Raw genomic sequence first — 57,671 nt, forward strand, 5'->3', positions numbered from 1 at the left:
CGATAACGCCCAAATCGTGGGTGATCAGCATCAGCGCCATCTGCTGCGCCCGTGCCTGGTCGCGCAGTAAGCGCAGGATTTGCGCCTGCACGGTCACATCCAGCGCCGTAGTGGGCTCGTCGGCAATCAGCAGTTTCGGCTGGCAGCTTAGCGCCATGGCAATCATGATGCGCTGCAACATGCCGCCGGAAAGCTGATGCGGATAGCAGTTCATCAGGCTCTCCGCTCGCGCCAGCCCGACATCGGCAATCCTTTGCGTCGCGTGCTCCCAGGCCGCTTTGGGGGTTTCGCCACGATGGCGAATCAGCGGTTCGCAAAGCTGCTCGCCGATGGTCAGCACCGGATTGAGCGCGGTCATCGGCTCCTGAAAGATCATCGCTAACTGGTTACCGCGCAGATCGGCCATTTTCGACGGCTTCAGGCGCAGCAGATCGGTGCCCTGAAAGCGGATTTCTCCGCCGTCGATCCGCGCAACCTGCGGCGGTAACAGCCCCATCAGCGACATGGCGGTAACGCTTTTGCCGCAGCCAGATTCCCCCACCACGCCGATGGTTTGCCCAGCCTGAATGGCAAAGGAGACATCCTGTACCGCGCGCACACGCCCCTGCTCGCTGGCGAAGGAGATGGATACGTTGTTAAAGGTCATTAGCGGTTCGCTCATTTCAGACTCCGTTTCATCTTTGGATCCAACGCATCGCGCAGGCCATCACCTAGCACGTTAATGGCGATGACGGTCAGAAAAATGGCGATACCCGGCGGCATCCATAGCTACGGACGACGCTGAAAGTCAATCAGGCTATTGGCCGCGTCCATCATGTTGCCCCATGAGGGCGTTGGCGGTACGACGCCAAGGCCGAGGTAGCTGAGCGCAGACTCCATCAGAATGGCGTTGGCCACCGCCATCGTCGCCATCACCACCAGAATGGGAATGGTGTTCGGCAACAGATGACCGAACAGGCGTCGGCGCGAAGAGAGGCCCAACACCTGCGTCGCCAGCATAAAATCGCGTTCGCGCAGCGAGAGAATTTGCCCGCGCACCAGCCGCGCCAACTTCGGCCACTCCAGCAGACTGAGCATGACCACCACCATGTAGATGCGTGAATCGGACGAGAAATCGAGCTCTGACAACATCGCTCCGGCGACAATCAGCAGCGGCAGGCTGGGAATCGTCATCACCAGATCCGCGAGGCGCATAATCAGTTTGTCCGTCCAGCCGCCGACATAACCGGATACCGCGCCCAACAGGTAGCCCAGCGCCACCGAAAGCAGCATGGTCAGAAGACCAATAATCAGCGAGATACGCCCGGCCAGCAGCAAGCGGGTATAAATATCGCGGCCAAGAAAATCGGTACCCAGCCAGTGCGCTGCGCCCGGCGGTTTGTTGATCATCAGTGCATCCGTGACATCATCTTTCCACGGCGACCACAGCGGCCCGAGTACGCACCAGAGGGTCATGACCCCCAGCAGAACCAGGCACAGCATCGTCAGATGATTGTGGCGCAGCGCTTTCCACGCCTGGCGCCAAGGAGACGGCGTGGCCTGCGCCAGCGCCGGGATTTCCGCCTTGCGCAGACGGCGATTCGTTGAGAAAAGGGAGCCTAACATCACGACCTCACGCGAATGCGCGGGTCGGCCCACGCGTACAGCACATCGGCAATCAGGTTGCCAATAATGGTTAATACCGCCAGAAACAGGGTAAACCCCATCAGCACCGGATAATCTCGGGCGGCCAGCGAATCAATATGAATATGCCCCGCGCCCGGCCAGTTAAACACCTTTTCAGTGATGAGCGCGCCGGAAAATAGCCCAGGCAGCTCAAAACCGAGCAAGGTGATGATCGGCAGCAGCGCATTACGCAGCGCGTGTTTGAAGATCACGGTGCGTTCGCGCAGCCCTTTAGCGCGCGCGGTGCGGATAAAATCCATCTTCACCACGTCCAGCATACTGGCGCGGATGTAGCGAGTCAGGCTACCCGCCTGCAACATCACCAGCGCCATGACCGGCAACACCAGGTGCGCCGCAACCTGCATAACCCACGCCCAGCCGCTATCATCGCTGCCGGTGTTGGTCATGCCGCCTACTGGCAACCAGTGCAGATCGACCGCGAACCACTTAATCAGCAACAGGCAGAGGAAGAAAGTCGGGAAAGACATGGCGGCGAACACCGCCACGCTCACCAGATGATCGAACAGCGAATTGGGTTTCAGCGCCGAAGCAATGCCCACCGCCAGACCAATGCCCCAGTAAAACACCAGCGCAACGCTTGCCAGCAGGAACGAGTTCCAGATGTACTGGTTAAGTAGCTGGCTCACCGGGATTTGGTATTGCAGCGAGAACCCCAAATCGCCGCGCAGCAGCTGGCCGAGCCAGTGCAGATAGCGGGTGAAGAGCGGTTGATCGAGTCCATAGATAGCTTTCAGTTCGGCGGCGCGGGCGACGGTGAGGGTAATGTTACCGTCAATAAAATCGCCCGGCGTTTTCGCGAACAGCATAAAAATAATCAGTGATGCGAGCAGCAGCATTGGCAGAGTTTGCAGCAGTCGCCTGAGGATAAAATTTCGCATAGCTTTCTCATGACAACTGCCGTGGCTTCCCGGCAGTTGTGGGTGTTACTTGACGACTTTCACATCCGGCAGACTACCGGTCAGGCCGTTGTAGATATCTGGCTTAAAGCCGGTGACGCGCGCGCTGCTGGCCGACAAAATCGCTCGGTTACCCAGCAGAATCGCCGGTGGATCGTCCGCCAGCACTTTATACAGCTGGTGATAAATCGGTTTGCGTTTTTCCACATCCAGCACCGCATTGCCTTCGTTGATCAGCTTATCAACCTGCGGATTGTTATAGCCGGACTCTTTCGCTTCCGTGCTGTAGTAGTCCCATACGCCATCATGCGGATCGTTGAGCGTGCTGGTGCTGAAAGAGGCCAGATCATAGTTGCCTGCTTTACGCTGAGCCATCAGGGCGTTGAAATCCACCACCTGCGGTTTCAGCAGCACGCCAATCTGCTGCCAGTTCTCTTTGGCGATAGGGATCAGCGCATCGTTCAGCACTTTCTTGCTCACCAGCAGCGTCAGCTCCAGACGTTTACCCTCCTTCACCCGGATGCCATCCGGCCCCGGTTTCCAGCCTGCCTCATCAAGCAGTTTCTTCGCCTGCGCCGGGTCGAATTTGTATGGATTCACGCCGTCGGTGTTATACGCCCATGAAATCGGGGCAATCGGTTCAATCGCCACTTTGCCGTAACCCTGATAAACCACATCAATCAGCTTCTGGCGGTCAAGGCCATAAATCAGCGCCTGGCGGACTTTCACGTCCTGCAACGCCGGGCGATGCACGTTGAATTCTACTTTGCTGTAGTCGCTGGAGCCGTACAGGTTGATATTGGCAAAGCCCAGCAGTTTCAGTTGTTCAATATCATCCGGGCGCGAAGTAAACGCGTCATAATCGGTTTCGCCGGTCTGGAACAACTGGAAGTTGGTGGATGGGTTGGTTACGCGGTAGATAAAGCGCGGCGTCGGCGGCGTACCCCGGTAGAAATGAGTGTTGGCGTGGAAACGAATCTCCTGGCCAGGAATGTATTTTTCATAGACATACGGCCCGTTACCCAGCGGTTTGCCGTGCAATGTGCGCAGATAATCGAGGTTGCCGCGCTGATACTCTTTCCCGTAATACGCTTTCGACAGTATCGGGCCGCCGATTTTCGCCAGGGTTGTCGCGCCAGGCTGCGTGGTGGTGACCTGCACGGTCAGCGGGTCGATCGCTTTCAGGCCGCTGACGCTGTCGGCTGTCCCGGCTTTATATTCCGCGCCGCCCACAATGTTGGCGAGGGTGATGTCGGTATCACCATCATATTTCGGGTCATACAGCACGGTCAGGGTAAACACCACGTCTTCGGCGGTCAGCGGCGAGCCGTCGCTGAAGGTCAGATTCGGGCGTAGCTTAATGGTATAGACCTTGTTGTCCGGGCTGACCTTCCAGCTTTCCGCCAGGCCGGGCACCAGATTGCCGTGGCTGTCCCAGTCGATCAGGCGTGAGAAAATCACGTTGGTGACGTTTTCATCCCAACCGTTCACGAAGAAATAGGGGTTAAAAATCCCCTGCGGTTCAGAGATACCCGCCACTACCGTGTCTTTACGCAGCTTTGCCGCCGCCGGGATCTGGCTGGCGTCTGTCGCTGGCGTAATCCCTTCTTTTAAGACTGCCTCGGCAAACGAGGCAGAAGAGAAAGCCACCATGCTGCTAAGAAGGGCAATTTTGAGGGCAAGGGTAAAGCGTGTGGGTTTTGTTTTTAGGCGGGTCAGTACGCTGGACAAAATCGCTACCTCATCAAATGATTGCGTGAAATTTACAAATCATGACGAACGATAAGAGCCGCACCTCGCCCTGTCTAACAATGAAAATGCATGGCTTATAACGAATCATCCTTAGCTAATTTATGGTAAATCAATGCGTAATTTCAGCTAAGGAAGATGAGGCATCACACGGGGGTCAGGGTCAACAAATCGACATGGCTCACTGGGCGTTGTGTCGAATACTGAGGGCCGGGCAATAAGTTTAGTTAAGGCACGCTAAGTGAGCTGAAGGTCCGCTGTGAGCGAGAAGCGGACATTGCAGACTGCCCAGTAGAAAAAGTGCTATCAGAATTATCTAAAGGAAGATCGTATTTACCATGTCTCATTCTAACTGTTTAATAAATTACAAAAATTAAAATTTCCATTTAATATCATCGCGTTAAGCAAGAGAATTAAACCTCTCATTTAATTTATGATTCTTATTTAATTCATGAGTTGGTGTAAAAATAGGTTGCCGCACTATAGAAAGACACATATTTAAACCCAGCAGGAAATCATATTTGAAAGTAATGTGTTTAAGGGGCTGCGTAACAAGAACAGCAAGTAAACACATAGTAATAACAGTTACCATTCCCATTTCGCAAGTGGCCATATCAGAGGTGAACTAATGCCTGCTGCAATTTTAAGAATTAAGGTTATCCTAATAATTCTTTTGTATGATTAAGATCATCGATAAATTTACTAAGGACTCATTAATGAAATTGCGACTCTGGAATCTATTACCCCATGATTACGCTCCTTTTTTTCGTATTCTTCACATCATTGTGGCATTTCTAATATTATCACAAATTATTAACTCTAATCTGACAGAGACCGAAGCAATTGGTGAACATAGTCTTGAAGGAGTTATAACCTGGATGCACATTATTTCAGGGTTAGGACTGATTATTTGTGGTTTTATTATGTTAAGTTGGATGCTTACTCAAAGAGGTTTTACTTATTATTTTTCATGGGTAGGGCTTGACTTTAGTGGTATTAAGCAAGATATAAAAACGTTGACTAGTTTCCGACTGCCCGATGCACATTCGGGAGGTATTGCCAGTACAATCCAAGGATTTGGAGTTCTAGCATTGCTAATTGTAGCACTTTCAGGTGGCCTATGGTTCTTGTTGAATACCATGCAGTCAAATCTGGCTGAAACAGTAATCCACTGGCATAAGTTCTTTACTACTTTCATTGAGGTCTATTTTTATGCACATGGTGCAATGGGAGTTTTGCATATTTTAATTGAAAAATATAAAAGCCGCTCAGTTAACCTAAGTGACTAATCTGTTGTGAGATAATATTACTTCAAGTTGAAGAAAACCCTAAAAATAAAATTTAGTTTACTAGAAGATGAAACAGCACTTGCAGAGACTTTTTAATTAAATTTAATAAAAACGAAAAAATATTCATGGCGAAATGATTGTTTAATTATCTATCATGGATAGAAATGTGAGTTAGTCGTCCTATTTTAGGAAGTTAATAATGACTAAAACAAAAGGGTTACCTCGTCCGCTGACGCACTACGCTTGGCTTTCCATTGCCACGGCTATTGCCACTATCGGACTCAAAGGTGTGGCGTGGAAAATGACCGGTTCGGTCGGTCTGCTATCTGATGCCATCGAATCCGTAGTTAACCTCGCAGGAGCCCTAATGGCGCTCTGGATGCTGACCTTGGCTGCGCTTCCGGCCGATGAGAACCATGCATATGGGCACGGCAAAGCCGAATATTTCTCGAGTGCTTTCGAAGGATTTCTGATCCTATTGGCGGCAGCCAGTATCGCCTATACCGCAGTTGAGCGGATGTTAACTCCACAGCCGCTTGAGGAGATTGGTCTCGGATTACTGGTTTCAACAGTCGCATCAATCCTTAATTTTGTGACGGCTCGCATTTTGTTAAGGGCTGGCAGGCAGCACAACTCTATCACTCTTGAGGCAGATGCTCATCACCTGCTGACCGATGTCTGGACGTCGGTCGGTGTCATTTTTGGTGTCGGACTGGTTTATCTGACCGGCTGGTTTTGGGTCGATCCGATCGTTGCATTGCTGGTCGCAGCCAACATCGTTTGGACTGGTTATCAGCTTATGAGTCGTTCAGCTGCAGGTCTGATGGACGTATCGCTACCCACGGAAGAACTCAAAAAAATCGAGTCACTGCTGGCAGGATATCGTGAACAGGGGCTTGATTTCCATGCACTACGTACACGCCAGGCTGGCGGGCGGGCGTTTATGACAATGCACATCCTAGTTCCTGGGCGATGGACTGTTCAATATGGGCACGACTGGGCCGAGCGTATAGAGAATGATATCCGCACCGCACTGCCTTTTATCCATATCACCACTCATGTGGAACCGTTGGAAGATCCCGCGTCAATGAACGACCAAACGCTCGACATTTCTGATCACTAAACTAACCACATGTCGCTGGTCGGGCAGGGTAACAAACCTCGCTCTACAAAAATTTCAGGTATTCTCTATAATTCTGAGGGTACTTGATGTGACCTGCGCCCAATTGTTGGGCACGCAATATTTTTAAAAAGTCCGCTTCTGGCACAGGGCTGCTGTTGCAGCCCTGATAACCTTAGACTTCAATCGATTCAGAAATCTCTAACGCATCATCGACTTCAATGCCCAGATAACGGACTGTGCTTTCCAGTTTCTTATGACCCAACAGAAGTTGGATCACCCGGAGATTCTTGGTTTTCTTGTAGATCAGGTAAGGTTTTGTTCTTCTCATGGAATGTGTGCTGTAAAGCGTCTCTTCGAGACCAAGCTTTTCTACCCACCCATGAAAGATTCGGTTGTATTGCCGGGTTGAAATATGCTGGTTAGTTCCGATCCGAGACCGAAACAAGAAGTCTTTACTGTGCAAATTGCCAAGCTTTATCAATGCAGCAACAGCTTCTCTTGTCCCTTTGGTTATCTCAAATTGCACAGGGCTACCGGTTTTCTGTTGCAATACCGTTGCTCTGCTCGAAACAGAGCTACCATATGCAACATCAGATACTTTGAGTTTGACCAGATCACAGCCTCGAAGCTTACTGTCCAGTGCCATATTGAACAGAGCTAAATCGCGCGTTTTACCTTCCAGTTCAAGTCGGATTCGGATACCCCAGATATGAGATATCTGAAGTGGCCTTTTTTGGCCTATGATACGGTCTTTGTTCCACGGTGACGTGTTCATACTCAAATCTCCTGCAATGTGGGAGATTTGAGTATGGTTGTCCCTTATGAGCGAAGAGCGGACATTGCTAACAGCATCCTATGTGAATCATTACGATCAAATCAATGACTAAATAGCTGCGCGGAATAGTAGATCACTGAAAGGGAACTCAGCCCGGATTGTGCGATCTGATCAATCGCCAAACCAACCAAAATCACCAACCGGACTGAGCGATGCCGATCATAGTACCAATACCCCGTGGCGAACGACGCCTGATGCAGAAAGCTATTCATAAAACGCGTGATAAAAATCATGCCCGCAGACTCACGGCCATGCTGATGCTTCATCGGGGTGAACGGGTCAGCGATGTTGCCAGAACTCTCTGTTGTGCCCGTTCATCCGTTGGTCGCTGGATTAACTGGTTTACGCACTCAGGTATTGAAGGCCTGAAATCCTTACCCGCAGGGCGCTCCCGACGCTGGCCTTTTGAACATATCTGCACCCTGTTACGTGAGCTGATAAAGCATTCTCCCGGCGATTTTGGTTATCAACGTTCACGCTGGAGCACCGAATTACTGGCAATAAAAATCAATGAGATAACCGGTTGCCAGTTACATGCAGGAACCGTTCGCCGCTGGTTGCCATCTGCGGGGCTTGTATGGCGCAGGGCCGCGCCAACTCTGCGTATCCGTGACCCACATAAAGATGAAAAGATGGCGGTAATCCACAAAGCGCTGGATGAATGCAGCGCAGAGCATCCGGTATTTTATGAAGATGAAGTGGATATCCACCTTAATCCTAAAATCGGTGCGGACTGGCAGTTGCGCGGACAGCAGAAACGGGTAGTGACGCCGGGGCAGAACGAAAAATACTATCTGGCCGGCGCACTGCACAGTGGCACGGGTAAAGTCAGCTACGTGGGCGGCAACAGCAAAAGTTCAGCGCTGTTTATCGCTCTGCTGAAGCACCTGAAAGCCACTTACCGGCGGGCGAAAACAATCACGCTGATCGTTGATAACTACATTATCCATAAAAGCCGCGAAACACAGCGCTGGTTGAAAGCAAATCCCAAGTTCAGGGTAATTTACCAGCCGGTTTACTCGCCGTGGGTGAATCATGTGGAACGGCTATGGCAGGCACTTCATGACACGATAACCCGTAATCATCAGTGCCGCTCAATGTGGCAGTTACTGAAAAAGGTCCGCCATTTTATGGAAACCGCCAGCCCATTCCCCGGAGGAAAACATGGTCAGGCAAAAGTGTAGCGGTATTAGGCGCAGCTATTTAGATAAGCACAAACCTGAAAAGAGGCCTACTGACGAAGTAGGCCTGAGTTCCTTATATATTTCACAAAATTCAGAGAGTTTCTAAGATGGATAAAAGTGTTGGAAGTTGACTCTCTCTCACACGGAATCTACCCGTCCTAGATAATTCCGTTTCAATTCCGTTAACGAAGAAATGTACGGAATCAAAAACGGCCGAGCTATTCATATATTTATTCTGATAAATTTCTTGGAGATTCTTTGAGCTTACTATTTTTGTCTTTGCTAAAGTAAAAGGATCAACAGAGATATTAGATAGAGACATGGATTTTATCTTGAGGTCAAAGCCCTCAGAAAGACCATTTACAACTTTCCTCAGATCAAATTCTACTGGTCTCAATCCACTATCTTCACCAAATAGTTTTTGCACCATAGTATAAGGCATTTTCATACTTAATGGAGGGTTAGTGGCATATAGTATAATTTTTTTCCCTTGTCTGACGCCAAAGTCCACATTTAAGTAAGTTGCTATTTCAACCTCTGAATGCTCGCCATTAGCATATTCTAAGCTTTGCTTACTAATGCTTCTCATGGTAAATCTTAGTTCAAGCACTTCAGAGTTATTAATGATTTGAAAACCATATCCTTTATCTTCATCATAGAGGTTGTCATTTACTTTGTGTAATAACTCACTTTTAGTTATATCTTTTTCTGCTTTATAAATTTTTACCTTTATCATCATCCAGCCTCCTGATTCAAAGTCTCGCAAGACATAGGGAAGGTGCGAACAAGTTCCTGATATGAGATCATCATATTCATCCGGAGCGCATCCCAGAGGGACATCATGAGCCATCAACTCACCTTCGCCGATAGTGAATTCAGCACTAAGCGCCGTCAGACCCGAAAAGAGATTTTCCTCTCCCGCATGGAGCAGATTCTGCCATGGCAGAATATGACCGCTGTCATCGAGCCGTTTTATCCCAAGGCGGGCAATGGCCGACGGCCCTATCCGCTGGAGACCATGCTGCGTATTCACTGCATGCAGCATTGGTACAACCTGAGCGACGGTGCCATGGAAGATGCCCTGTACGAAATCGCCTCCATGCGCCTGTTTGCCCGATTATCCCTGGATAGCGCCCTGCCGGATCGCACCACCATCATGAATTTCCGCCACCTGCTCGAGCAGCATCAACTGGCCCGTCAATTGTTCAAGACCATCAATCGCTGGCTGGCCGAAGCAGGCGTCATGATGACCCAAGGCACTTTGGTGGATGCCACCATCATTGAGGCACCCAGCTCTACCAAGAACAAAGAGCAGCAACGCGATCCGGAGATGCATCAGACCAAGAAAGGCAATCAGTGGCACTTTGGCATGAAGGCCCACATTGGTGTCGATGCCAAGAGTGGCCTGACCCACAGCCTAGTCACCACCGCGGCCAACGAGCATGACCTCAATCAGCTGGGTAATCTGCTTCATGGAGAGGAGCAATTTGTCTCAGCCGATGCCGGCTACCAAGGAGCGCCACAGCGCGAGGAGCTGGCCGAGGTGGATGTGGACTGGCTGATCGCCGAGCGTCCCGGCAAGGTAAAAACCTTGAAGCAGCATCCGCGCAAGAACAAAACGGCCATCAACATCGAATACATGAAAGCCAGCATCCGTGCCAGGGTGGAGCACCCGTTTCGCATCATCAAGCGGCAGTTCGGCTTCGTGAAAGCCAGATACAAGGGGCTGCTGAAAAACGATAACCAACTGGCGATGTTATTCACCCTGGCCAACCTGTTTCGGGTGGACCAAATGATACGTCAGTGGGAGAGATCTCAGTAAAAACCGGAAATAACGCCAGAAATGGTGGAAAAAATAGCCTAAATAGGCTGATTCGATGTGTTTGCGGGAAAAAAATCGGCCCAGATCCGCGAAATTTTAATCAGCGAGTCAGCTTGGGAAGAAATGACCTGCTTATTCGCACCTTCCTTAACATTTCCGGGGTGACATTCCTGTCCTGATTAGTGAATAAATCAAGGTATCTCTCGCAGAGAATGACGGGGGTAATATTTTTATATTGCCACTCTCTGGTTGTGTAGTACATATTCTTTTTAAGCGCTAGCTTCAACCTATTCCTTGCTCTATCGAAGTCAAAGCTTGCCTTATCCTTACATATAATTACACTGCCGCTATCATGATTGCATTTTAAGACAAATTTAGCAGGGAGTTTATCAAAATTTATATCTTCTACGCGCGGGTAAACACCAATTAATGGGATGACATTAACTAGGTTCGTGCATCTTTCTACGTATTCCCTGACGGCAAACTTGTCCGCAAGCATGGTATAGAATGGGTTGTGTTCGAATACCATTCGATGACAAATCTTCTCATTAAGTGTTAATGGGTTATAGAGATCGGCGTCACCGCCTGATATTTTATTAAGTCTGGATGTATGAAAAGAAACGTCTGTAGATAAATACCCCCTGCACTTCCTGAAAAAATACTCAATATACTTAATGTGATAATTTATTTTATTCATCAATCCTCCAGCTCAGAATCGTTATTCTTACAGAGGATTATTGATTTATATTGCACAAATGATGGAGCGTATATGGAGAGGCGAATCTGTCGTCATCTCCATATTGATGGTCTCGTGTCTTAATTTATCCTAATCGCCGATCGCGGTAAGCCCATTCAAGGTTTCACCCCTCCGCCCGGCCCCCACTCTCTCCAGCTCCAGCCCCCGCCAACGCGTCGCGCAAATACTGCATCAACACGGTCACCCGCACGGGGGTAAACTGACGCGAAGGCCGCACGATTGACAGCGGCAGCGGCGGCGGCGCGTAGCGTTCAAGCACCGGGACGAGCGCGCCGCCGCGCAGCGCGTCTTCGACGATATACCACGGTAACATCGCAATCCCCATGCCCTGAATGGCGGCTTCGCGCAGCACATCGCCATTATTCGCGGCCAAAGGCACCCGGGCATCCAGCTCTTGTTCGCCGCTGGACAGCGCCCACTCGTTGCGGGTGGAGAGCAAGGAATAATGCAAACACTGGTGGTGCTTTAATTCCGCCGGTGACGCCGGCCTGCCGTGGGTTTTCAGGTACTCTGGCGAAGCGCAATACAGGCGCGGCATCATGGCGATGGGCAAACTGACCAACGACGAATCCTGTAATTCACCGATGCGTAAAGACAGATCGATACCTTCATTGAGCAGATCGCTGACGCGGTCTTCGAGCTGTAATGTCACCGTAATCTGCGGGTATGTTTTCAGAAACGCCGGCAGCAGCGGGGCGAGCTTCTGGGTGCCAAAACTTACCGGCGCACCGAGCCGAATAATGCCGCTGTAGGTTTCCTGCGCACAGTTAAGCCGCTCTTCTGCCTGCTCGAGCGCGCCTAAAATCCCTAAAACGTCCTGATAGAATTGTTGCCCGCTGGGCGTTAAATCAAGCTGGCGAGTGGTGCGATTGATAAGCTTCACGCTTAACGCCGCTTCCAGAGCGGAAACCCGGCGGCTGATGGCCGCGCTGCTGGTATCAAGCTGGATGGCAGCATTATTAAAGCTGCCGCTTTCAACCACGGCGACAAAGCTGCGAAGTGAGATGAGGTCGTATTCTTTCATTTTGCGTAATGGTGTCTTACCTGAGCCCTGATTTATCTGCATCCATCCCCTGCCTATGATACGTGCATCAGAACAACATTGAGGATCATCTGTTATGGCTAGTCATTATCGTAAAAAAGGCGCGGAACTGCTGCATTATCTGCCAGCCAGTGAATATCATCCAGCGAACACCTATTTTCATTTTTCATTCGCGAACTATTACGACCCTGAAAACATGCATTACGGCGTGCTGCGGGTGGTAAACGATGATGATGTTAAACCACACAGCGGCTTCGATCGCCATCCGCATAAGGATATGGAAATCGTCAGCTATCTGGTGAAAGGCAACCTGACCCACTGGGACAGCGCAACGCAGGTCGAAGACGTGCTAAGCCGTGGGCATGTGCAAACGGTCACCGCAGGCAACGGCGTGTGGCACTCGGAGCTGAACAACCATGATGACTGGTGTCGCTTCCTGCAAATCTGGATTCTGCCGCCCAAACAAGGTCTGGAAGTGCGTTATGAAAATCATAAATTCACCGTTCAGGATCGCGAGAACAAGCTGCTGCATATCGTCGGCAGCCTGCAAAATGAAGACGATGCCCCGCTGCATCTGAATCAGGATGTGAATATGTTTGTCAGCGAACTGACCGAGAGCGGTGCAGAAGTCACCTATGAGCTTAAAGCCGGTCGCCAGGCCTACATCAACAGCATTGAAGACAGCGTCAATGTCGGCGGTATTGTGACCCTGGATGAACGTGATTCACTGGAAGTCGTCGGGCCAATGACCCTGACCTTCAAGGCGAAAGACAAACACGCGCACTTTATTATTATTGAAATGGGCGAATGGGCTGACGAACAATAGGCCGTTCAACGGCATAGCCGAAACGCGCCACCTTTTTAAGGCGGCGCGTTTTTTTCTGCCCGCGGCCAGCGGTAGGGAATGGCCCTTAATTTACCGTCAGCCGTAGCGCCAGATCCTGCGGATAGGGGTCGAAGTAATTCTGCGTCAGCAGGTAGCCGTCCGGGTATTCCGCAAGATAGTGCTTCAGCAGGGTCATCGGGGCGAGAATCGGCAGCAGCCCCGCCCGATAGTTCAGAATAACCTCACGCAGCTCTCCCCGCTGACGCATCGTTAGCTGATGGCGAAAATATCCCTGAATATGCATCAAGACATTGGTGTGGTTTTTACGCGAAGCAGGCTTCTTAAGGATCGCCATCAGCTTGTCACGATAGGTCACAAAGAAGGCCTCCAGATCCTCCCACTGGTGCAGCGTCGCGACAAACGGGCCAATTTCGCGATAGCCCGCCTGATGATGCGCCAGCAGCTGCAGTTTATAGCGGCTATGAAAATCCAGCAGACCCCGGCGGGTCAGGCCGTTTTTACGCAGCGTATTGAGTTCATGCAGCGCAAACACCCGTTCGACGAAATTTTCGCGCAGCAGCGGATCGTGCAGTCGTCCGTCTTCTTCCACCGGCAGCCAGGGATATTTCGCCAGCAGCGCGGCGGTAAACAGACCAACGCCTTCTTTACGTCCCCGGTTTCCCTTTTCGTCATACAACCGCACCCGCTCCATACCGCAGCTGGGGGATTTGGCGCAGACGATAAATCCCGACAGTTCGCCCAGCCCGGACAGGTACTCGTCGCAAAAAGCGTGCATTTTTTCGCTGACATCATCATCAGGCGCGTGGCTGAAGCGCATACGGATATCGCCTGCCGTCGTTTGTACCAGCCGCAGCGCCGGTCGCGGGACCGGCAGGCCGATGGCCATCTCCGGGCAAATGGGCCGGAAGGCCACCCAGTGCGCCAGCTTGTCCATCACAAAGTCCGTCCGTTTATGCCCGCCGTCGAAGCGGACGGCCGCGCCGGTTAAGCAGCCGCTGATGCCTATAACAGGTTGCGTGTTCATGGGCGCCTCCTCGCTACTGCGCTTTACGGGAGAAGAACAGCGTCACCGTCCCCACGGTGAGGCCAAATTTCTTCATCTCAGTTTTATTGAATAAATGTTTGCCGTCCTGGAGGTACATCCAGTCGTCAAAATGCAATAGCCAGGTTCTGCCGCTGGCTTTCACATTCATGCTGTGATGCCAGTTGAAGGCATTGCCTGCCGATTTACCCGTTGCCACGCCGTCAATATCACCCGCAGTGCCCTCATAGCGGTCAGCGCTAAGACGACGGATATGCCACACCCGCTGCTGCTTTTCGCCATCGTCATACACAAACCGTTCGTTGAGGGTCAGGGTCTCGCCAACCACATCGCCGTTGATTTCAACGTGGAAGCGGCGTAGCTGCTTACCGCTGCGATCCTGCACCATCCCCCAGGCCTCCGTTTCCCCCTGGAAGTAATGAAAAATATCCAGCATCGGCTGCTGCTGGCGGTAATCGGCAACGTCGCTGCTACAGCCGGTGAGTTGCATCATCAGCGGCAGGCATAGGGTCAATAAACGTTTCATTTTTTACCTCCGGTGAGCTGCTGACGCAGCTCGGGATATTGCGTGCGGGGTCCCAGCCAGATGGCGAGGAAATTTTCGCTAAAATCAGCCGACTGCGGTTTCCCGAGCGGTATAAAGCGCGGCGCGCTCGCGGATGCACGATACCAGAACTGCCCCTGCTTTGCGGTCAATACAAAGGCCAACTGCGCCCCTGGCGCGACGTCCGGCCATAAATCCGCAAGCATGCGTAGCCAGGCCCCGCTCTGCGCTTCGCGTGTAAGAATCCCCTGCGCCTGCCACTGCTCACGCGTGGCGTCGACAAGCGCCTCCCGGTCGATATTGCGTTGATACGTGATAATCAGCGCCTGATTTTGCCATTGCCCGCGGTAGTGCCCGTCGGGCGTGAGCAACTGGGAGGTGTAGACCGTAAACGGTCCCCACGTCAGCGTCGCCTCCCCTGCTTTGCGCCAGCTTAACCAGTCAGCGGCAACGGCAGGCGTTGCAACGAGTAGCCACAGCAGTAACAGCACGACAGATTTCATTGCCGTTTCCCCATCAGGATGTGAAACGCCAGCATGAGCGCCAGCCACCCGGCCGCCATTGCGCCCATAACAACCGGCACAGGCTGTACAAAGGTCATCGCACCCAGCTGCGCGCCCGCCAGGTAGGCGACCGGGCCACCGCAGGTTGCTATCAGCGCCAGCACCCATCCCGGCAGGGTGGTGGAATAGGTCAAACGCGTCCAGACGGCAGCGAACATCAGCCACAGCGCCATCAGCCACAGCGGCAACGGCGCGGCACCCTGAAAGTGAATCAGCCCCGACAGCCCCCACAATACATCTAACCCGCCGCCCGCCACGGCCAGCAGCAGGGCATACAAACGGTAGGCCGACGGCAGCAGAATGCAGGCCAGGATGGCCAGCGCCAGCCATAATAGCTGGCCGCGCTCGCGAAACATCACCACCAGCAGCCAGTAAAGGTCGAAGCCAATGGCCAGCAAAAAGAGCGAAAAATGACGTTTCATACCCGCTCTGCCGTTAGCTGCACCACGCTGATGGTGCGGGCCTTAAATCCGGCCTCACAGTAGCCAAAGTAGTAAAGCCACATCCGGCGGAAGCGCTCGTCAAACCCCAGTTTTTCAATCTCCTGCCAGGCGTGGATAAACCGCTGCCGCCAGTGGGCCAGCGTCCGGGCGTAATCGGGTCCCATATCAAACAGGTTGCGTACCACGAAATCGGTGTGGCGCGTCATCAGTTCGCTCATTGCCGTAATGCTGGGTAAAAATCCGCCGGGGAAGATATAGCGCTGAATAAAGTCAACGCTTTTGCTGTAGTCGCGATAGCGCTGATCCTGAATAGTGATGGCCTGAATCACCATTTTGCCGCCGGGGCGTAAACGCGCCTGGCAGGTGCGAAAGAAGGCAGGCAGGTAGCGTTGCCCCACCGCTTCAATCATCTCTACCGACACCAGTTTGTCGTACTGACCGGTGAGATCACGGTAATCACACAGCAGAACCTCAACCTGCCCCTGTAGCCCCGCGCGGTGAATACGCGTGCGGGCCCACGCAAACTGTTCTTGCGACAGCGTGGTGGTGGTGACGCGGCAGCCGTAGTGACGCGCGGCGTACTCCGCCAGCGCCCCCCAACCGGTGCCAATCTCCAGCAAATGATCGCCCGGCGTTAGCGCCAGCTGTTCACACAGCCGCGCCATTTTAGCCTGCTGCGCGACGCTCAAATCCTGATCGTCGGCGCTAAACAGCGCGCTGGAATAGAGTAAATCCTCATCAAGGAAATGCGCGTAAAAGGTATTGCCCAGGTCGTAATGCGCGGCAATATTGTCCCGCGCCTGCTGGCGATGGTTGCGCCGGGTCCAGTGGCGCAGGCGTTCAACGGGCCGCCCCAGCAGACGAAAACCACGCTCCAGCCGCTCAAGCAGCTGGCTATTGGCGGCAAAGAGCTCGAGCAATACGGTGAGGTTATGGGTTTCCCACTCACCGTCCATCCAGCTTTCAGCCACGGCCAGGCTACCGCCGGTCAACGCACGCCAGTAAACCTTCGGCGAGAGGATCTCCACCTCGGCGCGTAATGCCGCAGCCGCCTCGCCAAAATGAAAAGTCTGTGCCCCTTCCCGCACCGTCAGCGAGCCGCCGCTGAGGCCGCTCAACAGGCGAAACAGCAGCCATCGCGCAGCTCGCACGTTGCGCGGAATGTCGGGTTCAAGCGCAAAGACGGGTTCGGTCATGATCGTTTACTCCTGCTGGCGGGATGGGCGTGAAGCGGCACACGCTTTAGCCAAAGCTTCAGCGCCTGCCAGTAAATAGCGAGTACGGTTTTCAGCGTCATCAACGGGATGCGCCACTGCAGCGTGCGCAGATTGGGTGGCGTCAGCGGTTCGCGTTTGAGCATCAGCGTGGCATCAAAGATCTTCGCGGCCTGATGATTTTCAATATGCATATGCAGCGTGCTGCCCGGCGGGTTGAATCGCCAGTGGTACACCATATCCATCGGGTTAAACGGCGACACGTGGAAGGTTTTTGCCAACGGCTGCGGCGTTACGGCATTAACGGCATAGTAGTGACGCTCATTCCACGGGGTGTTGCGTACCTCCGCCAGCACCCAGCGCAGAGTCCCGGCACGGTCGTAGCAGTAGTAGAAGTTGACCGGGTTAAAATGAAAGCCGAAATAGCGCAGTTGGGTCAGCAGCATCACCCGGCCATCGGGGCGCTCGCCGGTCAGGCAGGCGAGCCTATCCAGCGCCGCCGCTTTGAGCGGCGTGCCCAGCGGGTAATCGACATCATAGAAAGCCGCAGCGGCGAAGCGATTGCGGCGCACGCCGGCATCGGCAATCCGCGTCAGCTCATCCAGGTCGAGCCAGGCCATAAACACCTGATAGCTAAACTGGTGCGCCGTCGGCTGAAGCCGGCGATGGCGTAACACGCCCTGATACAGGCAGCTGTTCATCAGGTGCCCTCCTGCGCGGCGATGCCGTGCACCACATCCAGCGCGCTGCGTACCCCATCTTCATGGAACCCGTTGTACCAGTAGGCGCCGCAGAACCAGCTGCGATGCTGGCCGTTTATCTCATCACGTCGGGCCTGCGCCTGCCAGCTCTGCGGGTTAAACAACGGGTGTTCATACACGAAGCGCTGCCAGACGTAGCGCGCGTCAATCGGGGCATCCGGGTTGAGCGTAACGCAGAACAGCGGACTGCCTTCAGGCAGCCCCTGCAAAATATTCATGTTATAGGTTACGCAGGCGCTGGCCTGCTCTTGCCCACTCAGGCGATAGTTCCAGCTTGCCCAGGCGCGTTCGCGTACCGGTAGCCAGCGACGGTCGCTGTGCAGCACCACCTCGTTGCGCTGCCAGCCAATAGCGCCCAGCACGTCATGCTCGGCGGGGGTGGCATCGCCCAGCATCGCCAACGCCTGCCCGGAATGACAGGCGAAGATCGCCTGGTCAAAATCCTGCGCCGCGTCGGCGGCGTAAACCGTCACGCGGTTTTCGTCGCGCATCACGCGCTGTACCGGCGTATTCAGGCGCAGCGTCAGACGCTCGCCAAGCTGAGCCAGCATCGCGCGGATATACTCCCGCGAGCCGCCGGGGACCACGTACCACTGCGGGCGGTGGGTGATATCCAGCAGGCCATGGTGCTCAAAGAAACGTAAGAACAGCGGCAGCGGAAAACGGCGCATTTCCTGTAAGGATGACGACCAGATCGCCGCGCCCATCGGCAGAATATAATGGCGAGCAAAAAAGGCGCTGAAGCCATGCCGATCGAGAAACGTTTGCAGCGTGGCCTGTGCATCAACGTTGTGCAATGCCTGCTTCGCCAGGCGATTAAAGCGGACTATTTCTTTTAGCAGCCCCCAGAATACCGGGTTCACCAGGTTACGACGCTGGGCAAACAGCGAAGTGAGCGTATGGCCGTTGTACTCCATGCCGCTGTGCGGGTTATGCACCGAGAAACTCATCGGCGTTTTTTGCCCCTGGATACCCAGCTCGCTCAGCAGCCCCATAAACCGTGGGTAGGTTCGGTCGTTGTAAACGATAAAGCCGGTATCAATGGCGTATTGCCCCTGCGGCGTGGCGACATCTACCGTGGCGGTATGCCCACCGACGGTCGCCGCCGACTCAAACAACGTCACCTGATGATGCCCGGCCAGACGCCAGGCGCAGGTCAGCCCGGCAATGCCGCTGCCGATAATCGCGATCTTCATGAGCGCACCATCCTGCGCAGCAGGCTGCGCTGTAAACAAGAAGGCATGGCAGCCAGCACGCGCAGGGCTGCGCCAAACCCCGCCGGGAAGACAATGTGATTTTTGCCTTTAGTCAGGCCGCGGCGAATGGCTTTGACCGCCTGTTCAACGCTGACCTGCCCCGGCATCGGGAAATCATTTTTGCGGGTTAAGGGGGTGTCCACAAACCCCGGAGAGACCAGCGTGACGGCAATACCTTTTGGCGCCCAATCCAAACGCAGGCTGTTGGCAAACCACGTCAGGGCCGCTTTGGATGCGCCATACGCCTCCGCGCGCGGGAACGGCAGCCAGTGCGCCATCGAACTCACCAGCACCACGCGGCTGCCGGAAATCAGCTGCGGCTGTAGCACGTCAAGGCAGTTTACCGGCCCCTGAAAGTTGGTGGTCATGACCCGTTCAACCCGTTCGGCGTCGACCTGACCGTGGTCGAGATATTCGCAGGTCCCGGCACACAGGATCGCCATATCGGGGTAGCACTCCGCGAGCGCCTGGCGACAGGCGTCCCTGTCTGTCATGTCAAACGCACGTACGCTGATATTGGCGCTGTACTGACGCAGCATGTCCAGCCGCCCCGCGTCGCGGCCGCAGGCGATAACGTAATAACCGTCATCGGCCCAGGATTTGGCGAGCCCGGCACCAATACCGGAGCTGGCACCGGTGATGAGGACAGTCATCATGCTCGCACCCTCCTTTTCACGCCACGAACCGCCCAGCCTAACAGCGGCAGATGTTCATAAAGCATTTCACCGGCGTCATAGTAGTCACGCTGGCGAAGCACCTTTTCCCCGTGAATATCAACAATCGAGCACCCCGGCAGTATGAGCGTCTCACCGCCGGCGATACGCGGGTGCGACCAGTGCATGGTCCACGACACTGCAAAGCGCAGGCCGTGATGCAACGGGGCATCAATGGAAAAGCGACAGGATCCAACGTTAGCCAGCAGATGGGTGAAGTAGCGGTGGATGGCGAGCATCCCCTTATGCTCGCCAAACGGATCGACAAGCGTGGCATTCGCGTCGTACAGCGCGCTTAGCGCCGAAGGCGGCTGGGTGTCCAGACGGGCGTAGTAGTCAACAAACCGGTCAATGACGGATGGTATTGTGCTCATGAATTCTACCCCGAGTCGTCAGCACGTCGCGTTGTCGCATACTTAAAACTTACACAAATACTTTTATTTGTCCAAGTTTTGGATTAAATATTTTTAATAACCAAATATAATCAATAAATTACAAAAACCACGCCGATGCATTAATTTGGCGTGAATATGAAAAAAAACCACCGCGAGGGTGGTTTTCAAAGGAAGCGTGCAACAAGGGCGTTAGAGCGAGATAACCTCGAGAGAATTAACCTGCTGCTGCCAGAGGTCTATTTGTTTCTGGCGGGCAGCGGTGAGCTTGCCGCTGGTAACCAGCAGCCATTTGCGTTCCGGGAAGATTTCCGGTGCCAGCGTAGTCGGAGGCTGGGGAAGAACATCGATACGATGCCCCTGGCCGGTGCGGCGCAGCGCCTCAAGCCAGATCTCGCAGGGGTCGGTAAGATGCCAGCCGGTAATCAGGTAGTTATCGCCCGGCGCGCGTTTATCCCCTTCCAGGCAAAACGAGGTGTAAGAGAGGATGATCCCATCAAGAATTTCACGCAGCGTCATCATCGTCGGTACGTTAGCCGAGACCTTGCTGCGCAGCGGGCGCAATACTTCAGTCACCAGTTCCGGGCGAGGATACTCGCGGCCAGCGTCGTAAATCTGCTGACGTAGCGACTCAATTTTGCCGTCTTTCAGGCGCTGCAGCATACTTTCCTGTAGGGTAAGCCAGTTATTGGTCCGCCGCGCGCCGGGGCGCGCCAGCAGCGGTTTGACCTGGCTGACGGGGACGCCCTTTTTGACCCAGTCGAGAATTTTCAGCGCCTGCTGGATGTCGTCGTCGCTGTACAGACGATGCCCGCCGTCGGTGCGTTCAGGCTTGAGAAGGCCGTAACGACGCTGCCAGGCGCGAAGCGTTGTCGCGTTAATCCCGCAAAGCCGCGCAAATTCACCAATGGAGTAAGACATACCGAACACCCGATCGCCAACGATACTCTCAATATACTACGAATCGCGCCGGGCGAAAAAACAGATACCCCTATCGTCATTCATAGGGATATCCGCGGTGCATCAAATATCAAACGTCTCCACGACGCTGACATGGAGGCGAACAGCAATATTGCCGCGCGTCGCATTGGAATAAGGACAGACCTCGTGGCCCTTCTTGACCAGCTCAATGGCCGCATTTTTGTCCAGGCCGCGGACTTCCACGTCCAAATCAATATCCAGGGCAAAGCCGCCCTGCGCATTTTGCCCAATCCCCACGGCACAGGACGTTCGGGTCGCGACGCCGGTCAGCTTCTGTTGCTGGGCAATGTGGATCAGTGCGTTATCGAAGCAGGCCGCATAGCCCATCGCAAACAGCTGCTCAGGGTTAGCGCCCTCTTTTCCACTCTCATTGGTGAAGCTTACCAAATCCAGCGCGAAGGAGCCGTCGTCCAGCGCCACATGACCATCACGACCGCCGACTGAAGTTGCACGGGTTTTATAAAAGATTTTCATAGCAGTAGCCCTTTTCCAATGAGTTATATCGAATGCGATTTAATCTGATGATAAGGATATCGTGAAACGGTTCCGTGTCAATCCATCTGGCAAAAAAAATCGCATGCGATATAATTTCAGGGAATTTTCAGGGGTCACTTATGAACGACAACAACGCGGTCCACCCGTTTGAGCACGGCGATTTTCCAAAACTGGAGGATTTTCTCTGTTTTGCTACCTACACGACCAATCTCGCCTTCGGTAAGGCTTATCAGCCTTATCTGGCCGAACTGGGGTTAACCTACTCGCAGTGGATTACGCTGCTGGCACTGGCGGAAGAAGACGGTCAGACGGTGAATCAGCTCGGTGAGAAGCTCTTTTTAGCGTCCAGCACCCTCACGCCGCTGCTAAAAAATCTCGAAAAAAAGGGCATCGTGATTCGTCAGCGCTCAAAAGAAGACGAACGCAAGGTGCATATTTTGCTGACCGAGGAAGGCCGGGCGCTGCATAAAGCCAGCCGCCGCTGCATGGATGTTTTTTATTCACTGGGGCTGACGCTGGAAGAAGTTCAGGTGCTGCAAAAAGCGATCGTTAAGGTGCGCGATAATTTGCTGCAGGCGGGGAACAGCGATAATCATTAAAGCATGACGTCGGGACCGTTCGCCCGACGTCTTGCTCCTTAATTAACGGAACGACACGCCCAGATTCACCAGACCGTAGTAGCCACCCGCTTCGCTACCGTGCAGTGATTCAGACCAACCGCCCTGCACGCCCAGCGTCACGTTCTGACGAATGCGCGCATTCACGCCACCGTTCAGCCCTACGCTGGTGCCAGACAGGTTACTGCGGAACGATGCGTCAGACGCTGACACGCCTGGCGCCGACGCCGTGAATCCGCTGTGCCCGCCAAACGACTGCGTCACCGATGGTGTCACCCACCATGCCAGTTTTGCCTTCGCGTCCTGCTGTGTGCCCACCTTCAGACCCGCCCGCACCGACTGCTGACGGCTGTCGCGCCAGCTAAGCGCGGCGACCTCGTCCTGACCGTCGTTCAGGTTGACCCCCTGCACCGTATACTGGAGCTGCGGTTCCAGCGCCAGAGCCGGGCTGACGGAGAACGACTGCCCTATTTCCGCAGAGGCCAGCCAGCCCGTACCGTGAGTAGAGAGACGAGTGTTGTCATTAGAGGACGCGCTCAGGCTATGACGGCTGGCCTGCAATACGCCTTCCACGTGCAGACCGTCATGGCTACGGCCCGAGAGGTACGCACCGCCCGTGTACACCGTATCCCGATCCGTACCCGCATGGGCGCTACCGATATCGCGCCATACGTCACTGCGCAGCAGACCGGTGGCACCGTAAACACCCGCGCGCCAGTCGGCGTTCGCGCCGTCAAGTTGCCACAGATCGCCGCCTAACTGGAGGAAACTGTAGGTGCCGCTGCTTTCCGGCACGCTTGCGCCCGTGAGGCTACCGCTGTCAGGGTGGCTCAGCTTACCGGCCGCCACGCGTCCCCAAATGCGACTGTCCGGCGCATAGCGGAAGCGGGTATCTGACGAGCCCGCCACCAGGCGGTCATAGTCCATTGACAGCACCGGCATCGCCGCGTAGCTCCACATCGCCGCGCGGTAGTTTACCGGCCCCGTTGACGCGGAGGCTTGCCCCGGCTGAACCTGCTGCGAAGTCAGGTACCAGCTCTGGTCGCCATTTCGATACAGACTGTAAGCGTAAGCGCCCGCCACCAGCGGCTGTTTAAGGCTGAATGCCCCCGCGCCAGTGGTGGCACCGTTGATGGCCTGAACGACGGCAATGCCGTTGCCGGTGGTCTGTGCGCCCAGCCCGCCGCGGTTAAGCACGCGCAAACCGGTGCTGCCGGTGGCACTGCCGCCGTCGATCACCACTTTATCTATCGGTGAACTGCTGTCGCCCGCCACGGTATTGAGCGTGATGGTGCCGCCGTTACCAATAAGGTTGGTTGCGGTAAGCGTGTGCGGCGTGAAGGTGCCCTGGGACGGCACAAACACAATGTTACCGGCGTTGGTCAGGTTGTCCACCAGCGAGTCGCCGGTGATGTTCCAGGTACTGCTGCTGTCAATCGTCACGTCCGTCGGGTCAATAATCCCCGTCAGGGTGGCGCTGTTAATCAGCGAGAGTGAGGTACCGGCCAGAGCAATAATATCCGTAGTGGCCAACAGCCCGTCCATCACCAGCGAACCGGCATTGAGGTTGACCTGCGACTGGCTCAGCGAGCCGCCCAGCGTCAGCGTACCGGTGCCGTTTTTGGTCAACTGACCGCTGCCGGTGAGGTTGGTGTTCAATGAGGCGCTGGTGCTGGTGTCGTAGGTGGTGATGCCTTCGTTCACAAAGCTGTTATTGGCCAGCGTCAGGATAGCGCCTTCGGCGATATTCAGCAGCCCCCCCGCCGCCACGGTGGTATCCGATGCCACCCCGCCACGGCTGACCGACAGCGAACCACCGCTGTTGATTGTCGCCTGCAACGCCGTGCCGCCGCTGAATACGGATAATGCCCCGTTCGCATTCACGATGGTACCCTGCGCGACGCCGTAGACGTTTTCGCTACCGCCGGCATTCACTACCGTGCCGTGAGAGATATCGCCTGATTTTACGGTCAGCGCGCCGCCGTTCTCCAGCAGCACATTATTCGCCTGACCGCCGCTGACAGAAAATGCACCGAGCGCATTGGTACCGGCGATCGCAGCACGGGTACTGGCCTGTAAAGCCGCGCCTGCGGCCTGGAACACGCCCGAAGCGTTGCCACCATCAGCAACAGCAATCACGCCGCCAGCGTTGACCGTCGGCCCGGTTGCTACGCCGCCGGAAAAGACGCTGAGCGTACCGCCCGAATTCACGCTCGCGCTATTGAGTGCCCCGCCGCTGCTGACCACCGCCCATCCGTTGTCACTCACGCTTGTCGCCGTGGCCACCGCGCCATTGTTAATATATTGCACCCCGCCGGAAACCACGGTGGAGGTCACGGTGCTGCCAGAAAGGACGTACATGGCGCCGCCGGAATTGACGGCAGTACGCAGTGCCGTACCGCCGCTGGCAACGTTCACTACACCGAGGTTAACCGTGGTGTCAGAGGCGGTCCCGCCGCTGTAAATGTACTGCCCACCGCCCGAGGTCACGACCGTTGAAGTGGCATTGCCATAGACGGTCTGAATGCCTCCGGACAACGTAGTCGATGACGCAGACCCGCCCACGGCAACATACTGTGAAGCCCCCGCGCTGACCGTGGTCGATGACGTGACGCCGCCATAATTGACGTATTCCGATCCGCCAGCCTTCACGACTGAAGATGTTGTGCGCCCCCCATTCTGGACATATAACGTACCGCTGTTAATCACCGACGAGATCGCCGAACCGTAGTTGTTCAGGGTTCCATAGCCGTTAACGGTGGTCCCGGAAGCGATGCCGCCGCCCATGATGTACTGCGTGCCGCCCGAAACGAGCGTGGCGCTGGTTGAGCCCCCCGAATACACCTGTTCATAGCCGCCGGCCTGAACCGTGGTGCTGACCGCAGACCCGCCGTTAAGGACGTCTTGTATACCGCCATAGCCAAGTACGCTACCCGTGGCATCCCCACCGGCTTCCACAAACAACCGGCCGCCATTTTCCAGCAGCACATTGCTTGCATGCCCGCCGCTGACGGAGAATCCCCCGAGGGCGTTCGTTCCGCTTACGGTTGCGCCCGTATAGGTTTGCAGCGCGCCACCGGAGGATTGCGCGACCGTCGACGCGGAACCATTGTCATAGACCACCAGCATACCGCCCGCTTCAATGGCGGTGCCCATCGCCGAACCGCCGTTGCTGACGTACTGCGCGCCGCCTTGTCTGATGACGGTATCGGAGGCGCTGTGGCCGGTTTCGACAAACATCGCGCCGCCATTTTCCAGCAGCACGTTGTGAGCATGGCCGCTGCTAACAGAAAACGCGCCCAGCACGTTAGTCCCGCTCACGGTGGCGCCGGTATTAATTTGCAGCGCACCGCCTGACAGCTGCGAAATACTGTCTGCAAAGCCGCCATTATAAACTCTGAGTGCGCCACCGGAATTGACGGTAGTGCTGACGGCGGATCCACCGCTGTTAACATAAGCGGTACCGCCCCAGTTAACGATCGTGTCGGATGCCTGATTCCCGGACATAACCTGTACGAAGCCGCCGTTTTCAAGCAGCAGATTTTCAGCCAGCCCGTTACTGACCGAAAAAGCACCGAGCGCATGGGTTCCACTGACGGTCGCCCCGGTATAGACCTGCAGCGCGCCGCCTGAAGACTGGCTCACGCTGCTTGCCGTGCCGCCATTAGTCACGGTCAGCGTGCCGCCAGCCCGGAGTGTGGTACTGACCGCCGAGTGGGTATTTTCCACATACAGGAAACCACCGTTTTCCAGCAGGACGTTGCTTGCCGTCCCCCCGCTGACGGAAAATCCGCCCAGGGTGTTTGTGCCGCTTACCGTTGCACCGGTATAAGTCTGCAGTGCGCCGCCGGCGGACTGCACAACCTGTGTTGCCGTCCCGCCATCATCGACCCGCAGCGCCCCGCCTGACCGCAATGTGGTGTTAACGGCTGATTGTGCGTTCGCCACATACAGAATCCCGCCATTTTCCAACAGCAAATGACTGGCTACCCCATTGCTGACGGTAAATCCACCGAGCGCATTGGTGCCACTGAGGGTGGCATTGGCATAAGTCTGCAGGGCGCCGCCCGAAGCCTGGCTGATACCGGACGCATTCCCGCCAGCGGCAACGTTAAGAAAACCGCCGGAATTCAACGTGGTGCTGGTTGCCGTGCCGCCATTGTTGACGTTCAGATGGCCGCCAGAATTCACGACGGTGTTCGCGGCCGCGCCGCCGTTATTGACGTTAATCACCGGCGGATAATAACCGTAAAATAACTCGCCGCCGACGTTGCTACTGCTCGCCAGGCCGCCGCTGTTGACATTGAGCGTTCCCCCGCTTGACACGGAGGCGCTGGTCGCCGTATCCCCGACGTTAAGCGTCAGAGGGGTGTAATAGGTCACCTCTGAACCACTGTACGTCTCCGCTGCGGCGGTGCCGGCTAAGCCCAATAGTATCAGCGCCCCGGCGACGTTTTTCACCGCCAGCGGCGGACGCCCGCCGCTTCCCGCCTTCTCTGATGTCACTATCCACGCCTGGCGTGCTGCACTCCAGACGATCCTGTACGCTCTGTTCATACCCTGCCTCTTCGTTTTTTTTATTGTTTTCCGGTGCAGGTGCTGCTCCGGATGTCACTTCTGCTGTGTGGCGCTATTTACTCACCGCGCAGCTGCGCGTGGAGCCGGTCAGCCACGCCGCTGACCTGTTTTCCGGTGATCAGACGGGTGCACTCGTACTGACGTTCCGTGCCTTTATGGCGCGGGCACCAGAAAAAGTCTTTATGATCAAAGGTCTCATGCAGGCTGTCCCAGCAGCCGTTGCAGCCGTGGCTGCTGAACACGCGCCAGGGGGTGTAAAACTCGGCGTTCGGCAGGCTGAAGCCGCTAATCAGCACCACCGGTATTTTTGCCGCCCAGGCAAGCCACGACAGCCCGCTGGCCAGGCCGATAAAGAAGCTGGCGTGGCGAAGCAGATCAACCCGCGCCTGCAGCGGCAGGGCCCCGGTGAAGTCTTCTGCGCCGTAGGGGATGTGGTTCCAGACGAAGCCGTGCCCGGTGGTGGGCTCACGGTCAATACACAGCACCCGATAGCCAAGCGATTTCAGGTGGGCCACCACCTCCGTCCAGCCGTGGCCGTTGTTCCAGAACTTGGCCTGGCAGGTCGACTGCACGGCGATGCAAACGTAGGGCTGCTCAATGGTGCGCGGCGCGCTGAGATTAAGACGAGGCGGTGCTTCCGTGGGGTCAACCCCAAGGATGTACCCCGCGATGCGGTGAAAGCCGACCTGACGAAAATCGATGGGCTGATGCGTATCATTACCGCCAAAAAACAGCCCCAAGCGGTAGGTCGCATAAGGCGCCCTCTGCCGGACGGCATCCGGCGGCGAAAAGTGAATATCCGGATACTGGGCTTCCAGCAGCGCAATGATGTTAGGCGCCATAGAACACTCAAGTCGGCAGCCATGCAGCAGGCGGAAGCGCTCCGCGTAGTGGAACCAGCCCAGCAGGTCGCCCAGCGTGCCGGTGGGAAAGGAGATCAGCACGTCGCGACCTTCGAGATTAAGCGCTTCATCCAGCAGCAACGCGTTATCTTCCGCGCGCCAGACCTGAAGGCGAAAACGAACAAAGTATTTCTTTGCCGAAGTGACCCAGCCCGCGCCGGTTTCGCAGCGAAACAGAATGTTGCCGGAATCGTCATCGAGCAGCACAACCCGCCATCGCCCTTCGGGCAACAGTAAGCGCGCGCCGTCGTTGAAGTCGTAAAAAATGCCGCACGGCCCGGCAATAGCTGGCCTTTCAGGCGGAAGAACAAACGGATAAGAGGCCGCTTCAGCGGGCGCGGAAAATGAGGCCGTAACATCAGTGACAGGTATTGATTCGGGCATAGCATTTTCCCATTGTGAATGTCTCAAAGAGTGAAGAGCGCAGGGCAATCGTCGACGTGGCGTCGCTTCTCTTTTCATGAGCTCATTCGGACGGCGAAAAAGATAAGGCGGGCCTTATTCCATTTCAGCTATCCGGGTTATCGGAAGGGAAAAGGAATTCATTAGAGGGCAAGAAAGAAATATCAGCCGCGCCTGATACGGGCCGTTTTATCGTGGGTGAACGCAGGATAGCTTCGGCAGGGTGAGGACCAATAACGATATCAGCAGGATGCCCGCCCTCACCCTGCTTCCAGCATGCCAAAACTCACAATCCGCGCCCGGCCCAGCTCTTTTGCGCGATACAGCGCAACGTCGGCGGCACGCAGCAAATTGTCGCTCTGCACATGTTCGGGATAGCTGGCAACGCCAATCGAGACATCCACATGGCCGATATCGGTACCAGCGAAGCGCAGCGCCATTTCGCGTACGCCGTTATAAATATCGGTCGCCACCCGGCTTGCGTCTTCTTCATCCATGTTGCTGAGCAGTACCAGAAACTCTTCACCTCCATAGCGGAAGGCTGTCCCACTGTCGCGCACCACGCGCTGAATAATCGCCGCAACGCTTTTAATCACGGCATCGCCCGCTTCGTGGCCAAAGCGGTCGTTGATGAGCTTAAAGTGGTCGATATCAATCATCAGGCAGCTTAGCGGCTCCTGGCTGCGCATCGCGTGGCCCAACAGCGTCCCCAGCGTGTCGTCGAGATGGTGGCGGTTACGCAGCCCGGTGAGCGGGTCATAGAGCGCTTTTTCCAGCAGCGCATCGCGCAGCCGCTGGTTGGCGAACGCCAGGCCGAGCGCCTCCGCCATCAGCTCCAGATAGGCGCGCCACGGGACGGTTTCCTCGCTGACATTCTGGAAAGACAGCAGGCCAATCGCCTCACCCTGCGCAATCAGCGGCACGCATAGCGTATGGTTAAGACAGGATCCCGGCAGATGGTAACAACCAATATCCGGTTCACCGTGCACCGGCGGATGGCTCTGCCCGCGCCGCACGGCCCAGCATTCATCCGGATGGAAAGGCGTTGGCGCCCCCTGCGGAGAAAGCCATTCCGCCACGCAGCGCATTTGCCAGGGCTCCCGGTCAAGGATGAACAGCCGCCCGGGCACGCCCGGCGCGATGTTTGGCGCGAACAGCTCCGCCACCTTAACCACATCGTCAAAATTCTCGCAGCCCTGGAGCCGTTGGGTCATACGCGCCAGCAGTTCGCGTATCGCCCAGCTGGCGTCGCGCTCCTTCTCCAGCCGCTGGCGTATCAGCCCGTTCTCGCGAAAAATGCGGATGGCCTGCGCCATATCGCCAATTTCATCAATCTGATTAAAGTTGGGCGGTTCGACGGCGTAATCCTGCGACGCCAGCCGGTGGATGACATCGCTCAGACGCTCGACGGGCCGGAGCACCCGGCGCTTCAGAATAAAGCCCAGCACAAACAGGAACAGCAGCGCCGTCAGCCCGACCATCACCTCAGACAGCGTACGCAGCGTGCGGGAAGCCTGGGTCGCATCATCAATAGCGTTGCGCGCGCGATTGTCGAGCAGCTGGCGAAAATGGTCGATACGCTCCTGCGCGCGATCCAGCTCCTGTTCATAAATCTTGCTGTACAGCAGCGCCATCGCATGTGAGGTGTCGCCCTGCGCCATGCTGTTGAGCGCCGTCTGCTGCTCGTCCTGGAGCGCATCCACAATCAGCACGCCTTCGTGCAGCAGGGCCAGCTCCTCCTCCGTCGCACCAGCATCCTTGAGTTTAGACAGCCGCTGTTCAACATTTTTCAGCCGCGTTTCCCTCTGGCGATATTCCTTCAGCAGGTCCGGGTCTTTGCTGACCACATACAGCCGCGCAAGGTCGGACTGCGCCCAGGCATCGTTGTCCACTTCGTCGGTCAGTTGGTCAAACACCTGGCGCTGCGCCACCGCCTGGCGTTCGTGATTATCCGCGTTAGAGGCCATCAGCATGACAATGCCGGAGGCGATTGTCAGGCACACCGTCGCGCCGTAAGCCCAGTTTGTTATTGTGGCAATTCTCACCGGAGGGTTCCTTCTGCGACGAATAATGAATTAGCATCATTGAAATTATAGGAAACGCCCATTTTCACGTGGCAATAAAAAAGCGGCCATAGCCGCTTTTGTTATCGTCATCCCATTATGCTTCCGGGGGATTTTTGCCTTCCGCAATAAACTCTTCGTCCAGACCTTCAACGTTGCCCGCGTGGTCGCGCCCGGAAAACAGGTTCCAGCAGGCGAGGAACAGCGCGGCAATCAGCGGCCCAATCACAAAACCGTTAATACCGTAGATTTCCATACCGCCGATGGTGGTGATAAGAATCAGGTAATCCGGCATTTTGGTATCTTTGCCCACCAGCAGCGGGCGAAGAATATTGTCCACCAGCCCGACAATAATCACGAAGAAGCCAACGATAAACAGCCCCTGCCAAAGCTGTCCCGTGGAGAACAGGAAGATAGCCGCGGGCACCCAGATAATGGCCGATCCGACGGCAGGCACCAGCGAGAGAAACGCCATCAGCGCGCCCCACAGAACGCTGCCGTCGATATCAACAATGGCAAAGGCGATACCGCCGAGCGTCCCCTGCACCACCGCAACTACCGCCGTGCCCTTGACCGTGGCCCGCGTCACGCCAACAAATTTGGCAAACAGGTGCTGCTTCACGAAATCGGTCAGCGGCAGTGAATCCAGAATGCGGGTAACCAGATACGGGCCATCTTTGAGCAGGAAGAACAGCAGATAGAGCATGATACCGAAGCTGATGGCGAAACCGAACGTCCCCTTACCAATCAGAAACGCGCTGCCGGCAAGATACTGCCCGCCCTGCAGGGCCAATTCGGACAATTTTTTCTGGATCTGCGCCACATTATCCAGGTTGTGTTCGATCAGGAAGCCCCTCGCCCAGCGCGGCAGATGCGAGAAAATACTGGCGATCGTCTCCGGGAACCGCGCGTTGTTTTGCTGAAGCTTGGTGTACACCACGTTCAGCTCCAGCGCCAGCGACGACAGAATGGCCATCAGCGGGATAAAGACAATCAGGCAGATGATCACAATGGTCACCAGCGACGCCAGGCCATTGCGATCGCCCATCATGCTGCGCAGCTTATTTTTCACCGGGTTAAACACCACGGTAAGGATAGCCGCCCACAAAATGGCGGAGAAATAAGGTGAAAGGATATCGAAAAATGCCCAGGTAACGAGGGCCAGAATGAAAATGAAAAAGCCTTTGGTCAAGCCGTTAAATCGCATTGGTGCGTCCTGTTGCGGGAAATCTTTGTCGACTATAGGTGCGTTTGCCCCGATTTACCAGGTTAGCGCATCACCGACGCAACATGAAAATAGCTCATGTTCAATGAAATTAACTCGCTTTCTCTCCCCGTACGGCTCTGGCATAAATTACACCATGTTAACTTATTGACAACATGAAAACGGTTCACAGGCTCAGTTTTCACGTCAGAACTCAGGATGCAACGTCGCTATGAATACAGATTTCACCTTTGCCATTACGCGCAGCCGTTTTGATGAAAACTATAATCCGTCAGAAAACACGCGCATTACCACCAACTTTGCCAATCTGGCGCGGGGTGAGAACCGTCAGCAGAATTTACGCAATACGCTAATCATGATCGACAATCGCTTTAATACGTTAGCGCATTGGGATAATCCGCAAGGCGATCGTTATGCCGTCGAGCTGGATATCATTTCCGTAGAAATGAAGATTGCGGGCAGCGCTTTCCCGGCAATCGAGATCCTGCAAACCAATATTATTGATAAAAAGACCAACGAACGCATTGCGGGCCTCGCCGGCAACAACTTCTCGTCTTATGTGCGCGACTATGACTTTAGCGTCTTATTGTTAGGCCACAATAAAGACCGCGAGCAGTTTAGCCTGCCAGCACATTTTGGCGATCTGCACGGCAATATCTTCAAGCATTTCGTGCAGTCTGCAGAATACCGCGCGCAGTTTAAAAAGCCGCCGGTAATCTGCCTGAGCGTATCGAACAAAAACGCCTATCAGCGTACCGGCAACCAGCACCCGGTGCTCGGCATCGAATACCAGCAGCACGGAACGTCATTAACCGAAACGTACTTCAGCAAGATGGGCCTGCAGGTGCGCTACTTTATGCCCAAAAACAGCGCCGCCCCGCTGGCCTTCTTCTTTACCGGCGATTTGCTGGGCGATTACAGCGATCTTGAGCTGATTGGCACCATCGCCACCATGGAAACCTTCCAGAAGATTTATCGCCCGGAGATTTATAACGCCAACTCGGCGGCAGGCCTGCACTATCAGCCGAACCTGAGCCACGAGGATCATTCGTTAACCAAAATTGTTTACGACCGGGAAGAGCGCAGCCGTCTGGCGATTGAACAGGGCAAGTTTACCGAAGAGCATTTCATTAAACCGTACAAGAAAATTCTTGAGCAATGGTCTGCTAACTACGCACGTTAATTTAATCAAAATAAAGGTTATCTACTTATGAAAACATTGCTCCCGACTTCAACGGCTGGCAGCTTACCGAAACCGTCCTGGCTTGCGCAGCCGGAAACGCTGTGGTCGCCGTGGAAATTACAGAACGAAGAGCTGATTCTCGGCAAACAGGATGCGCTGCGTTTATCGCTGGACGACCAGCTGCGCGCGGGCATTGATATTGTCAGCGACGGCGAGCAAACCCGTCAGCACTTTGTTACCACGTTTATTGAGCACCTCAGCGGCGTGGATTTTGAAAAACGCGAAGTGGTGAAAATTCGTAATCGCTATGACGCCAGCGTGCCCACGGTGGTTGGCGCCGTCGAGCGTAAAAAACCGGTGTTCGTGGATGACGCGCGCTATTTACGTCAGCTCACCAAGCAGCCGATAAAATGGGCGCTGCCGGGGCCGATGACCATGATCGATACCCTTTACGACGCCCACTACAAAAGCCGCGAAAAGCTGGCGTGGGAATTTGCCAAAATCCTCAACCAGGAAGCCCGCGAGCTGGAAGCCGCCGGCGTCGATATTATCCAGTTTGACGAGCCAGCGTTTAACGTTTTCTTCGATGAGGTCAACGACTGGGGCATCGCAGCCTTAGAGCGGGCGATTGAAGGGCTGAAATGCGAAACGGCCGTGCACATCTGCTACGGCTACGGCATTAAAGCCAACACCGACTGGAAAAAGACGCTGGGCAGCGAGTGGCGTCAATACGAAGAAGCGTTTCCGAAGCTGCAGGCATCGAATATCGATATCATCTCGCTGGAGTGCCATAACTCCCGCGTACCGATGGATCTGCTGGCGCTGATTCGCGGCAAGAAGGTGATGGTCGGCGCAATTGATGTCGCCAACCACGCCGTCGAGACGCCGGAGGAAGTCGCCGATACCCTACGCAAAGCCCTGCAGTTTGTTGATGCCGATAAACTCTACCCATCAACCAACTGCGGCATGGCACCGCTGCCGCGCCACGTGGCCCAGGGCAAGCTGAATGCGCTCAGCGCGGGGGCGGAGATCATTCGCCGGGAACTGACGGCGAAATAACGTCACAAGACACAGGCGATCGCCAGGATCGCCTGTCAGTTACGCAGGCTACACGTTCTGATACAGATCCCAGCGGTTGCCATACAGATCTTCAAACACCACCACCGTACCATACTCCTCCTCCCGCGGCGCTTCGCAAAAATGCACGCCTTTGGCCTTCATCGCATGGTAATCGCGCCAGAAATCATCGGTCTGCAGAAACAGAAATACTCTCCCGCCGCATTGGTTACCGATAAAACCCTGCTGCCGTTCGTTAGACGCGCGCGCCAGCAAAAGGTTACAGTCGCTTTCCGGGTTGGGTGATACCACCACCCAGCGTTTTCCCGGCTGCGGCGTATCTTCAATCAGCGTGAACCCCAGTTTGTCCGTGTAGTACTCAATCGCGCGGTCGTAGTCGTCAACCACAATGGCGATGTGCCCCAGGCACCTTTTTTGCGTTCTCATTCGCTGCTCCGTTCAGATTCATACGCCGTATACCCTACACGCTTTCAGGCATAAAAAAACCGCCGATAAATCGGCGGTTCTTCACATCATCAGCAGGAATATTACATCAGCGGCATCGCCATCTGCACAATGCTAATCAGCGGCTGCGGATAAATACCCAGCACCAGCACCAGCAGTGCGGAGATCAGCACCACGATACCGCCCGCGCTGTACTGCCAGTTAGACGGCGCATCGCGGCCCGGCTGCTGCGGCGCGCTGAGATACAGGCTGACGGCCACGCGCAGGTAGTAGTAAAGGCCAATCGCGGAACCAACGACTACCGCGCCGACCAGCCACCACAGGTGTGCCTGCACGCCGACGGCCAGTACGTAGAACTTACCGATAAAGCCAAGGGTCATCGGAATACCGGCCAGCGACAGCATCATCACCGTCATCACCGCCGCCAGAATCGGGCGATTCCAGAACAGGCCACGGTAGGAGTACAGCGAGTCAGCATCCGGGCCACGGTACGGGCTGGACATCAGGCTCACCACGCCGAAAGCGCCGAGGCTGCTGAACAGATAACCGGCCAGATACACGCCTACAGTTTCCATCGACATCTCGCCGCTGTGCAGCGCAATCAGCGCCACCAGCAGGTAGCCGAGGTGAGAGATAGACGAGTAGCCGAGCAGACGCTTGATGTTGGTCTGGCTGAGCGCCATCAGGTTACCGAAGATGATGGAAGCGAAGGCAATCAGGCCCAGCACCACGCGTACCGCTTCGCTGTCGCCGACCGGGGCGTACAGGAACAGACGCATCACCACGCCAAAAATGGCAATCTTGCTGGCGGTTGCCAGGAAGGTTGACACCGGCGCAGGGGCACCCTGATAGACGTCCGGCGTCCACAGGTGGAACGGCACCAGCGAGAGCTTGAAGCCCAGGCCCACGATCATCATGCCCAGCCCCGCCAGCAGCAGCGGTTCGTGCAGCATGTTATCACTGAGGCTCTTGCCGAGCGCCAGGAAGGAGAGATCGCCAGACTGCGCGTACAGCAGCGCCATACCGAACAGCAGGAAGGACGAAGCCGCCGCTGACAGAATGGTGTACTTGATGCTCGCTTCCAGAGAACGCTTCTGTCGGAAGGCATAGCCAATCAGGCCGAACAGCGGCAGTGAAATCAGCTCAATACCGAGGAACAGCGCCGCCAGGTGGTTGGCGTTCGCCAGCAGAATGCCGCCGAGCGCGGCAATCAGCACCAGCAGGTAGAACTCTTCCTTGTTATCGGTATAGCCCTCAAGCCACGGATAAGCGAACGTACAGGTGGCAAGGCTCGCCAGCAGCACCAGCCCGGTGTAGAGCATTGCGTAACCGTCAACGCGCATCAGCGGCGTGACGTCCATGGCGCCCGCCTGGCCAACAAACCAGAGCGAAACCAGCGCGGCGTTAAGCCCAATGACCGACAGCGTGGCATTGAGGAAGTGATTGCGTCGCCACGCAATGGAGAGCATCACAACCACCACCGTCAAGCCGACGATCAGCAGCGGTAACAGCGCGATCAGTTGTTGTGGAGTTATTGTCATGGCGAATTACGGCCTTGTAGTTGAAACAGAATTAACAAACCACTGCTGGATGTTGCTCATCGCAGAATGTGACGTGTCCAGAATAGGCTGCGGGTAGAAGCCCAGCAGAACCAGAAGCACGACCAGTAACAGAACGATAAACAGCTCGCGCAGCGACATCCCTGGCAGCTCTTTTGCCGCGATTTCGCTCTTCGCTTTGCCGAAGTATGCCCGGTGCAGCATCGCCAGCGAGTACACGGAGGCAAACACCAGACCGAAGGTAGAAATCACCGTAATCACCGGCACGACATGGTAGCTGCCGAACAGGATCATAAATTCGCCGACGAAGTTACCGGTACCCGGCATGCCCAGCGTCGCCACCGCGAAGAACATCGACAGCGCCGGCAGCCACTTAATTTTGCCCCACAGGCCGCCCATCTGGCGCATGTCGCGGGTATGCAGACGTTCGTACAGCTGGCCGCACAGAATGAACAGACCGGCCGCAGACAGCCCGTGCGCGATCATCTGAATCACCGCCCCCTGGTACGCCAGCTGGCTACCGGTATAGATAGCAATCAGTACGAAGCCCATGTGGGAAACGGAGGTGTAGGCAATCAGGCGTTTAATGTCGTACTGGGTAAACGCCATCCACGCGCCGTAGAAGATACCGATCACACCCAGCCACATCGCGATAGGCGCGAACTCGGCGGAGGCGTTCGGGAACAGCGGCAGCGCAAAGCGCAGCAGACCGTAGGCCGCGGTTTTCAGCAGAATCCCCGCCAGGTCAACGGAACCCGCGGTCGGTGCCTGAGAGTGCGCGTCCGGCAGCCAGCCGTGCAGCGGCACAACCGGCATTTTCACCGCGAAGGCGATGAAGAAGCCGAGCATCAGCAGGTATTCCACGCCGTGCGACATTGGGGTTTTCAGCAGGTCCTGATAGTTGAAGGTCCACACGCCGGTCGCGTTATGGTGCACGAACACCAGCGCCAGGATGGCAATCAGCATCACCAGACCGCTCGCCTGGGTATAGATGAAGAACTTGGTGGCCGCCGTGATACGCGTTTTACCGTCAGAGGCTTTATGCCCCCACAGCGCGATCAGGAAGTACATTGGCACCAGCATCATCTCCCAGAAGAAGAAGAACAGGAACATGTCGATGGCGAGGAACACGCCGATTACGCCGCCCAGGATCCACATCAGGTTGAGGTGGAAGAAGCCCTGGTATTTTTCGATTTCGCGCCAGGAACAGAGCACCGCCAGCACGCCGAGCAGGCCGGTCAGCACCACCATCAGCAGCGACAGACCGTCGATAGCCAGATGGATAGTAATGCCAAAGCGCGGGATCCACGGCAGAATAAACTCAGACTGCCACTGCGGCAGACCGGCGGATTGCGTGAGTGAGTAGCCGCCCTGCAGCCACAGCTGCAGGCCAAGCGCGAGCGTCAGTCCCATGGTGACCAGCGCAATCCAGCGCGGCATCTTCACGCCGAAGCGTTCGGTCTGCCAGCAGAGAAAACCGCCGATAAAGGGAATCAGTATTAGCCAGGGTAATAACATGGCAGTTCATTTCCTTATTCATCTATCCGGTAGCGCATCGCCCGCCGGAACAGGAAAACAGCACGACATTTTCATGGGGAGGAAAATCCTCCCCAACGAATTAACGCAACACCATCAACAGCGCCAGCACCACGACGGCACCAATGCTCATTGACGCGACATACCAGCGCAGATAGCCGTTCGCACTCAGCACCAGACCTTTACCCGCCAGGCGAGAAAGGATGGCCGGAATGTTCATCAGCGCATTCAGCGGGTCACTCTTCAGCAGCCAGGCGATGCCCAGGAACGGTTTCACAAACACTTTGTCGTACAACCAGTCAAAGCCCCAGGCGTTGTACCACCAGGTGCCCAACAGACGGCCCGGCGCGCTGTTGGCAATCGCGGTGACCAGGCTACGTTGGCCCAGCCACAGCCATGCGGCAATCAGGATACCGGCAATCGCCACCACGCCGGAGGTGATTTCCAGCGTCAGCACGCGGCCATGTTCCAGCTCGGTCGTGGCCGGCAATACGCCGTGCAGCGGCGGCACAATCAGTGCGCCAATAAAGGTCGACAGGATCATCAGCACAATCAGCGGCAGATGATGGGTAATCCCCTTCCCTGCGTGCGCGTGGATCTGCTCTTTACCGTGGAAGACGATGAAGATCATACGGAAGGTATAGAGCGAGGTCATGAATGCACCGACCAGGCCCGCAACCATCAGATTGATATGACCGTTGGCCATCGCACCGGCGAGGATTTCGTCTTTACTGAAGAAGCCCGCGGTAATCAGCGGCAGCGCGGAGAGCGCGGCACCACCGACCAGGAAGCAGGCATACACCAGCGGAATCGACTTACGCAGGCCACCCATCTTGAAGATGTTCTGTTCGTGATGGCAGGCCAGAATCACCGAGCCGGACGCCAGGAACAGTAGCGCTTTGAAGAACGCGTGAGTCATCAGATGGAAAATCGCCGCATCCCACGCCTGTACGCCAAGCGCCAGGAACATGTAGCCAATCTGGCTCATGGTGGAGTAGGCCAGCACGCGTTTGATATCGGTCTGCACCAGCGCGGCAAAGCCCGCCAGCACCAGGGTAATCGCCCCGACAATCCCGACCAGATGCAGCACTTCCGGCGTCAGCAGGAACAGACCGTGAGTACGGGCAATCAGGTACACGCCCGCGGTCACCATGGTCGCTGCGTGGATCAGCGCAGAAACCGGCGTTGGGCCCGCCATCGCATCCGCAAGCCAGGTCTGCAGCGGCAGCTGCGCGGATTTACCGACCGCACCGCCCAGCAGCATCAGGGTTGCCCACATCAGCATGTCGTTGCCTGCGGCAAAGTGCGCCGGCGCCAGTTCAACCATTTCGCGGAAGTTCAGCGTGCCCAGCTCGTTGTAGAGAATGAACAGCGCGAACGCCAGGAAGACGTCACCGACGCGGGTGACAACGAAGGCTTTCATCGCCGCAGCGCCGTTCTTCGGATCGGTGTAGTAGAAACCGATCAGCAGATAGGAGCACAGGCCCACGCCTTCCCAGCCTAAGTACATCAGCAGCAGGTTATCGGACAGCACCAGGACAACCATGCTGGCGATAAACAGGTTAGTGTAGGCGAAGAAGCGGGAGTAGCCCTCTTCACCGCGCATATACCAGGAGGCGAACATGTGGATCAGGAAGCCCACGCCGGTAACCACGGAAAGCATGGTCAGCGACAGGCCGTCCAGCACCAGGCTGAAGCCAATGTTAAAGTCGCCGACGGACATCCACGTCCACAGCGGCAGGCTGAACGCCTGCTTGCCGTTGGCAAAGAAGTCTACCCCGACAAAGGCGGTCACCAGCGCGGCCAGGCCAATCGACCCGACGCCAACGGTGGCGGAGAGGTTTTCCGACCAGCGCCCGCGGGAGAAAGCCAGCAGCACAAAGCCAATCAATGGCAAAATAATGGTTAAGGCAAGCATGTTCATCCGCGCAACTCACTTACTGAATCGATGTTCAGGTTCTGGCGGCGACGATGGAGCTGCAGCAGCAGCGCCAGGCCAATACTCGCTTCCGCAGCCGCGAGGGTAATGGCGAGGATATACATCACCTGACCGTCGGTCTGGCCCCAGTAGCTGCCGGCGACCACGAAGGCCAGCGCGGCGGCGTTAATCATGATTTCCAGCCCAATCAGCATAAACAGCAGGTTGCGACGGATAACCAGACCGGTTAAACCCAGCACGAATAAAATCGCCGCGAGGATCAGCCCATGTTGTAAAGGAATCATGCGTGTTCCTCCGTTTTCCTTTTCGCGCTATCGTTCGAACGATTGCTCAGCACTTCGCCTGCGCGATCTTCACGACCGATATGGAAGGCCACAACCAGGCCCGCCAGCAGCAGCATCGACGCCAGTTCCACCGCCAGTACGTACGGCCCGAACAGCGCAATACCGACGTCTTTCGCGCTGATGGCGTTGCCATCAATGCCCTGGTCATTCAGGCCGAGGATGGCGTACACCATCACAGCCAGCAGCACGGCGGAAAGAATCGCCGGGCCAATCCAGATTTGCGGCTTCAGCCACTGACGTTCCTGAGCGATTTCCGCACCGCCCAGGTTCAGCATCATCACCACGAAGACGAACAGCACCATGATGGCGCCCGCGTAAACGATGATCTCCAGCGCACCGGCGAAATACGCCCCCAGCGAGAAGAACACCCCGGCAATCGCCAGCAGCGAGATAATCAGATACAGCAGCGCGTGTACCGGGTTAGTGTGCGTAATCACTCGCAGCGTCGCGAGGACAGCAACAAGGCCACAGATATAAAAAGCGAATTCCATTGCCCCTCTCCTTACGGTAACAGGCTCTTGACGTCGATAGGCTTGGCTTCGTTCTCTGCTTCGCCTTTATCTTTGCCGTCGATTGCCATACCCGCCATCCGGTAGAAGTTATATTCCGGGTATTTGCCCGGACCGGAAATCAGCAGATCCTCTTTTTCGTACACCAGATCCTGACGCTTGTATTCGCCCAGTTCAAAATCCGGGGTCAACTGAATCGCCGTGGTCGGGCACGCTTCTTCGCACAGGCCGCAGAAAATGCAGCGTGAGAAGTTGATGCGGAAAAACTCCGGATACCAGCGACCGTCTTTGGTCTCCGCTTTTTGCAGAGAGATACAGCCTACCGGGCAGGCTACCGCACACAGGTTACAGGCAACGCAGCGCTCTTCGCCGTCCGGATCGCGCGTCAGCACGATACGGCCACGGTAGCGCGGCGGCAGGTAGACCGGCTCTTCCGGGTACATTTGCGTTTCGCGTTTGGCGAACGCATGCAGGCCGATCATCCAGATACTGCGTACCTGGGTGCCGAAGCCTACGATTAATTCTTTTAAGGTCATGGTCTATAGCCCCTTATGGCTGCTGCCAGAGAATGACAGCCGCCGTTACCAGCAAGTTGATGAGCGTCAGCGGCAGGCACACTTTCCAGCCGAAGGACATTACCTGGTCATAACGAGGACGCGGTAACGACGCACGAATCAAAATGAACATCATCATAAAGAACGCGGTTTTCAGCGCGAACCAGATGAATGGCGGTAAGAACGGGCCTTGCCAGCCACCGAAGAACAGCGTCACGATCAGCGCTGACACGGTGACGATACCGATGTATTCGCCTACGAAGAACAGACCGAATTTCATACCGGAATATTCAATGTGATAGCCATCGGCCAGCTCCTGCTCGGCTTCCGGTTGGTCAAACGGGTGACGGTGACACACCGCCACGCCCGCAATCGCAAAGGTAATGAAGCCGAAGAACTGAGGAATGACGTTCCACAGGTGCGCCTGGTTATTGACGATGTCGGTCATGTTGAATGAACCGGCCTGCGCCACTACGCCCATCAGAGACAGGCCCAGGAACACTTCGTAGCTCAGGGTCTGCGCAGACGCACGCATCGCACCCAGCAGGGAGTATTTGTTGTTGCTCGACCAACCGGCGAACAGCACCGCGTAGACCGCCAGACCCGCCATCATCAGGAAGAACAGAATCCCGATGTTCAGGTCGGCGACCACCCAGCTTGGGCTGACCGGCACAATGGCGAAGGCCAGCAGCAGCGAGGTGAAGGCGATAACCGGTGCCAGCGTAAAGATCATACGGTCCGTAAATTTCGGGACCCAGTCCTCTTTAAAGAACATTTTGATCATATCGGCAACGAGCTGGAGCGAACCGCCCCAGCCTACGCGGTTTGGCCCGTAGCGGTTCTGGAACAGGCCCAGAAGGCGACGTTCGCCAAAGCTCATGAACGCCCCGCAGGTGACAACCACCAGCAGAATCACCACGGCTTTAACGATGCTGAGGAGGATCTCAATCAGATCCGGCGTTAACCAACTCATGCTTTTGCCTCCTGCAGATTATCAAGGCGCCCGCCCGCCATCACCGGCGCAATGCCCGGCATGCCCATCGGCAGACCGACCTGCCCCGCCGCCAGACCTTCAGAAATAATCAGCGGCAGGCTGATTGTCTGTCCGTCATAGCTAAAGGCAATGCGTGCGCCCGCGTTGACGCCAAGCTTCGCGGCGTCCGCCGGGTTAAGCTTGATGTACGGCTGCGGCATACGGCTCTGGAAGACCGGAGAACGCTGGGACATTTCGTCACTACCGAACAGATGGTAGTAAGGTGCAATACGCCAGCTGCCTTCCTGCGCCTGGAAACTTTCCGGCACGGCGCTGAAGAACGCCAGACCGCTTTCGGAAGCTTCAATCAGACGTACGCCCGGGTCGCCGTGGCGCAGTTTACCGCCCACTTCAGCCTGGAACTTGTTCCATGCCTGCGGGGAGTTCCAGCCCGGTGCCCATGCGAATGGGATCTGCGAGCGCGGCGCGCCCGGCTGGTTGTTCCCTTCCATCGAGAAGGCGAACATGGTGTCTTTATCCTGCGGCTGACGCGGTTCGTGCACGCTGATGTTTGCGCGCATTGCCGTACGACCGCTGTAGCGGTGCGGTTCACGCGCCAGCTTCTGACCGCGAATACGGAAGCTTGCGTCCGGCGCGGCGTCTTTAATACCCGCCAGCTGAGGCAGCTTTTCCACCACCGCATCGATCACGTGGTCGAGCTGCGTCCAGTCCACTTCGCGGCTCTGCACGGTGCTGTGCAGCGAGTGCAGCCAGCGCCAGCTTTCCAGCATCACGGTTTTGCTGTCGTAGTACGCCGGGTCATACACCTGGAAGAAGCGCTGCGCGCGGCCTTCGTTGTTGATGACCGTACCGTCGCTTTCCGCGAAGCTTGCTGCGGAGAGCACCAGGTGCGCTTTATCCATAATCGCGGTGCGCTGATGGTCAATGACCATCACCAGCGGCGCTTTAGAAAGCGCAGCGTCAACGCGCGCAGCGGAAGCATGGCGGTGCAGATCGTTCTCCAGCACCACTACCGCATCGGCTGCGCCGGACTCCAGCTCGCTCAACGCCGCTTCCAGAGAACCGCCGCCAATCATGCCCAGACCGATGCTGTTCACCGCGCGGGCAATCATGGTAACCCCCACGTCGGCGCCGCGGCCTTTCAGCGCTTTAGCCACGTTGGCTGCGGCCTGAATAATTTCCGCGCTTCCGGCGTTGGTACCGGAAATAATCAGCGGTTTCTTCGCTCCCGCCAGCGCCTGCACGATCACGTCGATCTTGCCCTGCAGATCGCGATCCAGACCTTCAACGGCCGGGGCGCTGTTATCCAGCGCGTGCGCGATAGCAAAGCCCAGTCGCGCCTGGTCTTCCACCGGTGCGCGATAGGTCCACGCCGCAATGTCATCCAGACGAGTATCGTCAACGTTGGTCACAAACAGCGGATGTTTTGCGCGCTGGCCAATGTTGAGGATGGCCGCAATCTGCCAGTCAGCCACTTTTTGCGCTGCCGCCATTTCACGCGCTTTACCTTTGACCGCCTGGCGAACCGCCAGCGCTGCGCGCGCGCCGGTCTGGGTTAAATCTTCACCCAACACCAGCACCGCATCATACGTTTCAATTTCGCGCAGCGCCGGGGTATGAATACCGCCTTCGCGCAGCACTTTCAGTACCAGCTGCAGACGTTCCTGCTCGCTCTGGGCAATACCGGTATAGAAGTTTTCCGCTCCAACCAGCTCGCGCAGCGCGAAGTTGCTTTCGATGCTGGCGCGTGGGGAGCCGATACCGATAACCTTTTTCGACTGGCGCAGAATATCCGCCGCACCCTGCATCGCCTGTTCGGCGTTGAGCGTAATCAGGTCATCGCCACGGCGCTGAACCGGCTGACGCGGACGGTCTTTCAGGTTCACATAGCCATAGCCGAAACGACCGCGATCGCACAGGAAGTAGTGGTTCACGGTGCCGTTGTAGCGGTTTTCGATACGACGCAGTTCGCCGTAGCGTTCGCCCGGGCTGGTGTTACAGCCCAACGAGCACTGCTGGCAGATGCTTGGCGCAAACTGCATGTCCCACTTACGGTTGTAGCGCTCGGAGTGGGTTTTATCGGTAAATACGCCGGTCGGGCAAATTTCGACCAGGTTACCGGAGAATTCGCTCTCCAGGGTGCCGTCTTCCGGACGCCCGAAGTAGACGTTGTCGTGCGCGCCGTAGACGCCCAGATCGGTGCCGTCAGCGTAGTCTTTGTAGTAACGCACGCAGCGGTAACAGGCGATGCAGCGGTTCATTTCGTGAGAGATGAACGGCCCCAGGTCCTGGTTACGGTGGGTACGTTTCGTAAAGCGATAGCGACGGAAGCTATGGCCGGTCATCACGGTCATATCCTGGAGGTGGCAGTTGCCGCCCTCTTCACAGACCGGACAGTCGTGCGGGTGGTTGGTCATCAGCCACTCCACCACGCTCTCGCGGAACTGCTTCGCTTCTGCGTCGTCGATAGAAATAAAGGTGCCGTCAGATGCCGGCGTCATGCAGGACATCACCAGGCGACCACGCGTGTCTTCCGCGTTTTGATATTGCTTCACCGCACACTGGCGGCAAGCACCGACGCTGCCCAGCGCCGGGTGCCAGCAAAAGTATGGAATATCAAGGCCCAGAGAGAGACATGCCTGTAACAGGTTGTCCGCTCCGTTAACCTCGTATTCTTTGCCGTCTACATGAATCGTAGCCATTAGCGTGCTTCCAAAATAAATAAATCTTTAGATTATCAGCGCGTCTTAAGCAGGTTCGGCTGAATCCCGTTGATTGCATGGGTATTGCTGAACTGCTGCTTAATGCCTGCCTCGAATTCGTCGCGGAAATACTTAATGGCGCTCTGCAGCGGCTCAACCGCACCAGGCGCATGCGCGCAGAAGGTTTTACCCGGCCCTAAGAATCGACACAGTTGCTCAAGCGTCTCGATATCGCCAGGCTGGCCTTCACCCTTTTCAAGGGCGCGCAGAATTTTCACGCTCCACGGCAGGCCGTCGCGGCACGGCGTACACCAACCGCAGGACTCACGGGCGAAGAACTCTTCCAGGTTACGCACCAGCGACACCATGCCAATCTCGTGGTCGACGGCCATCGCCAGCGCCGTCCCCAGACGGCTGCCCGCTTTACCGATGCTTTCGAATTCCATCGGCAGGTCAAGGTGCGCTTCGGTCAGGAAGTCGGTCCCCGCGCCGCCTGGCTGCCAGGCTTTGAACTTCAGGCCATCGCGCATGCCGCCCGCGTAGTCTTCGAGAATTTCACGCGCCGTCGTGCCGAACGGCAGCTCCCACAGCCCCGGGTTTTTCACGCGGCCGGAGAAGCCCATCAGCTTGGTACCGGCATCTTTGCTTTTCGAGATGTTCTGGTACCACTCGACGCCGTTAGCCAGAATCGCCGGAACGTTACACAGCGTTTCGACGTTGTTGACGCAGGTCGGTTTGCCCCATACGCCGGAGCTTGCCGGGAACGGCGGCTTGGAGCGCGGGTTGGCGCGGCGGCCTTCGAGGGAGTTAATCAGTGCGGTTTCTTCACCGCAGATATAACGCCCGGCGCCGGTGTGCACGAACAGCTCGAAGTCAAAGCCAGTGCCGAGAATGTTCTTCCCGAGCAGGCCCGCTTCGGTGGCTTCCGCAATGGCACGGCGCAGGTGCTGCGCCGCTTCAATATATTCCCCACGCAGGAAGATGTAACCGCGGTACGCCTTCAGGGCAAACGCGGAGATCAGCATGCCTTCCACCAGAAGGTGCGGCAGCTGTTCCATCAGCAGGCGGTCTTTGTAGGTACCCGGCTCCATTTCATCGGCGTTACACAGCAGGTAACGGATGTTCATGGATTCGTCTTTCGGCATCAGGCTCCACTTCAGACCGGTGGAAAAGCCCGCGCCGCCGCGCCCTTTCAGGCCAGCGTCTTTTACCTGGTTGACGATCTCGTCCGGCGCCATCCCGGTGAGCGCTTTTCGCGCCCCGGCATAGCCGTTTTTCGCCTGATACTCTTCCAGCCACACCGGCTGCTTGTCGTCACGAAGACGCCAGGTCAGCGGATGGGTTTCGGGAGTCAGAATAATATTCTTCATTATTTATACTGCTCCAGCAGGTCAGGAATGGCTTCCGGCGTCAGATGGCTGTGAGTGTCCTCATCAATCATCATGGTCGGCCCCTTGTCGCAGTTGCCCAGGCAGCAGGTCGGCAGCAGCGTGAAGCGACCATCAAAGGTGGTTTGACCCGGTTTGATGTTCAGCTTCTTCTCGATTGCCGCCTGAATACCCTGGTAACCGGTAATGTGGCACACCACGCTGTCGCAGTAGCGAATCACGTGACGACCGACCGGCTGGCGGAAAATCTGGCTGTAGAACGTCGCCACGCCTTCGACGTCGCTCGCCGGAATACCCAGCACGTCGGCAATAGCGTAAATGGCGCCGTCCGGTACCCAGCCGCGCTGTTTCTGAACGATTTTCAGCGCTTCAATGGACGCCGCACGCGGGTCTTCGTAGTGGTGCTTCTCGTGCTCAATGGCTTCACGCTCTGCCGCACTCAGCTCAAAAGCCTCGGTTTGTGGTTGTTGATTCTCGTGCATAATTAGCGGTCCACGTCTGACATAACAAAATCAATACTACCCAGGTAGACGATAAGGTCTGATACCAGGCTGCCACGGATCGCCGACGGAATCTGCTGCAAGTGCGCATAGCTCGGCGTACGGATACGGGTGCGGTAGCTCATGGTGCTGCCGTCGCTGGTCAGGTAGTAACTGTTAATACCCTTGGTCGCTTCCACCATCTGGAAGGACTCCTGCGCCGGCATAACCGGGCCCCAGGAAACCTGCAGGAAGTGGGTGATCAGGGTTTCAATGTGCTGCAGCGTGCGCTCTTTCGGCGGCGGCGTGGTCAGCGGGTGATCCGCTTTGAACGGGCCTTCCGGCATGTTGTCGAGGCACTGCTGAAGAATGCGCAGACTCTGGCGCAGCTCTTCCACTTTCAGCATCACGCGGGTGTAGCAGTCAGAAACGCCACCGCCGGTCGGGATTTCAAAGTCGAAGTTTTCATAGCCAGAATACGGACGCCATTTACGCACGTCGAAGCCGATACCGGTGGCGCGCAGGCCAGCACCGGTGGTGCCCCACTCCAGCGCTTCTTTTGCGGTATAAGCCGCAACGCCGACGGAGCGGCCTTTCAGAATGGTGTTACGCAGCGCGGCTTTCTCGTAGGAGTCCAGACGCTTCGGCATCCACTCGAGGAATTCACGCAGCAGACGATCCCAGCCGCGCGGCAGGTCGTGCGCCACGCCGCCGATACGGAACCAGGCCGGGTGCATACGGAAACCGGTAATCGCTTCGACCAGATCATAGATTTTCTGACGGTCGGTAAAGGCGAAGAAGACCGGCGTCATCGCGCCGACGTCCTGAATAAACGTCGAAATGTACAGCAGGTGGCTGTTGATGCGGAACAGTTCGGAGAGCATCACGCGAATAACGTTTACGCGGTCCGGCACGGTGATCCCGGCCAGTTTTTCTACCGCCAGCACGTACGGCATTTCGTTCACGCAGCCGCCGAGGTACTCGATACGGTCGGTGTACGGAATGTAGCTGTGCCAGGACTGACGCTCGCCCATCTTCTCGGCACCACGGTGGTGATAGCCGATGTCCGGTACGCAGTCGACAATCTCTTCGCCATCAAGCTGCAGAATAATACGAAATGCACCGTGCGCAGACGGGTGGTTCGGGCCGAGGTTGAGGAACATGAAGTCCTCGTTTTCGGTCCCGCGCTTCATGCCCCACTCTTCCGGTTTGAAGGTCAGCGCTTCCATTTCCAGATCCTGCTTGGCTTTGGTCAGCTCAAACGGGTCGAATTCGGTGGCGCGGGCCGGGTAGTCTTTACGCAGCGGGTGGCCTTCCCAGGTCGACGGCATCATGATGCGGCGCAGGTTAGGGTGGCCGTTGAAGGTAATGCCGAACATTTCCCAGGTTTCACGCTCGTACCAGTTGGCGTTCGGGAAAAGTTTGGTCAGCGTTGGCACGTTCAGGTCGTTTTCAGACAAAGCCACCTTGAGCATGATATCGCGATTGCGGTCTATTGAGATCAGGTGGTAGAAAACGGAAAAGTCCGCGGCCGGTAAACCGTCGCGGTGGGTACGTAAGCGTTCATCCATGCCGTGCAGGTCAAACAGCATCACATAAGGCTTCGGCAACTTCTTGAGGAAGTCGACGATCTCCAGCAGCTGCTCGCGCTTAACCCAAACGACAGGAACCCCGGTGCGGGTGGCCTGAACGGTAAATGCATCCGGCCCAAAACGGTTGCGCAGTTCGCCGATGACCGGATCATCAAGGTGATCGCGGGTTTGCCATGCGGCCGCTTCTTGCGCGGTTAAATCGGTCATATTGTTCACCATTGCAAAAGGTCCGTGGTGACTGCCGGAGGTGGCCTTCGCGCTGTTGTATGTTGATTTGCGAAGTCAAAAGATGCCACCGCCCGCAGGCGCAAATTAAATCTCGTCTGGCGTGCGCAGATTCGTCACTGCAATGCGTTCGCCGCGTTTACGCTCGCGTTCCGACTGCATATTGGCGCGGTACACGCCCTGATCGCCAACGACCCATGACAGCGGGCGACGTTCTTTACCGATGGACTCCTGCAACAGCATCAGCGCCTGCATATAGGCTTCTGGACGCGGCGGGCAGCCCGGAATATACACGTCAACCGGGATAAACTTATCGACGCCTTGCACCACGGAATAGATATCGTACATGCCGCCGGAGTTGGCGCAGGCACCCATCGAGATAACCCACTTCGGTTCCAGCATCTGGTCATACAGGCGCTGAATGACCGGGGCCATTTTGGTAAAGCAGGTACCGGCCACCACCATCAGGTCAGCCTGACGCGGGGAAGCGCGCAGTACTTCCGCACCAAAACGCGCAACGTCATGCACCGCAGTGAATGACGTCACCATTTCTACGTAGCAGCAAGAAAGGCCGAAGTTGTAGGGCCAGATTGAGTTCTTACGACCCCAGTTGACCATGTCGTGCAGCGCGTGTTCGAGTTTCCCCATGTACACGCTTTTGTTCACCTCTTGCTCCAGGGGGTCGGTCACGATCTCCTGCTTTTGCAGAGGGTAACGGTCGTTCTCACCGTTAGGATCTATGCGGGTGAGCGTATAATCCATCTTATTGCCTCGCTTTTACTGCGTATTACGGTTAGTGACGCTGTCGTTTTCCGGGTTTACCAGCGTGCGGCGAGAACGCGCAGGCGTCCAATCGAGCGCGCCAATGCGAACGAGGTAAACCAGACCGGCCAGCAGCACAAATATGAAAATGGCGGCTTCGATAAAGCCAACCCAACCGCTCTCGCGAATGGACGTTGACCAGGCGTACAGGTAAAGCGCTTCGACGTCGAAGATGACGAAGAACATGGCGACCAGATAGAACTTGGCCGACAGGCGCAGTCGTGCGGAGCCAACGGAGTCGATGCCCGATTCAAACGGGGTGTTTTTGCTACGCGCGCGCGCGCGACCGCCAAGGTACCAGCCGCCGATGAGCATCAGGCAGCAAAGGCCAATGGCAATGATCAGAAAGATAGCGAATGCCCAGTGATGAGCGATGATTTCAGTGGATGTTGACATACGCAAAGCTTACCAAATTAGTAGCTTACCCTGCTCTGCTCTTACCGGCAGATGGACGCTACATCGATTCATGGGGAGGATTAAAAAACCTACAAACAGCCCAATTGGAACGCCAGACCGCAAAATGTTGAGGTTTTTTACTCCTTTCTATAACCTTTTGTCAACTTTAACAAAAGTTTCCTCACATTAATTTACATCAAAGTCATTTCATTAACATTACGTGCCCTTTGATTCTATTCACCTCAGTAGACCTTAAGGTTTATCGGTTGGTGAATCGTGTCCGTTTTGTAGCAATGACAGGAATTACCCCTCTATTTTGACAGGAATTACTAACGATTCCTCCCCCCCATGAGGGGTATTTTCTTGATCTAAGACACGCTTTTGTTAATTCGCCCTGTAAAACGGCAACAATCTATCCGTTTTTTTAACATTAGCAGGAGATATGGCATTGCGTTTGCCATGGGTAGGTATGAATAGAAAAATAATTCTAATTACATGATTATTATCACATTAATAAATTTATTTTTTCGGTCCTGGCGAAAAAACGCAAAAAAAGAACCGCAAACTGGTTTTTTATCGTCTACGATTCTTTTTTGCACTTACATTTTGTTACTACTTTTCAACCGGAATGTTAATCAATGTCCCTTTCAAATATAAGGGGATTATCTCCCTCTTCCGGCGTATACACACCCGTCTGTGGCCAGGCGTCGTGCCGCGGTTCTTGCGACTCAAAAATCATCTGCGCTAGCTCGTTGCCGCTTTCCGCGTTATAGCTCAGCATGTATTCGGTTTCCGGCAGATCCGGCATCCCTTCCCCTTTCCCCAACGCGCGCAGATCGGGGCTCATCATTTCTACCGGGCGCGCCGTCACGCCAAGCCCAGCCTTCACCGCCGCGCGAACGGCCGAGAGCGACGACGCAACGTAGGCTAAACGCCACGGCATTCCGGCGGCATCAAGCGTCTTGAGGATGGTGTCGCGGAACGGGCTTGGATCGTCGAGCAGCACCAGAGGCATCGGCTCTTCGGGGCGCAGCGTAAACTCCGCAGCACAGTACCAAAGCGTAGGCGAGGTCCGCAGTACCGTCGAGGCAAAACCTTCCAGCGGGTGCGACGTTAACGCCAGGTCCACTTCTTGATTCTTGAGCATATCGGCCATCACGCAGTGACGTTTTACCCGCACGTCAAGCGCCAGCTTAGGATACGCCGAGCTAATGCGGTTTAATAAAAACGGCAGAATGGTGTCCGCAGATTCGTCGGATGACCCCAGCGTCAGTTGACCCTGTAGCGGGTTAAACATTAGCGACGTGCATGCTTCATCGTTAAATCGCAGAATTTTTCGCGCATAGCCCAGCAGTTGAATACCGTGCTCCGTTAACAGCTTATTTCGCCCATGACGGGCAAAAAGCTCCTTTCCTACCAGCTGCTCCAGGCGCTGCATCTGCTGGCTTACGGCGGATTGGGTACGGCACACCGCGGCAGCAGCGGCGGCAAAGGTGCTCAGATCGGCAACAGCAACAAAGGTTCTCAGCAGATCGAGGTCGAGATTCAGTATCGGACGATTAGCATTTATCATATTAATCCACTTACAGGTGCGGAAACCGACCTGCCTTATTGATGCTGCACTCAAAAATTTCAGGCTAATCCTTTAAACATCTTTCACCAATCTCTGACGAATGACTGCCCGACGAGTGTCAGTATTAAAATTGTCTGCGACGGCAATGCGCGCAGTTCCTTTTTACAATATGTCCGTAAACATGTCGCTATTTATCGGGTTCTCCCTGGGTGAGGCCTCGCGTAAGAAGTTGTAGGAAGCGACTTCGCGATTATGCTTCAGAGGGATTGCTGTACGTTTTAAAAGAAGCTAATAAATATGATGAATAACATTGAGTTATAAAACCTATAATGATAATCATCAGTGAAACTAAGGAAGGTGCGAATAAGCAGGTCATTTCTTCCCAAGCTGACTCGCTGATTAAAATTTCGCGGATCTGGGCCGATTTTTTTCCCGCAAACACATCGAATCAGCCTATTTAGGCTATTTTTTCCACCATTTCTGGCGTTATTTCCGGTTTTTACTGAGATCTCTCCCACTGACGTATCATTTGGTCCACCCGAAACAGGTTGGCCAGGGTGAATAACATCGCCAGTTGGTTATCGTTTTTCAGCAGCCCCTTGTATCTGGCTTTCACGAAGCCGAACTGCCGCTTGATGATGCGAAACGGGTGCTCCACCCTGGCACGGATGCTGGCTTTCATGTATTCGATGTTGATGGCCGTTTTGTTCTTGCGCGGATGCTGCTTCAAGGTTTTTACCTTGCCGGGACGCTCGGCGATCAGCCAGTCCACATCCACCTCGGCCAGCTCCTCGCGCTGTGGCGCTCCTTGGTAGCCGGCATCGGCTGAGACAAATTGCTCCTCTCCATGAAGCAGATTACCCAGCTGATTGAGGTCATGCTCGTTGGCCGCGGTGGTGACTAGGCTGTGGGTCAGGCCACTCTTGGCATCGACACCAATGTGGGCCTTCATGCCAAAGTGCCACTGATTGCCTTTCTTGGTCTGATGCATCTCCGGATCGCGTTGCTGCTCTTTGTTCTTGGTAGAGCTGGGTGCCTCAATGATGGTGGCATCCACCAAAGTGCCTTGGGTCATCATGACGCCTGCTTCGGCCAGCCAGCGATTGATGGTCTTGAACAATTGACGGGCCAGTTGATGCTGCTCGAGCAGGTGGCGGAAATTCATGATGGTGGTGCGATCCGGCAGGGCGCTATCCAGGGATAATCGGGCAAACAGGCGCATGGAGGCGATTTCGTACAGGGCATCTTCCATGGCACCGTCGCTCAGGTTGTACCAATGCTGCATGCAGTGAATACGCAGCATGGTCTCCAGCGGATAGGGCCGTCGGCCATTGCCCGCCTTGGGATAAAACGGCTCGATGACAGCGGTCATATTCTGCCATGGCAGAATCTGCTCCATGCGGGAGAGGAAAATCTCTTTTCGGGTCTGACGGCGCTTAGTGCTGAATTCACTATCGGCGAAGGTGAGTTGATGGCTCATGATGTCCCTCTGGGATGCGCTCCGGATGAATATGATGATCTCATATCAGGAACTTGTTCGCACCTTCCCTAACTCATAGGGCTCTTACTGACCTCAACATATTAACCGAAATCCATAAGATTTATAAGCCTTAATAAGCCGTATCTCAAACTGAAAAAGGTTTAGAATCAAAACAATTTAAGAAATCTAACAAATCACATTCATTACTTTTCAAAATATAAAAAAATATTAATCTTTGCGATGAGTCACCATTAACATCAGCTTCACAAAAATGGGTATCATGCCTAATCCTTATTTGCTGAGATTTTATTTAAAATTAAAATCGTTGAAGGATGATTAAAGTATATCCAGGCAAATGAATCTTAAGCTAAATCATTTCTTTTTTATCAGACGTAAACACCACACCTAGACCCAATAGCGGTAGATTGAACTGCAAAGCAATAAATTAACAAAAGATCGCACAAAGAGACACGTCATTCCTTAGTAAAAAACATTGTCCCGGCATCAAGGAATGAACAAAATCTTCTACTGCTAACCCTTCAAAACGACGGGGATGGGGAGTACATTGTTCGGTGCTGACTTCCACGGCAGGGAGTGGCGATAACAGCTAAAAAGGTCAAAGATTCATGTCCCCCATCGAAAAATCCAGCAAGTTAGACAACGTTTGTTACGACATTCGTGGCCCGGTTCTTAAAGAGGCCAAACGCCTTGAAGAAGAAGGCAACAAGGTTCTTAAACTGAATATCGGCAACCCGGCTCCTTTCGGGTTTGACGCGCCGGATGAAATTCTGGTCGACGTGATCCGCAACCTGCCGACGGCGCAGGGCTACTGCGACTCCAAAGGCCTTTACTCCGCGCGTAAAGCGATCATGCAGCACTACCAGGCGCGCGGCATGCGCGACGTGACGGTAGAAGATATTTACATTGGCAACGGCGTTTCCGAGCTTATCGTGCAGGCCATGCAGGCGCTGCTCAACAGCGGTGACGAAATGCTGGTGCCGGCTCCCGACTACCCGCTGTGGACAGCGGCGGTGTCGTTATCCAGCGGTAAAGCGGTGCACTATCTGTGCGACGAGTCCGCCGACTGGTTCCCGGATCTCGACGATATCCGGGCCAAAATCACGCCGCGCACCCGCGGTATCGTGATCATCAACCCGAACAACCCGACTGGCGCGGTGTACTCGAAAGAGCTGCTGATGGAGATCGTGGAAATTGCCCGCGAGCACAACCTGATCATCTTTGCCGACGAGATCTACGACAAGATCCTGTATGACGCCGCGCAGCACCATTCGATCGCCGCGCTGGCGCCGGATCTGCTGACCGTGACCTTTAACGGCCTGTCCAAAACCTACCGCGTCGCTGGCTTCCGTCAGGGCTGGATGGTGCTGAACGGGCCGAAGAAACACGCCAAAGGCTATATTGAAGGGCTGGAAATGCTGGCTTCAATGCGCCTGTGCGCCAACGTTCCGGCGCAGCACGCTATCCAGACCGCGCTCGGTGGCTATCAAAGCATCAGCGAGTTTATTACGCCCGGCGGGCGTCTGTACGAACAGCGCAACCGCGCATGGGAGCTGATCAACGAGATCCCGGGCGTTTCCTGCGTGAAACCGCAGGGCGCGCTGTATATGTTCCCGAAAATAGACGCGAAACGTTTTAATATCCACGACGATCAGCGCATGGTGCTGGACTTCCTGCTCCAGGAGAAAGTGCTGCTGGTTCAGGGCACCGCCTTCAACTGGCCGTGGCCGGATCACGTGCGTATCGTTACCCTGCCGCGTGAAGACGATCTGGAAATGGCCATCACCCGCTTTGGCCGCTTCCTGTCGGGTTATCACCAGCTGTAATCGTGTCCAGGCCGTCGGCATTTGCATCCGACGGCCATCTCTGCGCACAATGCCTTTACCACAGTTACTGCGTAAGGGTCGCTATGAATCAGAGTCATTTTTTTGCCCACCTTTCCCGCCTGAAGTTAATTAATCGCTGGCCGCTGATGCGCAACGTGCGCACCGAAAACGTCTCTGAACACAGCCTCCAGGTCGCAATGGTCGCCCATGCGCTTGCCGCCATTAAAAATCGCAAATTTAACGGCCAGGTCAACGCAGAACGTATTGCCCTGCTGGCGATGTACCACGACGCTTCTGAAGTGTTGACCGGCGATCTTCCTACGCCGGTGAAGTACTTCAATTCGCAGATTGCCCAGGAGTACAAGGCGATAGAAAAAATTGCCCAGCAGAAGCTGATTGAAATGGTGCCGGAGGAGCTGCGCGATATTTTTGCGCCGCTGATCGATGAGCATCAAAGCAGCGACGAAGAGAAAGCAATCGTCAAGCAGGCCGATGCGCTGTGCGCTTATCTGAAGTGTCTGGAAGAGCTGTCGGCCGGCAACAATGAATTTCTGCTGGCCAAAGGTCGTCTGGAGAAAACGCTGGCTTCACGGCGCAGCGAAGAGATGGACTACTTTATGGCGGTGTTCGTGCCAAGCTTCCATCTTTCGCTGGATGAAATAAGTCAGGACTCACCGCTGTAACGCCTCCGGATGGCGCTGCGCTTATCCGGCCTACAGGAAGTGAACCGTAGGCCGGATAAGGCGTTTACGCCGCCATCCGGCATTGCGCGCCTGCCCCTGCGAAAATCGTCAGAACGGGAACAGAATCGGCACCAGCACGACGCAGATAATCATCACCAGCACGGTAAACGGCACGCCAATTTTGACGAAGTCGCTGAAGCTGTATTTCCCCGGTCCCAGAACCAGCGTATTCACCGGCGATGAAACCGGCGTCATAAAGGCCGCCGAAGCGGCCATGGCGACGATCATCGCAAACGGATACGGCGAGACGCCCATCGATTTCGCCGTTGCCAGCGCAATCGGCGCCATCAGGACCGCGGTCGCGGTGTTAGAGATAAACAGGCCAATCGCGGCGCACATCACAAACAGACAGCCCAGCATCAGGTAAGGCCCCTGCCCGCCGCCGATATCCATCAGCCCTTTCACCACCAGATCAACGCCGCCGGTTTTTTGCAGCGCCAGCGCAAACGGCATCATGCCGACGATCAAAATGATGCTCGGCCAGTGAATCGATTTATAGGCGCTTTGAGCATCAATGCAGCGGAATTTGCCCATCAACAGGCAGGCAATAATCGCCGCAATCGGGTTAGGTATTTCGTCGGTCAGCATCAGCGCCACCATCAACACCAGGCAGAAAATCGCGTGCGGGGCCTGGCTGTGGGCGGGTGAAGCATCGCTGACTTCAACCGGCAGGTTAAGCACGACGAAGTCACGACCGTTTTGCGCCAGATGGCTTATCTGCTTCCAGTTTCCCACCACCAGAACGATATCGCCCAGCTGCAGGGATTCATCGACCACCGAGCCGTCCAGCGCCTCGCCGTCGCGCTTCATGCCTACCACGTTGAGGCCGTAGCGGGTACGGAAGCCCATCTCACGAATGGTTTTGCCAATCAGCTCAGACTCCGGGATAAGCGAGACTTCTGCCATCCCCACGTCCAGCGCCTGATCGGAGAAATACTCGCCGCGCAGCACCATCGGCTCCAGCATTTGCTCGGAACAGAACTGACGCAGGTCGATTTCGGCGGCGGACATGTCAATCAACAGCACGTCGCGGGCGCGGAATTCCGATACCCCGTTAACATTGACGATCACCCGGCGGAAACGCCGCCAGCGCTCGACCCCGATAATGTTAGCACCGTAGCGCTCGCGCAGCTTCATATCGTCCAGACGCTGGCCGATCATCGGCGAACCGGGGCGAATGGCCAGCCGACGGGCGCGACCGGTTAACCGGTATTCTTTGATTAAATCACGGAAGGTGCTGCGCTTGCGCCCATCGCGCGGCTGGCTGCTGTCGTCGCCCTTGAGCATAAAGCGCATCACCAGCATATAGAGGATACCGAACACCAGCACCACCAGGCCTATCGGCGTGACGCTGAAGAAGCCAAAGCCCTCCAGCCCTTCGCGAATAAGCTCACTGTTGATAACCAGGTTTGGCGGCGTGGCCACCAGCGTCATCATGCCGCTGATAAGACCGGCAAAACTCAGCGGCATCATCAGCCGCGATGGCGAGATATTCATGCGCGCCGAAACGCTTAGCACCACCGGAATAAAGATAGCGACAACGCCGGTCGAACTCATAAATGCCCCGAGTCCGGCGACGGTCAGCATCAGAAATACCAGCATTTTGGTTTCGCTGTTGCCCGCCACCTGCACCAGCCAGGAGCCCATCTTGGTTGCAACCCCGGTGCGGACCAGGCCGTCGCCGATAATAAACAGCGCGGCAATCAAAATAACGTTAGGGTCGCTAAAACCAGAAAAGGCTTCGCTAAGGCTAAGCGTGCCGCTGAGCACGAAAGCCACGATAATGCCCAGCGCGATCGCATCCATGCGCACCTTGCCGGTAGCAAAAAGCACCACCGCAATCGCCAGCAGACAGAGCACCCAAATCAGTTCACCGTTCACAGCACATCCTTGTCATCAAATAAGCGGTAAGTTGTTCAAGTAAAAAGCCGTTAACCATAGTGACAGAAAAAAGCCCCAGCAATGTGGGGCTAAATCATAAGATCATGCATTCTGCGAGACGTTGACCAACCCGCTCGGCAGTTTTTCCACACGAAGCGACGCCAGCGTCGATAGCACAAAGTCAACCTGCCGCAGTTCCGGCGTTCCGGCGGGTACGTTCACCGCCGCCACGCGACAGCCTGCTGCCAGGCCAGACTGTACCCCCGCAGGCGCATCTTCAACCACCAGACAGCTCTGCGGCGCCAGCCCCAGTCGCTCGGCACCCAGTAGGTAGGCATCGGGCTGCGGCTTACCCCGCTTCACCTGCTCGGCGGTGACAAACACCGCCGGCATCGGCAGACCGGCCGCACGATGGCGAGCATGTGCCACCGGAATCGATCCGGAAGTGACAATCGCCCATGGAATATGCTGCGCATCGAGCTGGTTCAGCAGCGCCAGCGCGCCGGGCAGCGCGCTGATACCGTCAAGATCGGTGGCTTCTATCTGCTCAAGACGCAGGAATTCCGCCTGAATTTCCGCTTCCGATTTACCCGGCATAAAGTGACGTAGCGTGGTGATGGCCTGCTTGCCATGGATAAAATCCAGCACCGCGTCAGGACTGACGCCGTAGCTTTCGGCCCAGAAACGCCAGGAACGTTCCACCACCGCCAGTGAATCTACCAGCGTACCGTCTAAATCAAACAGGAACCCCTTACACTGCACGGCGGCCTCCATCAGGCATTGATGATCTGATTAATTTCGTTGCTGCTCAGGTGATACTGGCGCGGGCAACCGTGCCAGACGTTCAGCATACGCTGGTATTTGTCCCACATCGGCGTCTGGGCGTTGAAACCGTGGGTGCCGGCATCAAAGTGGGTATAGCGGCCTTCCACGTTCACCATAAAGCGCACGTAGCCAAGGAAACGCGCTTCGGTCGCGGCGTCAAA

At 55.7% G+C, this 57,671-nt stretch carries 51 protein-coding genes and 2 pseudogenes (2 of these 53 running past the window's edge); 11 read left to right on the forward strand and 42 right to left on the reverse strand.

The features are described from left to right. From H7R58_RS15575 to H7R58_RS15590, 4 genes and pseudogenes are all read right to left on the reverse strand, one after another. Nucleotides 1-661, reverse strand: the 5' portion of a protein-coding gene (locus tag H7R58_RS15575; protein ID WP_106924315.1) for an ABC transporter ATP-binding protein. It extends 320 nt beyond the left edge of the window; the window shows 661 of its 981 coding nt (coding positions 1-661); its start codon is at nt 659-661; the stop codon falls past the left edge of the window. Further along, a pseudogene (locus H7R58_RS15580) lies at nt 658-1,605 on the reverse strand (ABC transporter permease). The gene H7R58_RS15575 and the pseudogene H7R58_RS15580 overlap by 4 nt, the downstream one beginning before the upstream one ends. Next, complete coding sequence (locus H7R58_RS15585) at nt 1,605-2,564, reverse strand: ABC transporter permease (protein ID WP_182930269.1); 960 nt, start codon at nt 2,562-2,564, stop codon at nt 1,605-1,607. Before H7R58_RS15585 ends, H7R58_RS15580 begins: the two are co-directional and overlap by 1 nt. A gap of 45 nt (nt 2,565-2,609) precedes the next feature. After that, entirely contained in the window at nt 2,610-4,235 is a 1,626-nt protein-coding gene (locus H7R58_RS15590) for an ABC transporter substrate-binding protein (RefSeq protein ID WP_227674218.1), read from the reverse strand. 812 nt (nt 4,236-5,047) lie between these two features. On the opposite strand from H7R58_RS15590, the gene H7R58_RS15595 reads away from it, so the two are divergent. Further along, entirely contained in the window at nt 5,048-5,620 is a 573-nt protein-coding gene (locus H7R58_RS15595) for a cytochrome b/b6 domain-containing protein (protein WP_001515348.1), read from the forward strand. 199 nt (nt 5,621-5,819) lie between these two features. Then, nucleotides 5,820-6,743, forward strand: coding sequence for a cation diffusion facilitator family transporter (locus H7R58_RS15600; protein WP_000167917.1), 924 nt, complete (start codon nt 5,820-5,822; stop codon nt 6,741-6,743). 172 nt (nt 6,744-6,915) lie between these two features. On the opposite strand, the gene H7R58_RS15605 is transcribed toward H7R58_RS15600, so the two are convergent. Next, nucleotides 6,916-7,518, reverse strand: coding sequence for a site-specific integrase (locus H7R58_RS15605; RefSeq protein WP_001324664.1), 603 nt, complete (start codon nt 7,516-7,518; stop codon nt 6,916-6,918). A gap of 212 nt (nt 7,519-7,730) precedes the next feature. Here H7R58_RS15605 and H7R58_RS15610 point away from each other — a divergent pair, with 212 nt between their 5' ends. Next, nucleotides 7,731-8,762 (forward strand): IS630-like element ISEc33 family transposase, encoded by a 1,032-nt coding sequence (locus H7R58_RS15610; RefSeq protein ID WP_001395480.1) that lies wholly within the window; start codon nt 7,731-7,733, stop codon nt 8,760-8,762. A 91-nt stretch (nt 8,763-8,853) separates the two neighbouring features. On the opposite strand, the gene H7R58_RS15615 is transcribed toward H7R58_RS15610, so the two are convergent. Next, nucleotides 8,854-9,612 carry a hypothetical protein gene (locus H7R58_RS15615; protein ID WP_227674922.1) on the reverse strand — a complete coding sequence of 253 codons (759 nt, stop codon included), beginning with the start codon at nt 9,610-9,612 and terminating at the stop codon, nt 8,854-8,856. Here H7R58_RS15615 and H7R58_RS15620 point away from each other — a divergent pair. Further along, the gene (locus H7R58_RS15620) at nt 9,604-10,584 is read left to right on the forward strand and encodes an IS5-like element ISKpn26 family transposase (protein WP_000019445.1); all 981 of its coding nucleotides are present in this window, start codon (nt 9,604-9,606) and stop codon (nt 10,582-10,584) included. The genes H7R58_RS15615 and H7R58_RS15620 overlap by 9 nt on opposite strands. Then, the gene (locus tag H7R58_RS25500) at nt 10,566-10,763 is read left to right on the forward strand and encodes a hypothetical protein (RefSeq protein WP_320108680.1); all 198 of its coding nucleotides are present in this window, start codon (nt 10,566-10,568) and stop codon (nt 10,761-10,763) included. The genes H7R58_RS15620 and H7R58_RS25500 overlap by 19 nt, the downstream gene beginning before the upstream one ends. On the opposite strand, the pseudogene H7R58_RS15625 reads toward H7R58_RS25500, so the two are convergent. Continuing rightward, a pseudogene (locus H7R58_RS15625) lies at nt 10,730-11,281 on the reverse strand (ATP-grasp fold amidoligase family protein); the annotation flags it as partial. The gene H7R58_RS25500 and the pseudogene H7R58_RS15625 sit on opposite strands and share 34 nt — an antisense overlap. A gap of 163 nt (nt 11,282-11,444) precedes the next feature. Next, nucleotides 11,445-12,407 carry a LysR family transcriptional regulator gene (locus H7R58_RS15630; protein WP_227674183.1) on the reverse strand — a complete coding sequence of 321 codons (963 nt, stop codon included), beginning with the start codon at nt 12,405-12,407 and terminating at the stop codon, nt 11,445-11,447. Between the two features lie 52 nt (nt 12,408-12,459). On the opposite strand from H7R58_RS15630, the gene H7R58_RS15635 reads away from it, so the two are divergent. Next, a complete protein-coding gene (locus tag H7R58_RS15635) occupies nt 12,460-13,209 on the forward strand; it encodes a pirin family protein (protein ID WP_182930265.1) in 750 nt (249 codons plus the stop codon). Nucleotides 13,210-13,294: 85 nt separating this feature from the next. Here H7R58_RS15635 and H7R58_RS15640 read toward each other — a convergent pair whose 3' ends face one another. From H7R58_RS15640 to H7R58_RS15690, 11 genes are all read right to left on the reverse strand, one after another. Next, nucleotides 13,295-14,254 carry a YbgA family protein gene (locus tag H7R58_RS15640; RefSeq protein ID WP_182930264.1) on the reverse strand — a complete coding sequence of 320 codons (960 nt, stop codon included), beginning with the start codon at nt 14,252-14,254 and terminating at the stop codon, nt 13,295-13,297. Between the two features lie 13 nt (nt 14,255-14,267). Then, the gene (locus tag H7R58_RS15645) at nt 14,268-14,798 is read right to left on the reverse strand and encodes a DUF3833 domain-containing protein (protein WP_182934429.1); all 531 of its coding nucleotides are present in this window, start codon (nt 14,796-14,798) and stop codon (nt 14,268-14,270) included. Then, a complete protein-coding gene (locus H7R58_RS15650; RefSeq protein ID WP_182930262.1) occupies nt 14,795-15,319 on the reverse strand; it encodes a hypothetical protein in 525 nt (174 codons plus the stop codon). Before H7R58_RS15650 ends, H7R58_RS15645 begins: the two co-directional genes overlap by 4 nt. Continuing rightward, nucleotides 15,316-15,801, reverse strand: a complete 486-nt coding sequence (locus tag H7R58_RS15655; protein ID WP_106924297.1) for a DUF2878 domain-containing protein — start codon at nt 15,799-15,801, stop codon at nt 15,316-15,318. The genes H7R58_RS15650 and H7R58_RS15655 overlap by 4 nt, the downstream gene beginning before the upstream one ends. Beyond that, nucleotides 15,798-17,018, reverse strand: a complete 1,221-nt coding sequence (locus H7R58_RS15660; RefSeq protein ID WP_106924296.1) for an SAM-dependent methyltransferase — start codon at nt 17,016-17,018, stop codon at nt 15,798-15,800. Before H7R58_RS15660 ends, H7R58_RS15655 begins: the two co-directional genes overlap by 4 nt. Next, nucleotides 17,015-17,737: a DUF1365 domain-containing protein gene (locus H7R58_RS15665; RefSeq protein WP_106924295.1), complete on the reverse strand. Its 723-nt coding sequence runs from the start codon at nt 17,735-17,737 to the stop codon at nt 17,015-17,017. Before H7R58_RS15665 ends, H7R58_RS15660 begins: the two co-directional genes overlap by 4 nt. Then, complete coding sequence (locus tag H7R58_RS15670; protein ID WP_182930261.1) at nt 17,737-18,993, reverse strand: NAD(P)/FAD-dependent oxidoreductase; 1,257 nt, start codon at nt 18,991-18,993, stop codon at nt 17,737-17,739. Before H7R58_RS15670 ends, H7R58_RS15665 begins: the two co-directional genes overlap by 1 nt. Then, a complete protein-coding gene (locus tag H7R58_RS15675) occupies nt 18,990-19,709 on the reverse strand; it encodes an SDR family NAD(P)-dependent oxidoreductase (RefSeq protein WP_106924293.1) in 720 nt (239 codons plus the stop codon). Before H7R58_RS15675 ends, H7R58_RS15670 begins: the two co-directional genes overlap by 4 nt. Then, nucleotides 19,706-20,140: a nuclear transport factor 2 family protein gene (locus H7R58_RS15680; protein ID WP_182930260.1), complete on the reverse strand. Its 435-nt coding sequence runs from the start codon at nt 20,138-20,140 to the stop codon at nt 19,706-19,708. The genes H7R58_RS15675 and H7R58_RS15680 overlap by 4 nt, the downstream gene beginning before the upstream one ends. 210 nt (nt 20,141-20,350) lie before the next feature. Further along, a complete protein-coding gene (locus H7R58_RS15685; RefSeq protein WP_106924291.1) occupies nt 20,351-21,079 on the reverse strand; it encodes a MerR family transcriptional regulator in 729 nt (242 codons plus the stop codon). 102 nt (nt 21,080-21,181) lie between these two features. Continuing rightward, nucleotides 21,182-21,613 carry an organic hydroperoxide resistance protein gene (locus tag H7R58_RS15690; RefSeq protein ID WP_106924290.1) on the reverse strand — a complete coding sequence of 144 codons (432 nt, stop codon included), beginning with the start codon at nt 21,611-21,613 and terminating at the stop codon, nt 21,182-21,184. A gap of 140 nt (nt 21,614-21,753) precedes the next feature. On the opposite strand from H7R58_RS15690, the gene H7R58_RS15695 reads away from it, so the two are divergent. Further along, nucleotides 21,754-22,233: a MarR family winged helix-turn-helix transcriptional regulator gene (locus H7R58_RS15695; RefSeq protein WP_106924289.1), complete on the forward strand. Its 480-nt coding sequence runs from the start codon at nt 21,754-21,756 to the stop codon at nt 22,231-22,233. Nucleotides 22,234-22,275: 42 nt separating this feature from the next. On the opposite strand, the gene H7R58_RS15700 is transcribed toward H7R58_RS15695, so the two are convergent. The 4 genes from H7R58_RS15700 to H7R58_RS15715 all read right to left on the reverse strand — a co-directional run bounded on the left by H7R58_RS15700 (nt 22,276) and on the right by H7R58_RS15715 (nt 31,403). Continuing rightward, entirely contained in the window at nt 22,276-26,808 is a 4,533-nt protein-coding gene (locus tag H7R58_RS15700) for an AIDA repeat-containing protein (RefSeq protein ID WP_182934430.1), read from the reverse strand. Nucleotides 26,809-26,885: 77 nt separating this feature from the next. After that, a complete protein-coding gene (locus H7R58_RS15705; RefSeq protein ID WP_182930258.1) occupies nt 26,886-28,115 on the reverse strand; it encodes an autotransporter strand-loop-strand O-heptosyltransferase in 1,230 nt (409 codons plus the stop codon). 278 nt (nt 28,116-28,393) lie between these two features. Then, nucleotides 28,394-30,178 carry a diguanylate cyclase gene (locus tag H7R58_RS15710; protein ID WP_182930257.1) on the reverse strand — a complete coding sequence of 595 codons (1,785 nt, stop codon included), beginning with the start codon at nt 30,176-30,178 and terminating at the stop codon, nt 28,394-28,396. A 115-nt stretch (nt 30,179-30,293) separates the two neighbouring features. Beyond that, nucleotides 30,294-31,403, reverse strand: a complete 1,110-nt coding sequence (locus H7R58_RS15715; RefSeq protein WP_182930256.1) for an AI-2E family transporter — start codon at nt 31,401-31,403, stop codon at nt 30,294-30,296. A 229-nt stretch (nt 31,404-31,632) separates the two neighbouring features. Between H7R58_RS15715 and H7R58_RS15720 the strand changes: the two genes are divergently transcribed. Beyond that, nucleotides 31,633-32,604, forward strand: a complete 972-nt coding sequence (locus H7R58_RS15720) for a DUF1852 domain-containing protein (RefSeq protein ID WP_106924285.1) — start codon at nt 31,633-31,635, stop codon at nt 32,602-32,604. A gap of 27 nt (nt 32,605-32,631) precedes the next feature. After that, entirely contained in the window at nt 32,632-33,663 is a 1,032-nt protein-coding gene (locus H7R58_RS15725; RefSeq protein ID WP_106924284.1) for a methionine synthase, read from the forward strand. 48 nt (nt 33,664-33,711) lie between these two features. Here H7R58_RS15725 and H7R58_RS15730 read toward each other — a convergent pair whose 3' ends face one another. From H7R58_RS15730 to H7R58_RS15805, 16 genes are all read right to left on the reverse strand, one after another. Continuing rightward, the gene (locus H7R58_RS15730; protein WP_182930255.1) at nt 33,712-34,107 is read right to left on the reverse strand and encodes a VOC family protein; all 396 of its coding nucleotides are present in this window, start codon (nt 34,105-34,107) and stop codon (nt 33,712-33,714) included. A gap of 101 nt (nt 34,108-34,208) precedes the next feature. Further along, nucleotides 34,209-35,666, reverse strand: a complete 1,458-nt coding sequence (nuoN, locus tag H7R58_RS15735; RefSeq protein WP_106924282.1) for an NADH-quinone oxidoreductase subunit NuoN — start codon at nt 35,664-35,666, stop codon at nt 34,209-34,211. Between the two features lie 6 nt (nt 35,667-35,672). Then, nucleotides 35,673-37,202, reverse strand: a complete 1,530-nt coding sequence (gene nuoM, locus H7R58_RS15740) for an NADH-quinone oxidoreductase subunit M (protein ID WP_182928566.1) — start codon at nt 37,200-37,202, stop codon at nt 35,673-35,675. 100 nt (nt 37,203-37,302) lie between these two features. After that, complete coding sequence (nuoL, locus tag H7R58_RS15745) at nt 37,303-39,144, reverse strand: NADH-quinone oxidoreductase subunit L (RefSeq protein ID WP_106924280.1); 1,842 nt, start codon at nt 39,142-39,144, stop codon at nt 37,303-37,305. After that, nucleotides 39,141-39,443 (reverse strand): NADH-quinone oxidoreductase subunit NuoK, encoded by a 303-nt coding sequence (nuoK, locus tag H7R58_RS15750; protein WP_035892477.1) that lies wholly within the window; start codon nt 39,441-39,443, stop codon nt 39,141-39,143. The genes nuoL and nuoK overlap by 4 nt, the downstream gene beginning before the upstream one ends. Further along, nucleotides 39,440-39,994, reverse strand: a complete 555-nt coding sequence (gene nuoJ / locus H7R58_RS15755; protein WP_106924279.1) for an NADH-quinone oxidoreductase subunit J — start codon at nt 39,992-39,994, stop codon at nt 39,440-39,442. The genes nuoK and nuoJ overlap by 4 nt, the downstream gene beginning before the upstream one ends. Before the next feature lie 11 nt (nt 39,995-40,005). Next, nucleotides 40,006-40,548 carry an NADH-quinone oxidoreductase subunit NuoI gene (nuoI, locus tag H7R58_RS15760; RefSeq protein ID WP_106924278.1) on the reverse strand — a complete coding sequence of 181 codons (543 nt, stop codon included), beginning with the start codon at nt 40,546-40,548 and terminating at the stop codon, nt 40,006-40,008. 13 nt (nt 40,549-40,561) lie between these two features. Beyond that, complete coding sequence (gene nuoH, locus H7R58_RS15765; protein ID WP_035892479.1) at nt 40,562-41,539, reverse strand: NADH-quinone oxidoreductase subunit NuoH; 978 nt, start codon at nt 41,537-41,539, stop codon at nt 40,562-40,564. Beyond that, nucleotides 41,536-44,262, reverse strand: a complete 2,727-nt coding sequence (gene nuoG, locus H7R58_RS15770; protein WP_182930254.1) for an NADH-quinone oxidoreductase subunit NuoG — start codon at nt 44,260-44,262, stop codon at nt 41,536-41,538. The genes nuoH and nuoG overlap by 4 nt, the downstream gene beginning before the upstream one ends. A gap of 35 nt (nt 44,263-44,297) precedes the next feature. Continuing rightward, nucleotides 44,298-45,632, reverse strand: coding sequence for an NADH-quinone oxidoreductase subunit NuoF (gene nuoF / locus H7R58_RS15775; RefSeq protein ID WP_182934431.1), 1,335 nt, complete (start codon nt 45,630-45,632; stop codon nt 44,298-44,300). Beyond that, nucleotides 45,632-46,132 carry an NADH-quinone oxidoreductase subunit NuoE gene (gene nuoE, locus H7R58_RS15780; RefSeq protein ID WP_002913160.1) on the reverse strand — a complete coding sequence of 167 codons (501 nt, stop codon included), beginning with the start codon at nt 46,130-46,132 and terminating at the stop codon, nt 45,632-45,634. Before nuoE ends, nuoF begins: the two co-directional genes overlap by 1 nt. Nucleotides 46,133-46,134: 2 nt before the next feature. Beyond that, on the reverse strand, nt 46,135-47,940 hold the full coding sequence (gene nuoC, locus H7R58_RS15785) for an NADH-quinone oxidoreductase subunit C/D (RefSeq protein ID WP_106924275.1): 1,806 nt from the start codon (nt 47,938-47,940) through the stop codon (nt 46,135-46,137). A 93-nt stretch (nt 47,941-48,033) separates the two neighbouring features. Continuing rightward, nucleotides 48,034-48,708 carry an NADH-quinone oxidoreductase subunit NuoB gene (nuoB, locus tag H7R58_RS15790; RefSeq protein ID WP_002913178.1) on the reverse strand — a complete coding sequence of 225 codons (675 nt, stop codon included), beginning with the start codon at nt 48,706-48,708 and terminating at the stop codon, nt 48,034-48,036. Between the two features lie 15 nt (nt 48,709-48,723). Beyond that, nucleotides 48,724-49,170 carry an NADH-quinone oxidoreductase subunit NuoA gene (nuoA, locus tag H7R58_RS15795; RefSeq protein ID WP_106924274.1) on the reverse strand — a complete coding sequence of 149 codons (447 nt, stop codon included), beginning with the start codon at nt 49,168-49,170 and terminating at the stop codon, nt 48,724-48,726. A gap of 625 nt (nt 49,171-49,795) precedes the next feature. Further along, nucleotides 49,796-50,737: a transcriptional regulator LrhA gene (gene lrhA, locus H7R58_RS15800; protein WP_106924273.1), complete on the reverse strand. Its 942-nt coding sequence runs from the start codon at nt 50,735-50,737 to the stop codon at nt 49,796-49,798. Nucleotides 50,738-51,236: 499 nt separating this feature from the next. Further along, the gene (locus tag H7R58_RS15805; RefSeq protein WP_000019445.1) at nt 51,237-52,217 is read right to left on the reverse strand and encodes an IS5-like element ISKpn26 family transposase; all 981 of its coding nucleotides are present in this window, start codon (nt 52,215-52,217) and stop codon (nt 51,237-51,239) included. Nucleotides 52,218-52,843: 626 nt separating this feature from the next. Between H7R58_RS15805 and alaA the strand changes: the two genes are divergently transcribed. Both alaA and yfbR read left to right on the forward strand, forming a co-directional pair. Beyond that, nucleotides 52,844-54,061: an alanine transaminase AlaA gene (gene alaA, locus H7R58_RS15810; RefSeq protein ID WP_106924272.1), complete on the forward strand. Its 1,218-nt coding sequence runs from the start codon at nt 52,844-52,846 to the stop codon at nt 54,059-54,061. 83 nt (nt 54,062-54,144) lie between these two features. Continuing rightward, entirely contained in the window at nt 54,145-54,744 is a 600-nt protein-coding gene (gene yfbR, locus H7R58_RS15815) for a 5'-deoxynucleotidase (protein ID WP_106924271.1), read from the forward strand. A 108-nt stretch (nt 54,745-54,852) separates the two neighbouring features. Here yfbR and H7R58_RS15820 read toward each other — a convergent pair whose 3' ends face one another. The 3 genes from H7R58_RS15820 to H7R58_RS15830 form a co-directional block, all read right to left on the reverse strand. After that, nucleotides 54,853-56,685, reverse strand: a complete 1,833-nt coding sequence (locus H7R58_RS15820; RefSeq protein WP_106924270.1) for an SLC13 family permease — start codon at nt 56,683-56,685, stop codon at nt 54,853-54,855. A gap of 102 nt (nt 56,686-56,787) precedes the next feature. Then, nucleotides 56,788-57,447 carry a sugar phosphatase gene (locus tag H7R58_RS15825; RefSeq protein ID WP_182930253.1) on the reverse strand — a complete coding sequence of 220 codons (660 nt, stop codon included), beginning with the start codon at nt 57,445-57,447 and terminating at the stop codon, nt 56,788-56,790. Between the two features lie 11 nt (nt 57,448-57,458). After that, nucleotides 57,459-57,671, reverse strand: partial view of a YfbU family protein gene (locus H7R58_RS15830; RefSeq protein ID WP_035892491.1) — the end only. Its footprint extends 282 nt past the window's final position; only the last 213 of its 495 coding nucleotides appear in the window; the start codon falls outside the window, past its right edge; it ends in the stop codon at nt 57,459-57,461.

It is taken from the genome of Klebsiella sp. WP4-W18-ESBL-05 (genome assembly GCF_014169075.1).
Lineage (GTDB): Bacteria > Pseudomonadota > Gammaproteobacteria > Enterobacterales > Enterobacteriaceae > Kluyvera > Kluyvera ascorbata_B.

Excerpts from the sequence above, each read along its gene's own strand:
- H7R58_RS15705 (WP_182930258.1), bottom strand. The coding sequence starts at position 28,115 with ATGCCCGAATCAATACCTGTCACTGATGTTACGGCCTCATTTTCCGCG.
- H7R58_RS15730 (WP_182930255.1), bottom strand. The coding sequence starts at position 34,107 with ATGAGAACGCAAAAAAGGTGCCTGGGGCACATCGCCATTGTGGTTGAC.
- nuoE (WP_002913160.1), bottom strand. The coding sequence starts at position 46,132 with ATGCACGAGAATCAACAACCACAAACCGAGGCTTTTGAGCTGAGTGCG.
- H7R58_RS15690 (WP_106924290.1), bottom strand. The coding sequence starts at position 21,613 with ATGAAAATCTTTTATAAAACCCGTGCAACTTCAGTCGGCGGTCGTGAT.
- H7R58_RS15620 (WP_000019445.1), top strand. The coding sequence starts at position 9,604 with ATGAGCCATCAACTCACCTTCGCCGATAGTGAATTCAGCACTAAGCGC.
- nuoG (WP_182930254.1), bottom strand. The coding sequence starts at position 44,262 with ATGGCTACGATTCATGTAGACGGCAAAGAATACGAGGTTAACGGAGCG.
- alaA (WP_106924272.1), top strand. The coding sequence starts at position 52,844 with ATGTCCCCCATCGAAAAATCCAGCAAGTTAGACAACGTTTGTTACGAC.
- yfbR (WP_106924271.1), top strand. The coding sequence starts at position 54,145 with ATGAATCAGAGTCATTTTTTTGCCCACCTTTCCCGCCTGAAGTTAATT.
- H7R58_RS15630 (WP_227674183.1), bottom strand. The coding sequence starts at position 12,407 with ATGCAGATAAATCAGGGCTCAGGTAAGACACCATTACGCAAAATGAAA.
- H7R58_RS15585 (WP_182930269.1), bottom strand. The coding sequence starts at position 2,564 with ATGCGAAATTTTATCCTCAGGCGACTGCTGCAAACTCTGCCAATGCTG.
- H7R58_RS15660 (WP_106924296.1), bottom strand. The coding sequence starts at position 17,018 with ATGACCGAACCCGTCTTTGCGCTTGAACCCGACATTCCGCGCAACGTG.
- nuoM (WP_182928566.1), bottom strand. The coding sequence starts at position 37,202 with ATGTTATTACCCTGGCTAATACTGATTCCCTTTATCGGCGGTTTTCTC.
- H7R58_RS15610 (WP_001395480.1), top strand. The coding sequence starts at position 7,731 with ATGCCGATCATAGTACCAATACCCCGTGGCGAACGACGCCTGATGCAG.
- H7R58_RS15805 (WP_000019445.1), bottom strand. The coding sequence starts at position 52,217 with ATGAGCCATCAACTCACCTTCGCCGATAGTGAATTCAGCACTAAGCGC.
- H7R58_RS15650 (WP_182930262.1), bottom strand. The coding sequence starts at position 15,319 with ATGAAATCTGTCGTGCTGTTACTGCTGTGGCTACTCGTTGCAACGCCT.
- H7R58_RS15635 (WP_182930265.1), top strand. The coding sequence starts at position 12,460 with ATGGCTAGTCATTATCGTAAAAAAGGCGCGGAACTGCTGCATTATCTG.
- nuoL (WP_106924280.1), bottom strand. The coding sequence starts at position 39,144 with ATGAACATGCTTGCCTTAACCATTATTTTGCCATTGATTGGCTTTGTG.
- H7R58_RS15725 (WP_106924284.1), top strand. The coding sequence starts at position 32,632 with ATGAAAACATTGCTCCCGACTTCAACGGCTGGCAGCTTACCGAAACCG.
- lrhA (WP_106924273.1), bottom strand. The coding sequence starts at position 50,737 with ATGATAAATGCTAATCGTCCGATACTGAATCTCGACCTCGATCTGCTG.
- H7R58_RS15695 (WP_106924289.1), top strand. The coding sequence starts at position 21,754 with ATGAACGACAACAACGCGGTCCACCCGTTTGAGCACGGCGATTTTCCA.
- nuoI (WP_106924278.1), bottom strand. The coding sequence starts at position 40,548 with ATGACCTTAAAAGAATTAATCGTAGGCTTCGGCACCCAGGTACGCAGT.
- H7R58_RS15720 (WP_106924285.1), top strand. The coding sequence starts at position 31,633 with ATGAATACAGATTTCACCTTTGCCATTACGCGCAGCCGTTTTGATGAA.
- H7R58_RS15640 (WP_182930264.1), bottom strand. The coding sequence starts at position 14,254 with ATGAACACGCAACCTGTTATAGGCATCAGCGGCTGCTTAACCGGCGCG.
- nuoC (WP_106924275.1), bottom strand. The coding sequence starts at position 47,940 with ATGGTGAACAATATGACCGATTTAACCGCGCAAGAAGCGGCCGCATGG.
- H7R58_RS15715 (WP_182930256.1), bottom strand. The coding sequence starts at position 31,403 with ATGCGATTTAACGGCTTGACCAAAGGCTTTTTCATTTTCATTCTGGCC.
- H7R58_RS15590 (WP_227674218.1), bottom strand. The coding sequence starts at position 4,235 with ATGGTGGCTTTCTCTTCTGCCTCGTTTGCCGAGGCAGTCTTAAAAGAA.
- H7R58_RS15600 (WP_000167917.1), top strand. The coding sequence starts at position 5,820 with ATGACTAAAACAAAAGGGTTACCTCGTCCGCTGACGCACTACGCTTGG.
- nuoH (WP_035892479.1), bottom strand. The coding sequence starts at position 41,539 with ATGAGTTGGTTAACGCCGGATCTGATTGAGATCCTCCTCAGCATCGTT.
- H7R58_RS15615 (WP_227674922.1), bottom strand. The coding sequence starts at position 9,612 with ATGGCTCATGATGTCCCTCTGGGATGCGCTCCGGATGAATATGATGAT.
- H7R58_RS15645 (WP_182934429.1), bottom strand. The coding sequence starts at position 14,798 with ATGAAACGTTTATTGACCCTATGCCTGCCGCTGATGATGCAACTCACC.
- H7R58_RS15670 (WP_182930261.1), bottom strand. The coding sequence starts at position 18,993 with ATGAAGATCGCGATTATCGGCAGCGGCATTGCCGGGCTGACCTGCGCC.
- H7R58_RS15675 (WP_106924293.1), bottom strand. The coding sequence starts at position 19,709 with ATGATGACTGTCCTCATCACCGGTGCCAGCTCCGGTATTGGTGCCGGG.
- H7R58_RS15685 (WP_106924291.1), bottom strand. The coding sequence starts at position 21,079 with ATGTCTTACTCCATTGGTGAATTTGCGCGGCTTTGCGGGATTAACGCG.
- H7R58_RS15700 (WP_182934430.1), bottom strand. The coding sequence starts at position 26,808 with ATGAACAGAGCGTACAGGATCGTCTGGAGTGCAGCACGCCAGGCGTGG.
- H7R58_RS15605 (WP_001324664.1), bottom strand. The coding sequence starts at position 7,518 with ATGAACACGTCACCGTGGAACAAAGACCGTATCATAGGCCAAAAAAGG.
- H7R58_RS15665 (WP_106924295.1), bottom strand. The coding sequence starts at position 17,737 with ATGAACAGCTGCCTGTATCAGGGCGTGTTACGCCATCGCCGGCTTCAG.
- nuoK (WP_035892477.1), bottom strand. The coding sequence starts at position 39,443 with ATGATTCCTTTACAACATGGGCTGATCCTCGCGGCGATTTTATTCGTG.
- nuoJ (WP_106924279.1), bottom strand. The coding sequence starts at position 39,994 with ATGGAATTCGCTTTTTATATCTGTGGCCTTGTTGCTGTCCTCGCGACG.
- H7R58_RS15680 (WP_182930260.1), bottom strand. The coding sequence starts at position 20,140 with ATGAGCACAATACCATCCGTCATTGACCGGTTTGTTGACTACTACGCC.
- H7R58_RS15595 (WP_001515348.1), top strand. The coding sequence starts at position 5,048 with ATGAAATTGCGACTCTGGAATCTATTACCCCATGATTACGCTCCTTTT.
- H7R58_RS15655 (WP_106924297.1), bottom strand. The coding sequence starts at position 15,801 with ATGAAACGTCATTTTTCGCTCTTTTTGCTGGCCATTGGCTTCGACCTT.
- nuoN (WP_106924282.1), bottom strand. The coding sequence starts at position 35,666 with ATGACAATAACTCCACAACAACTGATCGCGCTGTTACCGCTGCTGATC.
- nuoF (WP_182934431.1), bottom strand. The coding sequence starts at position 45,632 with ATGAAGAATATTATTCTGACTCCCGAAACCCATCCGCTGACCTGGCGT.
- nuoB (WP_002913178.1), bottom strand. The coding sequence starts at position 48,708 with ATGGATTATACGCTCACCCGCATAGATCCTAACGGTGAGAACGACCGT.